The following is a 57671-nucleotide window of genomic DNA, read 5'->3' as shown; positions in this document are numbered from 1 at the left end:
GGCGCAGTCCCCGGTGATCGGCACCAGCGGCACCATCCACGGCGACGTACGCCTCTACTACCGGGGGGAGCAGGGAAATGGCTGAGGTTCCCCGTCAGCACGTCAGCACGTCGGGGCCCAACTCGCCCGTCATCGGGACTGGCGCCACCATCCACGGTGGCGTGCACACCTACTACGTCGGGCCGAACGACCCACCCGAGAGGAAGTACGAGGTGGCGGTCCGCCTGCTCGACGGTGGCATGTCCCGCGCCGCCGAGCAGTTGCTGGCCGAGGTACTCGCCACCGATTACGGTCAACGACCCGGGGTGTGCTACCACTACCTCGTCGCCACGCTCAGCGACCGGACGCTGAGCGCTCTCGACGATCGGCACCTGCAGGCGCTGGGCAACGCCCGACAGCTGGTCGCCAAGGGCGGCCACCCGAGCCAGGAGAGCGCCGAGGACTTTCTCGACCGCACGAGGCTGGGCAGCCTGGTGACCCTCATCGACGTCGCCATGGGCATCAGCGACCGTGCGACGGACGCCGGCGTCAGGGCAACCTCGGGGACCAACCTCGAGGAGATGGAGGCGGCGTACGGGAACCTTCCCGAGAAGCACCAACGGCACCTCGACGGCCTGCTCGCCGGCCCCTTCAAGGACGAGATGTTCCGTCGGACCGCCGACCGGGTCCGGGAACAACGCTCCGGCGACATCCCCGGCCGCAAGGACCGCGTCTGGAAGTTCTTCGAGCCCGACCCCGCCGAGCCCAGGGAACTCGGCGGGGCACAGGTGCCGCCATCGCGGAGCTTGACCCTGGTCCGGTGGGCCGGGCTGGCGCTGGGAGTGGTCGGGACGGTCGGCGTCGTGGTGCAACTCGGTCTGGTCGGCGCGTTCACCACGCTGGCGATCATGCTCGTCCTCACCGGGATCGGTGTGCCCCTCGCCGGCTACGCGCGGTGGCAGCGGCAGCACCGCCGCACCCTGCTCGCGTTCAACCATGACCGGTTCCGCGGTGTTCTCGGTGTGGGCGTGACCGTCGATCCGGCAACGATGGCCGCTGCGACCCGCACGGTCGAGGAGGCCTTCGCGAACGAGGCACCGGGACAGCAGAGTTGGGATCCGATGACCGCCGGGCTGCGCCAAACCCTCGCCCGTGAGTTCGCGTTCCTCTACCACGAAACGGAGCTGCGCAACGGGCATCTGCGGTGGCTCGCCCGCTGGCATGCCCGGCAGACCCGTGACGTCTGGAGCGGACGCCTACTGCTCGCGTACGCGGACACGTACCGCGAGCGGCCGCTGCTGCGTCGGGCCGAACGGTTCGCCGTGGCCCTGCTGGCCGTGGCAGCGGTGCTGGTGCTCGTCCGGTTGTTGCCCGACGGCGGCACGGAGTCGGGGCTTCCGCTCCTCGCCGCCATGGTGGGCATCGCCCTGCTCTGGTACTCCCAGCCGCTGTTGCGGGCGCGGGAGACGACCTACCGGATCGTGTCCCGGGAACGGACGGAAAGGTATCAGGCCGAGCGGGCCGAGTGGGACAGGTGGTGTGCGGTCCTGCGTGACCGTCCCACCGACCAGGAGATGGCGACCTGGCTTGCCCAGGACGTCCTGGTCTTCAGGGCGGACATGCTCCGTGAACGGGGGATTCCCGCCTCGGAGGTGGCGTACGTGCTGGAGCTGACCACCGGCGCACCGGGGGCGAGCAGCGCCCGGGTCTCGTACGGGCCGATCCGCTACTCGCGCTACGTGCTGACGCTGTTCCTGCTGACCGCGACGGGTATCCGCTACTTCTGCTCCGAACTCGACCTCACCTACGGCGAATTTCACGGATCGAGCCGCCGTTCGATCCCCTACGGCGGCCTCCGCGAGGTGGAGGTCACGGAACAGAGCATCCGACGCCCGGCCGCCACGGCCACCCAGGCACAGATCACCTCCGGGGGCGTTGCCGCGGCTACCGCGTCGTCCACGGAGGTGCACATCCAACAGCGGAGCTTCATCGTCCGCACCGACACTCTCGGCACCATCAGTCTCGAACTGGGCGACTTCGGGCAGATGCGCGACAGCGGGGAACCGGAGGGGCTGGTTGCCCGGCTGGCCCTCGACAGCACCGGCGTCAACGACGCACTCGACGTCCTCGAAACGGTGGTGGTGGACGGCGCCGCCTGGCTGACCAGGGAGTTGCACCGCCGCCGCGGCGGCGGGCTGTGGGGCCGGGAACCGGGGCGCATCGGAGCCGGCCCGGAGCCGGTCACCGAGCCGGACGGCCTGGGGCAGGACACCCGCCCGGGAAGTGTGTGGTGAACCGCACCGCGATCGCGGCCGTGGTCGCCGTCGTGCTGATCTGCCTGGGCGGCTGCTGCCTCAGCGGAGGCGTCGTCGTCGGCAGTTCGATGCCCCACGAGTGGCAACTGCCCGACGGCGACAAGCCGGCCCGGGACAAGAAGCTCGGCATCATGGGGCACGTCGCCTACCAGCCTCCGTTGCTGCCGGTGAAGTTCGTGCTCAACTCGGACGGCAGCGTGGAGGTGCAGACCGACGACGTGTCCATCGTGACCCCGTTGGGGGTCTTCGGGGTCGGCGTCGGCGGCGGTGTCCAGGACGCCGGGACGCCGGTGCGTATCCTGCGGGCGGAGCCCGCCGACGTCACCCAGCTGCTGGTGTGTCCGATCGCGGCCCGGGAGAAGCCCGACGCCGCCTGCGAGACCTTCCGGATCAACAGCGGCCGCAAGCTGCGCATCACCATGGACGGCCGCTTCGTGCAGGAGGTGGAGCGCAACCGCATCGTCATCTACGTCGCGGCAGGGGCGAAGATCGACGTCGCGGACGCGGGTGCGCCGACCAGGAACACCGAGGTGTACGGCCCGGCCCGCATCGACGTCGAGAAGGTGACCTTCACCGTCAACGGTGAACACACCTACCTGGATCTGGAGCGCAGTCAGTCCGGCACGACCGCGGACGTCGCCTTCGACCACGTCACCCGCAGACTGAAGCTGGTGAACGGGGCACAGGTCTCCCGGGTGCTCCGGCCGCAGATCTTCGACGGGGTGACCACCGCCGATCTGCCGAGCGAGGCGGACTGCCTCGCCCAGCGGGAGTGGAGTGACGAGTTCCCGCCGCTCACCGTCGCGCAGCGGGCGATACGGCTGGGCCGGGGGGTGGACAATCCGGTGGCCGTACCGCTCGTGGCCTGCGTCAAGACCGCCGAGGCCGATCTCGGCTACGTCGTCATCTGGCCCGGCAGCGAGTGGTTCACCGGAAAGCCGAAGTTGACCTTCTACAGCCTGGTCTGGGTTCGGTGACCCTGGTCGCCGGCACGGAGTCACCTCCCGACCACGGATCCCGCGGCGCGATCGCGCCGCGGGGTCCGTGCGGGATACGGCCGTACGGGCCATCCGGGCAGTGACGACCGTCGCCGCCTACCGGGGGATCACCTCGTTGAGTCGCCCCAGGGTAATCGCCTCCGATCCGTCCGGCAGGTTCTCCGGCGCCTCGATGCCGACGAAGGTGACCGGCCCGTCCGGCGGACGGCCGTCCCACACCGTCACCTCGGCCCGACCGCGCCACCTGTCGACCAGGTACGACACGGTGAGGTACCGCCGTTCCATCAGCGCCCGCACCCGGTCGGCCGTGGTGAACGTGTTCTCCTCCACCCGGTTGAACGACGGCCGTCCCGGCAGGTAGAGGTGCAGCCAGACCGCCTGCCAGCCACGCTCGTTCCTGGCGAACACCATCGGCAGCGCGACCCGGCCGTGGCCGCGTAGGTGCGACCGCGCCCGCACGGTCCGGGCGTCGAACGGCGCCCCGCCCTGGTCCCGCGCCCGGGTCTGGTATCCGAACATCGACTCGGCGACCTCGTCGAACGACTCGCCCGCGTAGATGTTGACCTGCGGAACCACGTAGCGTCCGCCGGCGGTCAGCGGCACGTCGATGAACTCGGTCGCCCCGTTACGCGCGTCGGTGACGTCGCCGGAGTGCACCACGCCGTCGTGCCGGTAGTTCGTCCAGGACACCTGACCGGAGCTGTGGAAGTCGTCGTCGAGCAGCAGCACCGACAGGTCGTGGTCGGTGCGGCGGCTGGCCTGCCGCCAGTAGGTGAAGAACCGCAGCACCTCACCGGACACCGACGCCCGCGAGCCCCTCGGCATGACCGCGAAACCGCCCTCGGTGGCCTTGCCGGACAGCGGCAGGGCGACGTCGAGCACCTGCGGATCCACCAGCAGCGGTCGGTGCCACTGCGGCAGCCGGGCGCTGATCGCGGCGTCGAGCAGCGACGACAGTTCGGCCACCAGCGCGGCCGGCAGCGCTGGCCGCTCGTCGGGGCCGACCCACGCGGTGCGGGAACGACTCGCGTACATCCGGGCCGAAGCGGGGGTCAGCCGGTTGTCGACGTGCTCCCGCAGCGAGAGCAGCACCCGGCCCGAGGCCGAGCCGAGCGCGCCGGTGACCGCGTCGACGACCGTGGCCCGCTCCGCCGCCGACGCCAGCCGCAGCAGCCGGTCGGCAGACCGCAGGAGCAGGCCCGGTGCGGCCGACAGCACCGATGCGGCCGGGCCGACGGCACCGGCACGGATCGCCGCCTCGGCGCGGCCGGCGAGGTTGTGCACCCGCCGCTGGCCACGGGCGACCGTGAACACCTCCTGCGCGTGCGGCCACTGGCCGTACTCGTGGGGGTGCAGCCGTTCCCCGAGCCGCTTCCAGCGCTCCGCGTACCGGGCGACGTCACCGAGCCGGTCCGGGTGCGCGGCGACGACCTCGTTCAGCGCGGCCAGCAGCGTCCGCCGCTCCGGGCGTCGGAAGGCACGAAACCGCGTGGGCGTCGCCAGCGAGACGTCCCCGCCGGACACCTGGCAGGCGAGGCGCAGCACGTCGGTGGTCGTGTCCACGCCGACCAGCGGCCGGCCGAGGACGAGCCGGATCCCGTTGAGCACGGCACGGTTCTCCCGTACCGGGATCTCGGCCGGCTGCACGCCGTCGGCGCAGGCCACCGCCAGCTCACCGAGGATCGCGAGGTCGGCCTCGCCGTGCGGCGTCGGGCTGCCGGCCAGGGCCAGGTACAGCCGTGCCGCCTCCACCTCGGGGGCGTCACCGAGATGCAGCACGGTCAGCCGGTCACCGGCGGCGGTGACCAGCGTGTCGTGTGCGGCGAGCAGCTGCGCGTAGGTGTGCTGGTAGATGCCGTAGGCCGGCAGGTCGAGCAGGTTCACCCCACCCGCGACGACGGCGTCGCGCAGCTGCGCGTCGGTGGCCGTGCCCCCGCCGGTGAGCACGGCGGCGCGCAGCCGGTCCACCCAGAACTCGACGGTGTCCGGCACGTCGTGCGGGAAACCGATGAAGTAGGCGTTGTGCTGGACGTGGTCGCCGACCAGCTCACGTACCGCCGAGACGACCGTGGCGGCGAGGTCCATCGCCGGTGCGGGGGCCAGCGCGCCGATGTGCTCCAGCAGGGCCCGCGACGCCGCGAACCCGACATCGAGCAGCGCCGCGTCCAGCTGCCGGGCCACCGGCGTGCCGTCACCGGCCGCAGCCGGGCCCGCCGGTACGCGCAGGGTCTTCTGGATGATCAGCTTTTCGATCACGTGCTCCTCCGTTCCCCTCGGTTCCGGTAGGTGGCGGCGCGCAGCCGTGGCACAGTGGGTCGCCGGGGACTCGAACCCCGAACCTTCCGATCCAACAAGGAGAAGGAAGCGCACCCATGGCCGCCGCAGCGGAGGGCGGACGCGCTACTCAGTCGGATGCTCTGCCAGTTGAGCTAGCGACCCAGATGTCGATCATCCATGAGCCGGGTCGACTTGGCCACCGGGATTCGACCCGGCGGTCGGGGCGGCCGCCGATTCGCCGATCTTCCCCAACCCGCTGACCACCGCTGCCGCGTACACGGAAGAGCAACAGTCTTCCGGACGGCATCAGCGCCGGTCGGTGCCGGTCAGCTGGAACTCGTACCGGTCCGCCTCGCGGGCGACGGCGCGGACGACGGCCTGAAAGGCGTCGGCGGTGAGTCCGTCCTTGGGGGTCCACCCGTGGGCGACCAGTGCGCCGTCGGCGTCGACCCGGAAGCCCACCAGCCTGGTGTGGCGGTTCCTCTCCCACGCCTCACGGTAGAGGCGGTCCCACTGCCCGACCACCTCGGCGTTGGCGACGACTGCCGTCAACAGGTACGCCTCGCCGCCGTCGTGTACGTGCACCGAGTGCGATCGCCCATTGGTGAAAGAGACCTTCACCCGCCGTCTGTCGGGACTCATGTCGTCGGTCCGACAGAGCCGCCGCCAGTCATCGCGCGTACCGAACATCCCGCTCCAACTCCGTCCTGAACTCGGTGAGCAGTCGATCGCGATCGGGCAGGTGGTCCCGTTCGAGGGCGTCGGCGACAGTGGTGACCCGCCGGACCAGGGCCGCGATGCGGGACGGGTCGTGTGGCGGGGCGGTGAGCAGGACGTCTTCCTCGACGGTGACGTCGTAGCTGCCGCCGCGGACCTCGATGGCGCCCAGCCGCACCGGGATCCCCGCCGACGAACCGGCCACCTCGTCCCACCGGGTCCCGGTGCCGATGCGCCCGATGGGGCTCACACACCGCACGAGCAGTCGCGGTCCCTCCCGTTCGAGTTGCAGGCTGAACGGCTGCTGCCGTCCGTCGGTGAGGACCACCGTGCCGAGCAGTGTGCCGTCGCCGGGTTGGTTCCGCTCCCAGTCGACCGGGAGGCCGGGCAGTGCGCCACGGGCCACCGCGTTGAAGCGTTCGAGTTGCCCGGCGGCGACCGTCTCGTCCACCGCCAGCGGCCGGTCCTGGCCGTCGAGGTGTCCGGGTCGTACGGGGAAGGCGGTGGACAGCGGTTCGGTCGGCGGCGGCGGAACCTCCTCGTCGTCCAGGGCCTCCCGGCGGACGTCGAGGTAGCCGTCGCCGGCGGTCGGCAGGATCAGGCCCTCGTGCATCAGCCGGAGAAAGTCGTTCATCCTGCGCAGCACCCGACGGGCCTGGAGACGTTCCACGGTGTCGGCGAGGTGGGGGTAGTACACCTGCAGCAGGTCGTCGCCCTCCGCCGGACGGTTCAGGGCGGTCAGCCGGCGTTCACTTTCGGAGCGTACCCGGTCGATGCGTCCGATCCGCTGCTCGATCGCCGAGGGTGTCCAGGCCAGGCCGTAGTGGTAGACGCGGGAGCAGAAGGTGTGCAGGTCCTCCCCTTCCTGAAGGAGGTCGGTGCAGATCAGCACGAGCGGGTACCCGGGGAGGCGGAACTGCTGCACGTGGCGCTTGTTGACCCGGCCGGACATGCCGGCCACCGGCTCCTGGGCGGTGAAGAGCCGACTGACGAGGGCGCGTGCCTCCCGCAGGTCACCCCGCCTCACCTCGGGCAGGTTGGTGTCGAGAACGAGGTCGTGGTGCTCGGCCAGGGCGGCGAGTTCGGCCAGTCCCGTCCACGGCCGTCGGCCGGGTCCGGCGGCGGCCTGGGTGTCGAGTTCGTCGAGGTAGGCGGTGATCGCCTCGTCCGGCCGGTCGATCGCGGCGGAGGGATCAAGTGTCGGTAGGTGGTCGGTGACCACGGCGTACAGGTCGAGGAAGGCGTGCCCGAGGCGGGCGGCGGCGGAAAGGATCTGCGCGCGGAGCTGCTGCTCCCGAAACGACTCGCCCGGGTCGTCGCCGGTGGCCTCCGGCCAGATCAGGTCACGTAGTCGCCTGCGCCTGCGGAGTTCGGTGAAGAAGGTCCTGGTCTCCAGCAGGTCCGGGTCCGCTTCCGCCGAGACGGCGCTGCGCTTCTCCGGGCGGTACAGCTCCCACCAGATCACCTCGGCGCGGGCGCGATGCGGTCCCTGGTGATGGGCGAGCAGTTCGAGGGCGGCGGCCTGGACGGCCTCGAACCGGGCGGCGCGGGTCGCCTGCTTCGCCTCGCTCAGGTAGTGGCGTGAGTGTTCGCGCACGAGCCGGTCGACGCTGTCCCGCGCCTGCCCGAGCGCGCGCGCCAGAGCGTCGCCGACCTGTCCCGGGTCGGCGTCGAGGAGGGCCATGACGTGGTTGTCGTCGAAGAAGGTGCCCAGTGCGCCGCCCTGGTTGCGGAACCGGCTCTGGACGGTCGCGCCGCTGACGATGCCGGTGGGCCCGGCGCCCCGGAAGAACCAGGCGAAGAAGGTGTCCTGACCTCCTGTGTCGTCGTCCTCCCGCATCTCTTCCCCGACGGTGGGGGTGGCCGGGTCACGCAGCGCGCGCAGGCGGCGGAACTCGACGACGGAGTTCGCGAACGCCTGTCGATGCCGCTCGTGCAGCCGGCTGCGGAGCCGGTCGACGAGCCAGTCGCTGTACTCGTCGTCGAGCTTGCGTTTGAGTTCGGTCACCGAGGCCACCCGCCGGACGAAGACCAGCCCCTTGCGGCCGTCGTGCCAGGATCCGGCGAGGGTACGGACGAGGGTGTCCATCTTGGGGTGCGGCAGTTCGCGGCCGAACCGCTCGTGGTGGTCGCGGGCCAGGTCGTTGAGCATCGGCACGTCGATGCCCCGCCGTTCGGCCGCGTCGGCGGCCTGCCCGACGTCGTCGAAGTTGCCCTCGACGGCGTCGTCGGCGGGGTCGTCGGGGTCCTGCGTCGCGGTCCGCTTCTTCGCGGCACTGGTCTCCAGGAACGATTCGAACGACGCCAGCATGCCGACCTGGAACCGGGCGTCGAACCGCTCGTCGTCGAGCAGCTCACTGACCTTCTTCTGAACCAACGCGACGGTCAGTCGCTGCCGGTCGTCGCTGATCCGGATCGGCTCGTCGTGCTCGGTGACTCCCCCGCCGCGCCACTCCCGCCGGTAGAGGTTCTTGGTCAGCCGCTGCCCGGCCACCTCCAGCGAGGTCACCCGGCGGATCAGGAACTTCCCTGCCACCTCCCGCCGCTGCTGCTCGCTGGCGTCCGGGTCCCGCAGCAGCCGGAAGGGTTCCGCCAGCCCGAAGACGTCGAGCTGGTTCCACAGTTGCCGGTAGTCGTCGTCGACAGGCGTCGCGGAGAGCAGCAACACCATGCCGGCCCGCGGACCGTACGCGTGGCGCAGTGCGGGGTCCACGTCGGTGTGGTCGCGGCCGAGCACGGTGGCCAGCACCCGGTTACGGGAGGACGCCAGGGGGCCCCACCCGTGCTTGAGGTTGTGCGCCTCGTCGACGATCACCAGGTCGAAGGGGGGCAGCGCGGCGTTGATCGCCTGCGCGAACCGGTCCTTGACGAGCTCCGGGCTCGCCCGCAGGTCGACCAGGTCGTCGGGGAGCCACGGCACCTGGGCGTGGAGCCGGTCGCGCAGGTTGCGGCGCTGCTCGGGGTCGCGGCGCATCGGCAGGCTGAAGCTGGGCAGCCGGACGAAGAAGTCACGGTCGGGGCCGACCGCCGTCTCCTCCAGCAGTTCGATCAGGCTCCGGCAGTGCACGGGCGATCGTGCCGGCAGCCCGCCGGGCATCCGTACCCGCAGGTCGTCGAGGCGCACGTTGTTCTTGGTGAACAGGCCCTGTTCCCGCTGCCACTTCTGCTGGATGTTCTCCCGTGGCGCGACGACGAGCACCCGAAGGTCCGGGTTGAAGTGGCGGAGCAGGGCGACCACGCCGAGCGCCACGTACGTCTTGCCCATGCCGACCTCGTCGGCGAGGTAGGCGACCCGGTGGCGGTGCAGGATGTTGTGCAGGGCGACGGCCCCGTGGAGCTGGTCCCTGGCCAGCTGCGGGTTGTGGATCATCCGGTCGAAGTCGAGTAGCTGCCCGGCGGTGCCGACGGTGAGCATCATGCGGTCACCGCCGGCTGCTCGCCCAGGAACCGGGGTTCGTACCAGTCGAGGAACTCCGTCATCCCGGCGTCGTTGCGCGCGATCACCTGCTCCCGCAGGACGGCCCGCACGGCGAGCCCCTTCTCCAGGCGGGCGACCCCGACCGGGTCCGACGCCCAGAAGTCGGGATGGTGGCGGCGGACGCGGTCGGCGAGCTGCCGCGCGCAGAGGACCATGAGGTAACGGTCCAGCAGTTCCCCTGCCGTCTCATCGGCCATCTGCTCGACGAGGACGGGTAACGAGTCGTACTTGGCACCGAACATCCGGAACCGGGCCGCCTCGACCCGTCGGGGGTCGTGTTCGTCCCGATCGTGGTCGAGGGCGTCACGCACGGCGCGGCCCAGGGCCGCGAAGCCGTGGAACACCCCGGCGAAGCGATCGAAGATGGTGTCCGGGGGCGACTCCGGCGGCGGTCCCTCCCCCGCACCGTGCAGCGCCTCGCCGCGCATGGCCAGGTAGGTGTTGCGTTGCTCCGCGCTGAGCATCGACCAGTAGCGCAGGATGTCGGCAGGGCTCAGGTCGAGCAGGATCGACGGGCGGTGCGCCATGCCGCTCTCGTGGACGAGGACGATCCCGCGCCGGTCACCGGCGACGGCGGTGAGGAAGCTGGTCTCGCGGAGCCGCTTGCGCAGGGTCACCGCGTCGTCGGCGGTCAGCAGCGTCCAGACGGCCCGTTCCAGCGGACCCACCTCGAAGAGATGGACACCCCTGTCGTACACCTGAACCGGGCCGCTGCCGTCCCCGCCGTCCCACAGGACCTCCGCCTGTCCGGACGCCCAGTCGTACCGCGCGAACAACGGCAGGTAGTCCTGGTCGACGCCGTCGTCCTCGCCGGCCGGTTGCGCGAACGGCGGTGTCTGCTCGACCGCCTCCAGCCAGAACGCCGGTCGCTGGTCCACCACCACCTCCGACAGCACCCCGCTCTCGACGTTGCCGCCGGGCGAATGCGCCGGCGTGGTGAGGTTGAACGACCCGACGAGGGTGATCTCCCACTCCCCGGTGAAGAACCGGTACACCTTGGCGTGCACCGTGCGCCGCGCCGCCTGCGCCGGTTGCTCCGTCTGTCTGCCGCCCCGGGCGAGCAACCCCCTGGGCAGACGTCCCCATTCGCCGCCCCGCTCGCGCACCCACTCGTAGAGCTCCGGGCGGCACCGGGCCAGGCCGTTCTCCTCGGGCAGCAGCACCCGCCACCGGTCCGGCTGGAAACGGTCCAGCAACGCTTCGAGTGGCGCCGAGGCGTCCGCCTCGTCGAGGTACGGGGAGAGCACCTCCAGGTCCGCGTGGCGCAGCCACCGGCCGGCGACGGCCTCAAGCTGGTCGACCAGCGCCGGGGTACCGGGCCCGGTGGAGAGGAAGTGCGGGTGCAGTCGCCGGTTCGCGGTGCGCTGCGCGATCGGATGCACGCCACCGAGCAGGTCGAGGATGTCGTCCAGCGCCGCGGGGGTGTCGAAGTTCCTGGCCAGGGTCCGCAGGTCACGGAGGAACCGCTGGATGTCCGGTGCGGTGCGTGAGCGACCGGACCCGGCGATCTCCTCCAGGTGGGCACACTCGACGTTCTCCCACCAGCCCGCCTGGGTCAGGTTCGCCGAGCTGGTCAGCACCACCAGTGCGCGTTGCCCCGTCGAGGTGTCCCGTACCAGGATGAACGCGTTCTTGGGGTGGAAGTAGCCGGTCCCGGGTCGGACCGGGATCCGACCCACGTCCAGGCAGGCCGTGCCGTCACCGGTCACGATCGCGCGGGGGTCGTAGTAGACGGCGATGCGGCCGGCGAGCGGACGCAGTTCCTCCTCCAGTTGGGCGCGTCGGATCTGCGGGTCCTGGTGCAGGTGGCGGTCGAACAGGGCCGGCAGGATCTCCCGCTCGAAGAAACCGGGGTCGAAGCGGAAGGTGCAGAACACGGCGGCCAGCACCTCACGGCCCTTGATCTGCGTACGGAGCGCCTCGGTGAGCACCTCCCGGGGAATCCTGCTCACGCCGTGCCCTTTCCGATCGCCCTCAGCACGGACACGAGTGAGGGGATGAAGTACGGGTACCACCACAGTTCCGGGATATGGTCACCGGCGGGCAGGTCGGCCGGCTCGTCACGGAACCGCACCCGCAGCTGGTCCTGACCTGTCACCTCCAGCCAGGCGAGGGCGCCGCCGCGTTCCCGCATCACCGTGCCGTTGCGCTCGGCCAACACCCGGATGAGCTGCGGGTAGTCGCCGCCGTGCAGGGCGGCGGCGATGCGTGGCCAGTGCGGGCCGGGCAGCACGGACGTCGCGAGGGGGTCGACCGAGTCGACACGTTCACCACAGGTGACCCGAAGCTCGGCCGCCACGTCGTCGAGGCGTGCGCCGTTGCGGCTGAGCAGGTAGCGAAAGAGCAGGGACGCCGGCGCGAGTACCGACTCGCAGGCGATGACCCGACGTACCAGGTCGGCGACGTCGCCCCAGCCCCTGGTCTCGGCGTCGTCGGCGATCGCCGTCAGGTACGGCCGCGAGGGCAGGTCGGAGTCGGTGGGCCTGGCGTCGAGGAGCAGCGCGAACCTGCTCTGCCGCCCCCCGGTCGGATCGGCGGGTCCCCCCTCGACCAGGTGGTGCCGGTAGAAGTCGACCTCCCGCCGCGAGGTCACGGGGCGGAAGACATCCGCCACCGCCTCCCGCTTCTCGGCCGCGCCGAGGTCGAACACCACCCGGTCCCGGCCCAGTTCCCGGACCAGACGACAGGCGTCCTTCCCCCACCCGGCTTCGAGTCGCGGGAGGTGGACGGCGTCGACGAACGCGGCCGCCTCCGGCGTGAGTCGCGTCGGGGTGCCGGGCGCGACGAGCCCGGACGCCCGCGCCGGCGCGGTGTAGTTGCCCAGCAGGCCGTCCGTTCGCTGGTTGCCGAGAATCTGGTGCTCCGGCTGCGCCGACAGGTACACCTTGCCGCCCGCCTTCGCCGCCCGCGCCGCGACCCGCTGCCGACCGAAGAACCCGCGCTCTCCACCTGCGTGCCGCACGTACGCCGCCATCTGTTCCCAGATCAGGAAAGCGTCGGTCGGGTTCTCCGACCTGTCGGCATCGGCGAACTCGGCCAGCCGCAACCCGACGAGCAGGGTGGTGAATCCGGGCAGGGATTCCGTGACGGTGGTGAGATTGCCGATGAGCGGCCGTCCCGTCGCCGACCAGACAGCCTGTGCACCGAGGCCGTCGCGCGATCCCTTCACGCGGGCGCGCGGATCCACGTCGGTCAGGAAGATTGTCACGGCCGCAATCATCATCAACAGATGATCAACCGCCCATCCTCCACACCGACACATATCCTGAGCGAACCGCGTGGGTGTCCAAACGCTTATCCCCGCCACCATCGGTGAGTCGACCGGCGCGGGCCGACGTGATGAGCGATCGAGAACCGACCTACCCGGTAGGTTGGGCGGATGCTGACGGCGGGAATCGACCTTTCGGCGGAGGACGCCAACACCGCCGTGGCCTGGATTCGCTGGACCGGAACCACAGCCGTGGTGGAGGAACTGGTTGTCGGAGCCGACGACGATGAGCTTCTGCGGGCGGCGTCGACGGTCGACAAGCTGGGAATCGACTGTCCGTTGGGGTGGCCGGAGCCGTTCGTGGAGTTCATCGTCGCCCACCACCGCGGCGATCTGACGCCCCCTACCGAACCGGTCGGGCGCGACTGGCGCCGGAGCCTGGCCTGGCGTCACACCGACCTGGTGACCCGGGCGGTGACCGGCAGCCGCCCCCCGCTCAGCGTGGCCGCGGATCGGATCGCCCACACGGCGATGCGCTGCGCCGGTCTGCTGGCGCGGCTGGCCGCAGCTGGACAACCCGTGGACCGCAGCGGCTGCGGGACGGTCGTCGAGGTCTATCCGGCAGCGTCACTGAATCAGTGGGACCTGCCGAACCAGCGATACAAGGGGCGGCGCAACACCGGTGCGCTGAATGAGCTGATGGACCGGTTGACGGCCGCTACGCCATGGCTCCAGTTCGGCGAATTCGAATCGGTGTGCCGGCACAGTGACCACGCGGTGGACGCCGTCGTCGCTGCCCTCACCGCGCGTGCGGCCGCCATCGGGCATGCCACCCGCCCCGGTCCCACCGACCTGGCGACCGCATTGACCGAGGGCTGGATCGCGCTACCGACCGCACCGCTGACCGGCCTCGTCACCGCGGACGCCGAGGGGTGACGGCGGTACGGCCGGACGGCCGGCGCTCAGGAGGTGCAGAACGGCGCCGGCCGGGTCAGGCCGAGCTCCCTACAGTCCCATTCGGTGCCCTGTTCCTGGTACCGCCACCCCGCGTCGGCCGTGTAGTGGAACAGGTAGCGGACGTTGCCGCCGGCCGGGCGCTTCACCTCCACTGCCGCCCACGTCTGCGCGCACTGCACGTCGGCGGACGCGAAGGACCAGTCCTTGGGCAGCTCGACCAGGTCCCCGAGGGTTTCGACAGTCGGACAGTCGGGTTGCCCGGGGGTGGTTGCGGGAGACGCCGACCGGTCGGGCCAGTGGTCGACGGCGAAGGCGACCGTAACATCCGGGTACATGCGATCCACCGCCCGGAGGTTGCCGTCACCCGGAACTTTTTCTCGGCGGGGTGTCGGTGTAGGTGAGCCGACCGTTGAGGGTTCACGGAACGGCGCTAATCCATTCCCTTGCGTCCCGGGGTCCAGAACGGCTTGGTGATCACGTTGCGGCGCGGCCAGTTCCGCTCCTTGACCAGGTGGTGGCGGATCAGCTGGATCGTCCGGGCTTCCCCGGCCAGGTAGGCGCGGCCGGGCTCGGCGGGTAGCTCCAGTCCTCGGACGGCCTCGACCAGCGTCTGCGAGGAAGCCGCGGACCGACCCCGGCGGTAGCTCCACTCCAGGTCCCTGCCCCTCTTCGGGTCCGGGTGCCCGCTGTGGGGGTCGATCAGGTTCAGCCGCTCGTCCGGGGAGTCGATCTCGAACCGGCCAAAGACCCGGGCGTCGGCCGGCAGTGCGCGCAGCATCGGACCGTAGGCGGCCTGCGCGGTCTCCTCCCCGGCGAAGAGGTGGTACGACGCCGGGGCGGTGACGAAGGTGCCCTGGGGTTTCATCAGCATCAGCTCGTCGCCGGGCCGGGTGGTGCGTGCCCACTCGGCACCGGGGCCGTCCCCGTGGTCGAAGACGACCAGCTCCATGGTCTGGTCCTGGTAGCTCCACACCGTGTAGGTGCGCAGGGTGCCGACCAGCCAGTCGACGGCCGCCGGCCCCGGGGCGAGTTGCAGGCGTACGTGCTGGCCGGGCAGCCAGTCGAGACCCGCCAGATCGGGCCCGGTCAGGGTGACCAGCCGTAGGCGGGGGCCCAGCGGCTCGACCGCGTGAACCCGGGCGGCGACCAGCAGGCGGTCGAGCAGGCGACTCTTCACCATCGGTCCTCACCATCGGAATCGAGACTGTTCCTTGCCGATCGGCAAGGCGAAACCTGCCGATCGGCAAGTTATACCCTGTGGCGGTGACCGCCGCCAGCCCCACTGCCGAGCCGATGCGGGAGCGCATCGTGGACGTCGCCGTCGAGCTGTTCGCCCGCCAGGGCTACCAGGGCACGTCGCTGCGGCACATCGCGGAGCGGCTCGGCGTCAGCAAAGCGGCGGTGTACCACCACTTCCACGCCAAGGACGACATCGCCCGCACGGTCATCGGCCGGGCCCTCGACGTGCTCACCGAGGCGTCCGACCGGCTGGTGGTGGCCGGCAGCGACCCGGGCGCCTGGCAGCGGGCCCTGCCGCAGATCATCGACATCGCCCTGCGGCACCGGCAGATGCTCGTGGTCCTCGAACGCAACGAGGACGTCTTCCACGCGCTGTTCGCCAACGACCCCGAGGTCGGTGCCCGGCTGGCGGCACAGAACACGAAGCTGTCGGCACTCTTCGCCGACCCGGCGCTCGACCCGAAGGTGAGGGTCCGGCTCGGCAGCACCCTGGGCGCGATCTTCGGCCCCCTGGTGATGCTGTCGGACCACTATCAGGACATGCCAGCCGACCAGTTGCGCGAGCAACTGATGGAGGTCATCAAGGTGCTGCTGGACGGCCTGTGACCTGGCCAAGGCCCCTTCAGGTTTCCCTACGGGCACTCCCGTGACCGTGCGCCCGAGATGGCGGATGCCCCTGTGGTTGATGCCCCACACCCTCCAGGACGTCCTAGGACATTGGTTTCACGATGACGCCTCCGGTCGCGGTCAGGTCTGATACCTGGCGCACATGGTGCTGACCGCTTCCCGTACCGCTTGTTCGATCGCGGTCCGCTGCGGTGCCCAGTCGGTGAGCAGGAGCGTTGGCCAGAAGACGAAGTTGGAGATCATCCCGAGGAACTGGGTGGCCGCGAGATCAGGGGCGTCGACCTTCGCCGAGCCGGCCCTGTCGGCGGCGGTGAGGTAGCGGCTGACCGACTCGAAGTAGGGCATCTTGCCTCGGCTGAACTGCGCCTCGCCGAGCTCGGGAAAACGCGGTAGCTCCGCGATGACGATGCGGAACAGCGCGGTCATCCCCGGGCGGGTGAGCAGTTCGACGTACCGGTGACCGATCGTGGTCAGACCGGCCTCCAGATCCTCGGCCGACGGCTCCGGTGCGTGGGCCTCCTCGACCTGCCAGGACTCGGTCACGATCGCGTCGAAGAGCGCCGCCTTCGTGGGGAACTGCTTGAAGAGCGTGGCCTTGGAGACCCCGGCCGCCTCCGCGATCTTGGCAAGGGAGATTCCGTCGTAGCCGGCGGTCAGAAACAGGCCGGTGGCGGCCTTGAGGATGGCTGCGCGCTTCTCTTCGGCGACGCGTCTGTGGTACGCCGACGGCTCGGTGCTCATGGAGCACAGTATGCCCGATGGCGAGGTGAGTCACTTGACTCACCACTTCGCCGGGCATAGTCTCGGGTGGTGAGGTGAGTCGGTCAGCTCACCAAGGCCACTTTCGAAGGACACGTCATGTCACGTTTCACCAATCAGACCGTACTGGTCACCGGCGGCACCGGAGGACTCGGCGAGAGCCACGTCCGGAGCTACCACGCCGAGGGCGCGAACGTCGTCATCGGCAGTACGGCGGGAAGCCTGAGCAAGGCCACCAAACTCGCTGCGGAACTGGGCGGACGAGCCCTCGCGGTCCGCCTGGACGTCGCCCGTGAAGACGACTGGACAACCGCCGTCGCGGCAGCCGAGCACACCTTCGGCACGCTGACGATCCTGGTGAACAACGCGGGTGTCCAGAACCCCGCCACCACGATCGAGTCCACCGACCGCGCCCTCTGGGACCGCACCTTCGCGATCAACGTGACCGGGCAGTACCTCGGCGTCAAAGCCGTCACCCCCGCAATGCGACGGGCCGGCGGCGGCGTGATCGTCAACATCGGCTCGACGATGGCGTACGGCGGCACCGCCCGCTACGCCTCCTACGTCGCGAGCAAATGGGCGATCAGGGGCCTGACCCTGAGCGCCGCACTCGAACTGGGTCGGGACAACATCCGGGTGAACGCCATCCACCCCGGAGTCGTCTCGACCACCCTCATCCACGAACCAGCCGCACCCGGCGAACGGCCGATCTCCGACTTCTACGACCCGGGACCCTTCGCGATCCCGCGCCTCGGCGAACCCGCCGACGTCAGCGCAGCACTGCTCTACCTCACCTCACCGGACGCGTCGTTCGCGACCGGGACCGAACTCGTACTCGACGGCGGCCTGCTGCTGGGTCCCGCCCTCCCGGTCGGCGTCGCCTGACAAGCGATGCACTCCCTGACCCGCGACCGGGTCGCCGAGCACGGCCCGGCCGGCATATGCGTCTATGCGGTCGCGCCCGACCCGGTCTGAACCAGCGCCCCCGTCGGGTTCCTCGACGGGGGCGCCCCCTCATCCCGCTGCGCCGCGTCGCCCAGCCGGAGGACGTCACCGAGGCGATCGCCTTGGCTTCACCGCGGTCGAGCCCGCGAAGGCCGGGGTCGACCACCTCACCGATGAACCGGCACACGATATCAACCGATGCCGTCGACCGCCCGGAGCGCGTTGATCGACGGATCCCAGGTGAAGTTCAGCACGGGCAGGCCGGCGGCGGCGTTGTCGCCGCCGAGGACCACCGCCCGCGGCTTGGCGGTGCCCTGCGGGACGACGAGATACCAGCTGGCCCGCACGTTCGCGATGAACACCTCATCAACCTCCTGGTCCGGTGGATTCGGGTCGGCGGCGTCCCCGACATGGTTCTCGAAGTCGACGGTCGCGCCGAAGATGCCACTTGTTCCGATCCGGGAAAATAGGACATGTGCAGCACGACCCAACATTGCAGCAATTGACGTGCATCAAATGACTTAGTTAAGATGCTTCCATTGTCGGAGACACGGACACCTGATTCGGCCGCGCCCTGGAGGTAGAGTTGACACAACCTGCGAAACGACTTCTCGCACTCCTGGTCGCGACACCTGCCATTCTGGCAACCAGCCTGACCCCTGCGTCCCCGGCAGCAGCCGCCCCCATAATCACCGGGCACAGCTGCCCATCCGGACAGGGGGAATACTACTGCCTCGTATCCCCCAGTGGCACTGTCGGACCCGTTACCTACACCTGGTACAGAGACGGCCACATGCTACCCATCGACCCCTACTCGAATCAATACTTTGATTATTGCCACATCGGACAGTCTGTGACGAGCCGCGTGGTGGTGACTGATTCCACCGGCTCCACCAGCTCTGTGGTCGGCTTCGTCTGCCAGGCGAATTGGGATTGACAGCGTTGTTCACGAGATACGATCCGGTGTTGCGGTTTACGGGTTCGTGGCAAGGCCGGGCCCCGGCAATGTCGTGAAGGCGTCCGGCTTGATGCGATTGGTGTAGGCGCGTCGTGGCGGTGGGGTTCGCGTGCGCCCGCCCGCGAACCGCTCCGACCAGGTGAACCGTGAGGTGGTGGTGCAGGCGTGCCGGCCGGTCTCGTGGAGGTGTGCATCCCCGGTGAGTGGCGTGGTCTGCCGGCCCGCGACGGGTAGGCTGGCCGTTCGTCATCGGACGAGGGAGGCCGGCGTGGGCTATGGCGACAAGCTCTTCTGGCTCTCGGTGGTGATCCAACGCAAGTACGCGCAGATCTGCGCCGAGTTCGACCTGACCCCCGCACAGGCCACCCTGCTCTGCGCAGTCCGGAACGAGCCGCGGCAGATGGCGGACCTCGCCGCGTCGTTGGGGATGACCAAGAACGCGTTGAGCCAGTTGGTCGATCGCACCGCGCGGCGCGAGTTGGTCGGCCGGGCGAGTTCGGCGCAGGACCGACGGGTCGTCATGCTCAGCGCGACGCCCACGGGGAAGGTCCTCGCCGAGGCCTTCTACGCCCAGGTGGTCGAGCGTCTGCCCGAGATCGCGAGGAACCTCGACACCGACGACCAGCGCGACTTCGAGCGCTTGGCCACCGCCGTCGTGGACACCTCGGACCTCTCCTCGACCGCGGCGAACCCGCCAGCCACGCCGTGAGGTCCCGGCACCCGACACCTTGACTTTGTTCATGCCATGAACTAGTTTCGTTCATGGCGTGAACTAGTGAGGGGTGGCAGAGCGATGACCGGCACGATTGCAGTCTTCGGCGCGACGGGGCAACAGGGCGGGGCGGTGGTCGACGCGCTGCTGGACCACAGGGCGCAGGTGCGGGCTCTGGTCCGCAACCCGCAGTCCGACCGGGCTCAGGCGCTGGCCGCCCGCGGCGTCGAACTGTCGGCCACCCGGGCCGACGATCCGGCGTCGCTGGCCGCCGCGCTGGCGACGGTCGAGGGGTTCTACTTCATGACCCCGGAGGCGAACAGCCTCGAAGAGGTCGAGGCGGAGGTCCGCATCGGTAAGGCGCTCGTCGACGCGGCGGTCGAGGCGGGCGTCCCGCACGTCGTGTTCAACTCGGTCTACGGAGCGGACCGGGAGTCGGGCGTGCCGCACCACGACTCGAAGCACCGGATCGAGGAGCACCTGAGAACCTCCGGCCTGCGGGCCTCGATGGTTCGCCCGACCGCCTTCATGGAGAACTTCGCGAGCGTGATGGCACCGAGCCTGGAGCACGGGGAGATCGTGCTGAGGATGCCACTGCCCGAGGACGTCGCCCTGAAGATGATCTCGATCAGGGACATCGGCCGGGTCGCCGCCGCGCTCCTGCTCGACACCGCGCAGGCGCCCGGCGGAGCCGTCGAACTCGTCGGCGACGAGCTGACGGGCCCCCGGATCGCCGCGGCGTTCGGCGCGCACGCCGGGCTCCCGGCGCGGTACGAGGCCCTCCCGTTGAGCGTGCTTCCCAACGAGCTCGACCAGGCGATGTTCCGTCAGTTCGCGGAGGCGACGGAACACCCTTCGGACCTCGCGGTGGTGCGCTCGATCGAGCCGGCCGCCCTGGACCTGGTCGGGTGGATCCGAGCCACCGGCTGGACCGCGCCGGCCAACGTGGCGGGTTCCTGAGCCCCCGGCACCCGCCACGGCCGGTCGGCCGGGTCAGGCATCTGCCGCTGTCTCTGGTGACCCTGGAGTGTCTTCGGTAGCGTCAGGTGCACGGTTCGCCGTCATCGATTGGGGACGTCACCCACGTGTCACACATTGAGAAGATCACCGGTGAGCTCAAGACCCTGATGGCGGGCGTCGAGCGGGCGCAGGGGCTGACCGCCGCCGCCGACCGGCAGGCGCAGGAGGTGGCGATGCGTGCCGCCAGCGCCGGCTTCCTCGCTGTCGCGGCGGGCGTGGCCCGGGTGCGGAGCGCCCTTTCCGATGCGCAGGGCGGCCTGGGGCGGCTCGGGGGGTCGATCGGTGAGGCGACGAAGGCCGTCGCCGCCGTACCCCAGCAGGCCACCCCGCAGGAGACGATCGCCGCACTGACGCCGGTGCAGAGCGCCGTCGGCGGCGCCCGCGACGCGGCCGGCGGTGCCATCACCCGGATCGGTGAGACCCAGCAGCTCGTCACCACGATCCTCCAGGGCGGCCAACCCGGACCACTGCTCCAGGCCCTGGACGGCATCAAGCAGGTGCTGATGCAGGTCGTCACCCGCACGACCGGCGCACGGCAGGCCGTCGAAGCGGCGATCGCCGAAGCACAGCGGGTGGGATCAGCGGGAAACTGACCGGGCTGAAGCTCAGACGCCGAACCAGTCAGCCACCGGAAGGCCGGAGGTCGGGGTAGGTGGATGCGGGCGCGGTCGGGTCGGCTCCCTGCCCGGAGGGTAGCTCGGGGCAGAGACGCCGGTAGGGCTCCGACCCGACGTGGTAGGCCCATTCGTCGTCGGTCAGGTTCCGCCCCGCCCGGCGGCAGAGCTCGGCGGGCCAGGTGTCCGGGGTGGGGGTGAGGCGGGCGGTGTGGTCCCAGGAGGTGGTGGCCAGCGTCTTGCCGTCCGGGCTGAAGGCCACCGCCGTGACCCAGCCGACGTGACCGGTGAGAACGACGATCGTCCGGCCACGGTCGCGGTCCCACAGGCGGGTGGTGCCGTCCCGAGCACTGGTGGCGATGGTCTGTCCGTCCGGGCTGAACGCGACCGAGTTCACCTCCGCGGTGTGTCCGGTCAGGACGGACGCCACGCGACGGGCGGCGATGTCCCACAGCAGGGCGGTGCCGTCGGCGGGGGCGATGGCGAGGGTCCGGCCGTCCGGGCTGAACGCCACCGCGTTCAGGTGGCCGGTCCTGGGGGCCAGGGTGACGATGGTGCTGCCGGCGTCGGAGTCCCACAGCCGGACCGTGCCGTCGGTCGAGGCGGTCGAGGCGGTGCTGCCGTCGGGGCTGAAGTCCACGGCGTCCACCCAGCCGGTGTGGCCGGTCAGCACGGCGGACGTACGTCGGGTGGCCAGGTCCCACAACCGGGCCGTGCCGTCGGTGGACGCGCTGGCCAGGAGTTGGCCGTCGGGGCTGAAGGCGACGGAGGCGACGCCGTCGGTGTGCCCGGTGAGGGTGGCCTTGCGTCGGCGGGTGCCGGTGTCCCAGAGTCGGATCCGGCCGTCCTTGTGCCCGGTGGCAAGGGTCGTACCGTCCGGGCTGAACGCCACGGTGAAGACGAAGCCGGCCCGGGCGTCGAGGACGGCGAGCTGCCCCTGCCGGGCGGTGTCCCACAGGCGGACGGTGCCGTCCCTGCTTCCCGTGGCGACGGTTCGGCCGTCCGGGCTGAACGCCACCGCGTCGACGTAGCCGGTGTGGCCGCCGAGCGTGGCGACGGACCTGCTCGTCGTCGTGTCCCACGTGCGGGCGGTACCGTCCCGGCTGCCGGTCACGACGGTCGTACCGTCGGGACTCGTCCCCACGGCGAGCACCTCGTCGGTGTGGCCGGTGAGGATGGCCAGGGGCTGGTGCGTGATGGTGTCCCAGATCCGCGCGGTGCCGTCCCAGCTTCCGGTCACCACGGTGCGGCCGTCCGCTCCGAACGCCACGGCCCGCACGACGCGGGTGTGCCCGACGAGACTGGCCCGGGACTCGTGGGTCGTGACGTTCCAGATCCGCGCGGTGCCGTCGGCGGAGCCCGTGACGAGGGTCGTGCCGTCCGGGCTCAACGCGACCGCGAAGACCTCGCCCGTGTGCCCGGCGAGGACCGTCGTCTGACGGGTCGCCGTGTTCCACAGCCGGGCGGTGTTGTCGTCCCCGCCGGTGGCCAGGATCAGCCCGGTGCGGTCGAAGGTCACCGCGTTCACCGGGCCGTCGTGGCCGACCGGCACGGGCCGGGACTGGCCGGTGCGGGTGTCCCAGAGCCGGACGGCACCGTCGGCGTGCCCGGTCGCGATGGTCGTGCCGTCCGGATGGAAGGCCACCGTGTCGACCGCGGCGCGACCCGTCAACGTGCCGAGGGGTCGGTGGGTGGTCGCGTCCCACAGCCGCACGGTGCCGTCGACTCCCCCGGTCGCCAGCAGACGTCCGTCCCGGGTGAAGGCGATCGCCGTCACGGCACTGCCCTGGGTGAGCGCGGCGGTCGGGCCGGCGGTCCACAGCCGGATGGTGCCGTCGTCGCCGCCGGTGGCGACGGTGCCGCCGTCGGGGCTGTACGCGACGGCGGTCACCGCGCCGGAGTGCCCGATCAGTGGCCGCGCGACGTGCATCGGGACCGAGAGTGCCGCCTGCGCGCTGGCCACGGTCTGCGCCGTCACCGAGTGGCCGAGCCCGGCCAGCGCCAACAGGTTCGCCAGGTCAGGCTGGGCCGCCAGCACCGCACGTGACCGGGCGGCCAGACTGTCGGCGACGGCGAGGTCGCGTTGGGCGTTCGCCGTGACGGTCTGCACCACGGCGAGGACGGCCAGCAGGCTGACCGTGACCAGGCCCGCGACCAGGCTGCCGATGGTGACCCGCAGCCGCCGCCGGCGGCGGGTGTGCTCGCGGGTCTGCCGGGCCAGGCTGGTGGCGAGGAAATCGCGTTCGGTTCCGTTGAGGGCTTCGGTGTCCCGGTCGGCCCAGCCCGCGAGCAGGCTGCCCCGGTACAGGAACGCGTCGTCCCCGCCGTGCGTCGCCCAGTCGGTGGCGGCACCGGTGAGGCGGCGGTGGGCGCGTAGCGACTCGCGGTCGGCGGCGAGCCAGTCCCGAAGCGTCGGCCAGCCCCGGATGAGCGCCTCGTGGGCGATCTCCACGGTCTCCTCGCCGAGCGTCACCAACCGGGCCGCCGCGAGTCGTTCCAGGACGTACGCGGTGACGGCGTCGTCGCCGAGCTCCGCGCGGGCGACCCGCCGGCGGGTGTCCTCGGTGCCGTCGCCCAGCGCGGTCAGCCGCAGCAGGATCCGTCGGACCGCCCGGCGGTGCTCCTCGTCCAGCTCCCCGAACACCCGATCGGCCGACTGCGCGAGCGCGCCGTCCAGGCCACCGGCCGCCTCGTAGCCGGCCAGGAACAGCCCGGCGCCGCGCCGCCGCCGCCAGGTCTCCCACAGGGCGTGGGAGACGAACGGCAACACCGCCGGCCGGGACGCCGCCTCGGCGATGATCCTGGCGACGAGGGTCTTCTCCACCATCAGCCCGGTCCGGGCCGCCGGTTCGGTGACGGCGACCGACAGCTCCTCGGGCGTCATCGGGCCGACCAGCAGCTGCGCGTCCTGCAGCGCCGCCACCAGCTCGGGCACGCGGGTGCAGTGTGCGTAGAAGTCGGCCCGCAACCCGATCACCACCCGGGTGCGGCCGCCCGCCTCGCCCGCCACCGCGAGCAACGCGCGGATGAAGGTCTCCCGCTCGGACTCGTCCGCGCAGAGGGAGAACACCTCCTCGAACTGGTCGACGATCAGCAGACCGTCGGTTCCCGCCACCGGGTTGTCCGCCAGCTCCCGCACCGGGTGGGCACCGGGGGTGATCACCACGGTCCGCAGCTCCTCGTCCGCGCGCCAGGCCGGCAGCAGACCGGCCCGCAGCAGGGACGACTTGCCCGAGCCCGACGGCCCGACCACCGCGACGAACCGCTGCCGGGCCAGCCGGTCGGTGAGGTCGGCGACGAGGCGGTCCCGACCGCAGAACAGGTCCGCGTCGTCGGGTCCGTAGGCGGCCAGGCCCAGGTAGGGCGGCCGGTCCCCGACCGGTTCGGAGGCACCGGTCGTCGGTGGCGTCGCAGCGTCCAGTTCCGCGACCGCACTCCGCCAGCGGGCCGTCCACTCGTCGGGGTCGCCACCGCAGGCGCGGGCGTACGCCACCGCCACCGCCAGGGTCGGCAGCCGGTCACCCGCAGCGGCCTGCGCCAGCGCGGTTGCCGAGTAGTGCGCCCGCTTGGCCAGCACGCGGTACGTCGGATTGCCCGCCGACTGCCGCAGCTCCCGTAGGGCGACGGCGAACCGTTGCGCCGGCCCCTCGCCCGGATCCACCGGACGCTCCGGACGCGGCATTTCCCACCCCCAACGACAGATGCGAATGCTATCAGCGGCCGTCGTCGAATCGCCTGGTCGGCGGTTGTTTAGTTCCCACCCCCGGAAAGCGGACAACGCCGAACCACGGAAACGGTCGAGTCGGTTGTCCACTGTTGTTTGTCCATACCGCACTGCCGAAGCCGGACAACGCGCCGCCCAGTAGACACAGATCCGCAAGCCGCGTCACCGCGTCCGAAGGGGATCTGATGTCGTTGCCCGTCACGAGCGCCACGCCACCACCGGGCGAACCACCCGGGCCGTCGTCCTCGACGTCGTCGTCGACCAAGCCTTCGTCGCCCGGGTCCGGGCCGCCCGAGGCAACGCCCGCGCCACCGTCCCGGGCGGCGATCACCGCCACCGCGGGTGCCGCGATCGTGGCGGCCGTCGCGCTGTCGTGGGACCGGCCGGGCGTCGGGTGGCTGTTGACCGCTCTCGCCGTGGCCGCCGCGACGGTGGTCTCGGCCGGCCGCGGTTCTGCGTGGTCCGGTCGTACGGCGGTCCGGGCCGGCGAGGCCGTGGCCGTGGTGGCGCTGATCGCCGTGGGTACGGTGCGCGCGGCGGGGTGGCTGTTCGTGCTGTGCGTGCTTGCCGCCGGGGTGGTCGGCTGCGTGGCCCTGACCGATCGCTGGTCGGTCGGCGGTCTGGTGGCCGCCCCGCTGCGGGTGGTCGGTTCGGTGCCGGCCGCGCTGCGGTGGCTGCTCAGGGACGCGGTCAGGATCCACGTTCAGGATCGGGGCGCGGTCCGGCGGACCACCGTCGCCGGGCTGGTGGCGGTGGCGTTGCTGGCCGTGTTCGGGTTCCTGCTGGCCGAGGCGGACGCGGCGTTCGCCGAGGTGTTGTCCGTGCTGATCCCGTCGGTCGACGGCGGCACCCTGGTGCGGTGGCTGGGGTCGGCGGTGGCCGCCGTCGTGGTGACGGCGGTCGCGGCTCACGGTCTGCTGACCGGCACGACCGGGCCCGAACCGGAGTCGCGGCCGGAGCTGGTCCGCCGGATCGAGTGGGCCGTTCCGGTCGGCGGACTGGTCGCACTGTTCGCGGGCTTCGTCGCGGTCCAGGCGACGGTCCTGTTCGGCGGCGGTGAGCACGTGGCGAAGACCGCCGGACTGACGTACGCCGAGTACGCCCGGGCCGGCTTCTGGCAGCTACTGGTGGTCACCGGGCTCACCGTGATCGTGGTGGGCGTGGCGGCCCGGATCGCGCCCCGGGCCACGGTGTCCGACCGGGTGCTGCTGCGCACGCTGCTGGGACTGCTGTCGGCCCTGACCCTGGTCATCGTCGCCTCGGCCCTCTCCCGGATGGCGGCCTACGAGCAGGCGTACGGGTTCACCAGGCAACGGTTGCTGGTGACCGTCGGCGAACTGTGGCTGGGAGCACTCTTCCTGCTCATCCTGGTGGCCGGGATCCCGCTGCGGGGACGATGGGTGCCCCGGGCCGCCCTCGCCACGGCCGTCGGCGCGCTGATCGGCCTGGCCGTGCTCAATCCCGACGCGTTCATCGCCCGACAGAACGTGAACCGGGCCGCGAAGCACGGGATCGATGTGCACTACCTCAGCACCCTGTCCGCAGACGCCGTTGCGGCGCTGCAGAAGCTGCCGGAGCCGTACCGCTCCTGCGCGTTGGCCGCGATCGCCGACGAACTGAACGGCGGCTCGGCACCCTCGTCGGGGTCCGACCGGCGCGACGCGTGGCAGGAGTGGAACCTGGGCCGCGCCACCGCCCGGGACCACCTCGACGAGGAGGCTCTGCGTCCGTGTTCGGCGGCGTACGGGCGGTACGACTTGCCTGACGCTGACTGAGCTTCCGGCCTGACGACGGTCGGCGGGCAGGCCGCGGGCCCCGGCCTGTGGTTCCCGGGTGATGGCGGACTGGACCGGGGCCGGCGCATCTCGCCGTGAGCTCGGCGGACGCGCCGGGCGGGCCGCCTGCCGCGCTGCTGCGGGTCATCAGCGCGATCCCGGGGCTGTCGCGGGCGCTGCGGGTGGTGATGCGCCGCGCCTACCGCTCCGGGCTGCGTAAGGAGGGCTACGCCGACATCACGGACGGGCGACGGCCCGACGGACCGCCACCCGCGTCCTGACCGGCAGGGTCGGCCGCGCGACCGGGCGACCGGGCGACGCACGGATCACGGGCACGGACGGCAGGGGCGCAACCGGCTGGCGTACCGGCGTTGTGCGGGCCCCGCTGCGGGGCTGGCATCATCACCGGTCAGCGGTCCCGGGTGGCCGGTCCCGCTGAACAACAGCTACCGGAAGGAGACGGCGTGTCCCACTGGGACGACCTGCTCGGTCAGGCGTTCGGCCTGCTGCTCGGCCGGCCGTTGGCGGAGTTCGACGCGGCGGGCACGTACGCGGTGTTCCACTACGACGACGAGACCGCTGGCGAGGCGCTCGAAGAGTTCGATCCCGCAGATCTCGTGGCCGACGTCGACGGCAGGTCGGGCGACCTCGGCGGTGACGAGCTCTATCCGGACCGGTGGGTGCCCGACCTGGCCGGGTCGGCGTTCGTCGCCACCGACGTACGGCCCGCCGCGCTCCAGCCGCTGATCACCGCCGGGCCCGACGACGACCGGGCCGTGGTGTGGGGCAGGGACATCGGCCGGGCGCTGCGGGACGGCTCGCTGGGTCTCGACGAGCTCAGCCCCGACGGCTACCGGCAGTACCCCCATCTGCTCCTGCGGCCGCGGACGGACGGCTCGTTGCTGGACGCGATGCGCGCGGCGACCTGGACGATGAGCGCTCCGGACGGCCTGTGCGACATCGGCGACAGCCTCGTGCGAGACGGGTACGTCGAGGCCGGGGTGAGCGTGGTCGACCCCCGCTGGGAGTCGACCCTGGACCAGATCGGCGACGAGGCGCTGCGGCGGCACCTGCGTGGGCTGTGCCTCGACGCCCGCTGGGCACGGATGGCCGGCGCGTACTATCTCGGCCCCGGTGAGTGCCCGTCCGACCTGCGGCCGATCGCCGACCTGCCGGGCAGCAGGGTGATCGCCGGTTGGGAGTTCGGTGAGGGCCAGGGCGCCACGGCCGTCGTGCTCCTTGGGCCTCCCGTCGGGTAGGGGTGCCCGGTACGACGTGGACGGAACTCCCTCCCTCGGACAGCGGGCCTCGACGTCGGCCGAGCGTGGAGGCCGGGCGGAGCACGGCCAGCGCCGCGGTCGAGGAACCCGATGAGGACGGCCTGCCCGCACCCGACGCCCGTGGTTTCCCACCCCGTCGCGTCGGGACAGACCGGCGGCGTCACCCGGGGCGGCGGCGTCGGTGGCGCTAGACTCGCCGGCCATGGGACTGCTCACCTTCAGCCTGAACATCACCCTGGACGGCTGTGTCGACCACCAGGAGGGGGTCGTCGACGACGAGACGCACGCCTTCTTCACCCGGCTCATGGACGACAGCGGGGCGATGCTGTGGGGTCGGGTCACCTACGAGATGATGGAGAGTGCCTGGCCGGTCATCGCCCGGGGTGACCAGGAGGCACCGCCGGCCATGCGGGAATGGGCAGCCAAGCTGGAGGCCAAACCCAAGTACGTGGTGTCGACGACGCGCACGGAATTCCCGTGGACCAACAGCCACCACATCGCCGGCGACCTGCGCGAGGGCGTGCAGAAGCTCAAGGACGCGACCCCGGCCGGGGTCCTGCTCGGCAGCGGCACCCTCGCGACCGAACTGGACCGGCTGGACCTGATCGACGAGTACCGGATGCTCGTCCATCCCCGGATCGCCGGCCACGGCCCGACCCTCTACCAGGGCGGACTGCCCGCCACGCGCCGGCTCGAACTGCTCTCGGCGGCGCCGCTCCGTTGTGGTGCGGTGGCCGTGCACTACCGCCGCGCACGCTGATCACCGGAGTCCACGGCTGGCCCCCACGGCCCCCGCGCTGACCTCACCGGCCCGATCGGCGGATGGGCCGCAGCCGAGACGGCGGCGCTGGGTAGCCCGCGGGTGGTCTGGGGCGCGTCCGACGGCATCCCGCCGGCCGCCTACGGCCGCGCCTACGCTGACGCCATCCCGGGCGCCCGGTTCACGCTGCTGCCGGATGCCGGTCATCTGCCGCAACTGGAGACCCCGGAACGACTTCTCACCGCCGTGCTGGTCCGGTAGCCGCACTGCGGGGTCGTGAACGGTGCCGCCGCGGCGCGGCACCGACACCATGACGCCGGAGCGGACCACCCGCGCCGGCCGGGCGGATCAGCTGTGGCAACCACGGGGTGCGTGGTTGCACAGGGCGACCACGTCACCGGAAGGTGCCGACGCCAGCGCCGCCTGGACACCGGCGACGACGAACGCCAGCGCGGCAGCCGCGATGACCGTACGAACCAGTGTGGACATATTCGCCCCTTCGACAGACCGGAGATTCAATGTGATCGATAATATCGTTGTCGGTGGAGGACCGACCAACGTCGGATTCCCTGGCGGACGTAGATCGAGCATGCCGGGCTAATGCCGCCAATTCGGGACGGCGTTTTCGTTCACCCAGAATTCCCGCGGGACCCGGCCAGCATGCGCGACGGTGTGTGGACGGGGCGGTGGACACGATGGTCACCCGCCCCGGCCGGCCGGGATTCCGATTGAGGCGCATTGTTGGCGTACCGGTTCAATGCGGCCACAATGCCGACAGCACAGTGCCGTCGCCGCCCGCGCCGTTCGGGCGCGGCACGCTGCCGGGTGCCGTCCGTGGTCACCCTGTTTCAGAGCTTGACCAGGGCCAGCGTCCACTGGCCGTGAGCGTCTTCCCAGAGGGTGACGATCTCGCCGACCGGGACCGAGTTGTACTCGTGCCGCTCGTCCTCCTCGTAGTAGTCGCCGTCCTCCTCGGCTGCCGCGACGATGCGCAGGGCGTCCTCGCGGGTGCCGTCAGTGGCTGCGCGGATGCGGGAGACCCGCCACGTGACACCGCTGAGGTCGCGGCCGACGAGTTCACTACCGGGCACGAGGTTCTCGTCGTCGTCATCGATCGCGAAGAGGGTGCCGGGACCGTCGACCGGTAGCGTGTCGGTGTCGCCGATCATCAGGCCGTCGTCGACGATCTGCCGTTCGCCGCTGAGCACCGCCGGGTCGAGCCAGGCCGGCCGCCGGTCGAGTCCGACCTCGCTGATGAAGTTTCCCCAGGCGTAGAGCGCATACATGCGCGCATGCTACCGAGCGGCAGGATCCTCGCTTCCTCAGGACAATCGCCCCGGTGAGCCTCGATCCTCCCGGTAGGCAGTTCGACAGGTGAACCAGACGCCGACGGCGAGAATCACCAGCACGCAGCTGGCGATGACCGGGCCGCGTACGCCGAGCGCTTCGATGGTGAGACCGCCGGCGAGGGGTCCGGTGACCGCACCGACGTTCAACGCGACGGTCGCGAAGGAACCACCCATCGTGGGCGCGTCGCGTGTGGTGGCGACGATCCGGGCGATGAGCGTGCTGCCCAACGCGAACGACAACGCACCCTGGGTCAGGGCGAGAAGCCACAATGCCGCAGGGCTGGCGACGGTGAACGCCAGCAGCGCCCAGCCCGCCATGAGCAGCGGCCCGGTGACGGTGATCAGCGGTCGCCAGTGCCGGTCGCCGAACCGCCCGGCCACGGTGACACCGAGGAACGCCCCGATCCCGAAGACAGCGAGCAGCAGCGGTACGGTGCGGTCGGTGAACCCGGCCGGCCCGGTGGCGATCGCCGCCAGGTAGGTGAAGGTGCCGAACGTCGCGGCGTTGACCAGCACGGCCAGCACGATGTTCAGCTGCGCCGGACGCCGACGCAGACTCGCCAACTCGCGGCCGATGGCGCTCCCGGCCCCCGTTCCGGCGCTCTGCCGGGGGTGGGTCGGCGTGGCCGCCAGAACCGCGACGAGCGCGGGCAGGCAGAGCAGCGCGATCGCCCACAACGTGGCACGCCAGCCCAGCACCTCGCCGACGAAGGCGCCGGCGGGCACTCCGGCGATCAGCGCGAGGGTGGTGCCGCCGAGGATGACTGCCAGCGCGCGGGTGTGCCGCTCGGCCGGCACGATGCGCGTCACGGTCGAGAGGGCGACGGCGAGGAACCCGGCGTTCGCCAGCGCTGCGCCGATCCGCGAGGCCACCAGGATGGCGAAGCTGTCGGTGATCGCGCCGATGACGTGCGCGGCGATGAACAGGGCCAGAAACCCGGTCAGGGTCCAGCGGGGTGGGAGCCGGCGGGCAGTGGCGGCCGTCGCCGGTGCGCCGACGACCATTCCCAGGGCGAAGCCGGAGGTGAGGAACCCGGCTCGGCCGAGCGAGACCTCCAGGTCGGTGGCGATGCCGGGAAGGAGGCCGGCGAGGACGAACTCCGAGGTTCCCTGGGCGAAGACCGCGACCGCGAGCAGGTAGAGGAGGACGGGCATGAGGGTGCCTTCCGAAGCGGGAACGTGATGGGTGGCAGGCGTCTGGCGCTGCCGGTGCTTCGGATGCGCAGGAACTCGAACGACGTCGCCGCCGACCGGATCGGCACGGATCGTCAGAGCAGGGACTGGGGCATCGGGGCTACCGGGAGGCCGGCAGCCCTGACCGGTCCGCTTGGGGGGAACTCACCTCGCGAGGCTACCAAACGGGCCCGTCGTCGCTGGTGGGCGCGCGCAACGACGACGCGCGCAGGTCATCTGGGCCGTCCGTACCGCCGCTCGCCGTGAACACGCAGTTCAACAGGCTCGTCACCGCGCGAGGGGTGCGTGGTCCAGCGGCGAGGCCGGCACCCCGGGATCGCTGATCTCCGGGGTGCCGGCCTCGCCGCTGACCGTCGGCGTCGCCGTAACCGCACCGGCTCCACCGCAGGCCCCGGGCAGACCGAACGCGTCACCTCGGACGCGTCCCTGCTTCCTCAGCGAGGTCCGGGGCCGTCCGATGGATCCGGTTCTCCACTCGCTGTCTGCCGGGTCGTGCGAGGCGGTGGGTCAGTACTGGGCCACCCGTACGTACTGCCGCGCCTGGGCGATCGTCGAGATGACGTGGGTGGAGTTGCCGCCGAGCCGTACGGTGTAGGTGTTGGTCGCGCCGTAGCTCCATCCCAGAATGGCACTGGAAATCGCACTCCACTGGTTCTCCAGCTCAGCATGCCGAAGGGTGATGGGAGCATTGTTGTAGCTACGCATCCCCTGACGGAAGATGCCCTCGATGTCGTTGAAGCGGGCACCCTCCGAGACGAACCCGATCAGGGTCTGCAACGACCTGGCCGCCTCCTGCTGCCGGCCACCGGGGTTGGCGGTGGGGTTCTCCATGCGGGCCAGCGACCCGATCGAGCCGGCGACGTCCTGGAAATTGGCGAGCATCGCCGTCCGGCTGCGGTTGGCAGCTCCCTCGATGCTGCCGTAGTTGCTGGTGAAGTAGAGCGTCTGCACGTTGGTGTCGACTCCGTACCAGCTACTGTTGGTCGTCCGGCTGAACCTGTCCCGCAGGGTTCCCGCCTGGTCGGAAAACGCGTAGGTGGCGCCCCGCTGGGTGGAGAAGCCCAGGACGTAGAGGTTCTGCGGGTCGATCCACAGATCGACGTCCTGCGCTGCGTACTCGAGCGTGACCCGTAGCAGGGCCCGGTTCGTCTGGGTCACCAGTCCGCCCCGACTGTCGGCCCAGTCCGACACGGCGTTCCGCACCGCCGCGAGGAAACTGGAGTACCTGATCATCTGGTTGTCGCCGGGGCCGTATTCCATGATGAGGTAGACCTGCCGCAGCTGGTCCGTCGGAATGGTGGCCGACGCCGGACCGCTGCTGACCGCAGTTCCGCCGGCGGCCATGACCAGCGCTACGGCAGAGCCGACGACCGCGCGCACGAGACGGTGCATTGTCCTCATTGTTTCGCTCTTTCCCTCTTCGACGATTCGCCGCCCGGCGGTGTGCGGGGCGCGGAATACCGCCGATCATCGGCGGCTCCCCCGAAAAGCTACCTAGGACGTGTTTATTCCTACTGATCTGCTTGTGTAACGGCATCGACGATGCTGTCCCGTCCCGCACGGGCAGCACCTGTCGGTCCCGGTGCGCCCGGTGATCGTCCGATGGCCGCTGTCGTGGGTGGCGGTCCGCTACCGGGGCAGACCCTGGTAGTCGGCCGGTCCGGCGATCTGCCCACCGTCGCCGGCCACTTCGCTGCCCGTGACGAACGTCGAGTCGTCGCTGGCGAAGAACAGGACGATTCTCGCGATGTCGTCCGGCTCCCCGACCCGGCCGAGCGCGACGTTGGCCGTGTCGAAGACGACGCCGTCGGTCATCGGCGTGCGGATCTGACCGGGGTGGACGGCGTTCACCCGGATCCCGTGGACGCCCAACTCCAGCGCGGCGGTCCGGGTCAGGCCGCGTACGCCCCACTTGGAAACCACGTAACCGGACATTCTCGGCACACCCTGTAGGGCGCCGACGGAGCCGATGTTGACGATCGATCCGCCGCCGGCGCGCTTCATCGCCGGGACCACAGCCTGGATGCCGTTGAAGACGCCGATCAGGTTCACGTCCAGCGTGCGCTGCAACCGCGCGGCGTCCCACTGCTCCAGCGGAGCCGGATCGGCGATGCCCGCGTTGTTGACCAGGATGTCCAGCGAACCGAAGCGCGCCTCCGTCCGTACGACCAGGGCGGCCCACTGGTCCGCCGACCGGACGTCGAGTTCCTCGGCGACGGCCCGCTGCCCGAGTTCGACGGCGAGAGCCTGCGCCGCCGCGAGGTTCACATCGGCGACGACCACGTTCGCGCCCTCGGTCACGAACCGCCGCCCGGTGGCGGCGCCCATGCCCATCGCGCCGCCCGTGACCACCGCCGTCTTTCCTGCCAACCGTGCCATGGTGGCTCCTCTCTGCCGTACCGTGACGGCATTTTCTGTGGTTCCCGGCTGCTCGACGCTGGTCGGGCGCCGGCGGCGGCCGACCGGTCAGGCGGCACGCCCGGACTTCAGGGCCCGCGCGATCCGGACGACCCGTTCGGCCTGGTGGCGGGCGGAGTTGCGGGTGTCGTCGTCGATCGAGCCGAGGTCGGGGCCGAACGCGGCGTGGTGCGACGTGCCGTAGGGGTTGCCGTCGACGAACTTGACCGCGTCGGTGTATCCGGGCGGCACGATGATCCCGCCGAAGTGGTGGATGCTGTTGTACATGGCGAGCAGGGTCGACTCGTGCCCGCCGTGCCGGGTGCCGGTCGAGGTGAAGCCGCTGTAGACCTTGTCCGCCAGCCCACCGGCCTGCCACACCGGCGACAGGGTGTCGAAGAACTGCTTCAACTGGGCCGCGATGTTGCCGAAGCGGGTGGGTGAGCCGAAGATGACCGCGTCGGCCCAGGTGAGGTCGTCGGGGGTCGGGGTGGGCACGTCGGCAGTGGCCGCGTGGTGGGCGGCCCAGACGGGATTCGCCTCGATCGCGGCCTGCGGCGCGAGCTCGGCGACCTTGCGGACCCGCACCTGCGCCCCGGCGGCCTGCGCCGCGTCCGCCATCGTGTTGGCGATCTCGGTGCCGGTGCCGGTCGACGAGTAGTAGATCAGGGCGAGTGTGACGACGTCGGACATGGCTGTGGTCTTCTCCTCGGTTGCGGAACCTTGGTGGCCCCGGCGGGGTACGGGCGGCTTACTTCGACCGACCGTAGCCATTTTTAGGTGACACGTCATCATCATGTGTTTGGTGACACATCACCATCACGGCGCTGTAGTGGGTTCCGTCAGGGATAGATCCGGGACAAAACGCCATCTGAGCCGCAGCATGTCCGCAGGCATCACCGCCCAGGTGCGATGACTTGTCACCTAATTGACCTGCGGTTGATCAGTCCTCGAAGGCGTCGCTCGCGAGGTTGTCCAGCACGGTTTCGGAGACCACGGCGAGGGTGTCGAGCTGCCGGGGGCTGAGCAGGTCGAGAAAGATCTGACGCACGTACCGCAGATGCAGGGGCGTCGCCTTGTCGATCACCGCACGCCCCTCATCGGTCAAGGCGATGCGCGTGCCACGTCGATCCTCGACGCAGGTCTGACGTTCCAGCAGCCCCCGTCGAATCATGCGCGACGTCTGGTGGATCACCCGGGTCTTCTCCCACCGGAGCGCCTCCCGCAGCTCGAAGACCCGCATCGGACCGGCCGGGGACATGCGCAGGACGCTCAGCACGGCGAATTCCGCCACCGAGATATCCGCGTCACGGAGCAACTGGCGGTTCAGGTGACGCCGGACGTCCTCCTGCATCGTCAGGAACCCGAACCACGCACGGCGCTCGCGGTCACTCAACCGCCCAGACTCACTCACCCGTCCACGCTACCGCCGAAGGACGCACCCGACCGGTTGGCCGACCGTCCTGCGCGGTGACGGCGGTGCCGCTGCCTGCTGCCACCGACGCCGTCGGGACCGGTATTCGGGCGTCGGGGGCCTACCGCACGCTGTTCGGGGAAGGTCCAGCCGAAACGAACGGCGGACAGCCGTACGGACATCGTCACGACGACGCAGGCGAGCCCCGCGATCAGGATCGGCGTGCCGGATGCGGTCAGCAGGACGAGCGTCCCGGTGCCGGCCCCGGCGGCCACGGCGTAGAGGGTGCCGACCTGCAGGATGGAGATCGGCAGTCCCAGGATCACGTCGCGCAGGATCCCGCCGCCGATGGCGCCGATGACCCCCACGACCAGCGCCCCGGCTCCGCCGACACCGACCGACAACGCCTTCGAGGCCGCGATCGCGCCGAACACGCCCATCACCACCGCGTCTAACCCGGTAATCAGCCAAGCCACCCGGACGATCACCGGTTGCAGCAGCATGCCCAGGACCGCCGAGGCGCCGGCCACCGGCAGGTACCAGTTCCTCCAGACCACGACGGGCGGCTGATTGAGCACCATGTCGCGAAGCAGGCTCCCCCCGAGCGACACGGCGAGTCCGATGACGACGACGCCCAACACGTCGATGCGACGCCGCCGCTCTCCCGCCGCGAACAGCGCGCCCTGAAGACCGCCCAGCCCTGCGGCGAGCAGTTCGATCCAGAGCGCCACCTGGAACAGGGTGGACATGTGGTCATCCTCCGCAGGGCTCGGGGCCGGCTCACCGGGGTGAGCCGGCCCCGGATCAGTGGTGCTCGGGGGTCAACGAACGCCGGCGGCGGCGCTGCGCGCGGCGCTGACGATCACGTCGGAAACGACACCGGGCTGGGTCGCGAACAGTGCGTGACTGGCCGACACGTTGGTGACCTCCGCGTTGATCCGCTTGGCCATGTGCTGCAGCATCGCCTGGTCGAACGCCTTGTCCTCGGTGGCGATGACGGCCCAGCTCGGCTTGTCACGCCAGGCGGCGTTCGTCACCACCGCCGAGAACACCGCCATGTTGACGGGCACCTGCGAGTCACGCAGGAACGCGGCGTCGGCGTCACTGGCGTCCGCCGCGAACCCGGCCCTGAACGTGTCCGGATTGAGGTAGCCGTATCCCTGCACGACGTCGATCACGAATTCCGGAGTCGGGGCGAAACCCTCGTACTGCTGGGCGGAGGTCTCGCCGGCGTCGGGCACCAGTGCCGACACGTAGACCAGCCCGGCGACGTTCGGGTGCACTCCCGCCTCGGTGATGACCGTGCCGCCCCAGGAGTGACCGACGAGAATCGTCGGACCGTCCTGTCGGTCGAGCACCCGCACGGTCGCCGCGACATCGTCCTCCAGCGAGGTGAGCGGGTTCTGGACGATGGTGACCCGGAATCCCCGGGATGTCAGGTTGTCGTACACGCCGCGCCAGCCCGAACCATCGGCGAACGCGCCGTGCACGAGTACGACGTTGCGGATCTCTCGATCGGTGGTGCTCATGGCATTCTTCCCTTCGTTGCCGCGCCGGTCGTTCCCGGGCGGAGTCTCGGTGCCCCGACGGCCACCGTCGGTGCTGTGCGCGGTGCATGCAGGCCCGGGTGCGCCGCCTTCCTGGCCTCGTCGTCCTCGTTCAGGTGAACCAACCCCCGCTTCCCGTGGCCACGGATCCAGCCGTGTCCCGCCGCAGCACCTGCTGGTAGGCCTCACGGAACTCCCCGCCCGGATCCACCCCCAGTTCGTCGGCGAGCCGGTGCCGGACGGTGTGGAACAGCGCGATCGCCTCGGCCTGCTGGCCACCGGCGGACAACGCGAGCAGCAGTTGGGATTGCAGTGCCTCGTCCCATGGGCGGTGCTCCGCCACGCGCCGCAGCACGGGCAGGACGGATCGGGCCCGGTCCAGGCGCAACGCCAATCTGGTGGCCTCGCGGGCCAGGTCGGCGCACTCGTGGTCCACGGCGTCGAACGCCAGGTGGTCGTTCGCACCGAGCTGCGCGGCCCCACCACACGGGCCACGCCACAGCCCGAGGGCCTCCTCGTAGGCCGACGCGGCCTCCACGAACCGGCCGGCGCCCTCGGCCGACCGGGCCCGTCCGGCCAGCGCGCGTAGTCTCAACAGGTCCAGGTCGTCGGGGTCGACCTGCATCCGGTACCCGCCGGCGTCGCCCCGCAGCCACCGTCCGGCGGATCTCGCCGCAAGGCCGGGCTCGAACAGACGTCGTAGCGCACCCACGTACCGGTGCACGACGTTCACGGCGCTCTGCGGTGGCTGCCGGCCCCACATGACCTCGAGGATCTCGCCGACCCCGACGGGCTGTCCGGCGTTGACCAGCAGCAGACCGAGGATCAGCCGTTGCTGGCGGGGCCCGAGATCCACCGGTACGCCCCAACGCCAGACCCGTACGGGCCCGAGCACACCGAACCACAGCGGCGTCTCGTCGTCATGGTTGACGGACACGATCCCCACCCTCCTGCGTCCACCGGGAACTGTCGTGAGTCTGTTGATGCCGCCCCGGCCTGAACGGCGGCCGGGGAAGCCGGCATGCCGGGGCGGCTGACGGGGACGGTCAGCGGGTGGTGGCGCGGGCGGCCTCGTCGATGAGATCTGCCACCGCCTCCGGCTCGGAGACCGTCACGGCGTGCGAGGCGTCGATCTCGACGGTGCGGGACTTGGCCCGCCCGGCCATGAACCGCATCGACTCGGCCGGGATCGCCAGGTCCTGCCGGGTCACCAGGAACCACGAGCGGATCGACCTCCACGCCGTCCTCGTGGCCGGCTCGTCGAGCGCCGCGCTCGTGATCGGCCGCTGTGTGACCGCCATCAGATCGGTCACCTGCCGCGGCACGTCAGCGGCGAACACCCGACGGAACTGGTCCTGCTCGATGTAGAGGTCAGTGCCCGCCCCGGCGCCCGCAATGGTCACCGGCACGCTCACCAGCGCCGGACCCAGCTGCCCGCCCGGGTACTTCGCGGCCAGCCCCGAGGTGCTCTCCCCACGGTCCGGGGCGAAGCTGGCGATGTAGACCAGCGCCCTGACATCCCGGTCCCCGTCGGCGGCCTCGCTGATCACCGAACCGCCGTAGGAGTGACCGGCCAGCACGACCGGCCCCTGGACGCTGTCCAGCACGCTGCGCAGGTACTCGGCGTCTGAGTGCAGCCCCCGCAACGGGTTCGCCGCGGCGACCACCGGATAGCCGTCCCGCTTGAGGTCCCTGACCACGGCGTTCCAGCTCGACGAGTCGGCGAACGCGCCGTGCACCAGCACCACCGTGGGCTTGACCCACGGACGGTGTCCCGGCACCGCGTGCGCGGATCCGGCGACGAGCGCGGCGGTCAGGACACCCGCGACGGCGGCTGCCCCGCCGAGCAGCGGCCTCGACATCCGGGGGAAGGGGAGGTTCATGGGATCGTCCTTTCGATTTCGCAACGGACCGACCGCACCGGGTCGTCCGTCGGGGGGCAGTTCGGGTGGCGACGGGCGTCGTCGCTTCGCAGGCTGGCGCGGCGTCAGACCGCGGCCGCGGCGCGGAGGATGACGTCGGCAACCGCCTGCGGCTGCGACGCCGGCAGGGCGTGGGACGCGCCGGCCACCTCGACCGACTCGCGCGCGTTGGCACGCCCGGCCATGAAGCGGAACGTTCCCCGCGGGATGGTCAGGTCCTGCTCCGGAAAGACGAACCAGGACGGGACCGTCTTCCAGGCCGGCTCGCCGGACGCCTCGGCGAGGGCTCTGCTGTTCAACGGCCGCTGGGTCGCCACGGCGAGATCGGCCTGGTCGAAGGGCAGGTCCGCGGCGAAGAACTCGTGGTAGCAGTCCGGCCGGACGTAGAGGTCGGCGGTGCCGTCGGCCAGCGGCACCTCGTAGAGGTGGGGACTGAGGGTGGCACCGGGGAACCTGCCGGTCAGGTCCGGCACGGTCTCACCCCGGTCCGGAGCCAGGGCGGCGACGTAGACGAGGGCCTTGACGTTGTCGTTGCCGACGGCGGCACCGGAGACGACGGCACCGCCGTACGAGTGACCGACCAGCACGATCGGACCCGCTATCGTGCCGAGCAGGCTGGACACGGCGGCGGCGTCCGCGGTCGGACCGCGCAGCGGATTTCCGGCCGCGACGGTGCGGTGACCGGCGGCCTGAAGCCGGCGGATGACGCCGTTCCAGATGGCGGACTCCGCGAAGGCCCCATGGACCAGGACGACTGTGGGTTTCATGTGCGCGCTGCTTTCGATGTTCGAGGCGATCTGACGGCGGGCCGCCGGTGAACCCAGAGTCGCCTCCCGCACGGCGCACCGAATCAGTCATTCGCCTGCGGTCAGGCGCGGTCGGTCGCGCCGCTCGGAATAGAAGCTGGCCCTGAATATCCGAATCACCCTGGTTTCGGGGTCGGTACCGGCCATCGCCCCACGACTTCGGAGCACGGGGCGGTCGAGGCCGGCGGACGTCCCGGTTAGGTCATTCGACGGATGGGCCGGCAGCCGCCCGCCCCGCTACGCCCGCGCGTCGTCGGTGCGGTGGCCCAGCTTCGCCAGGCGACGCCGGATCCCGGCCTCCTGGTCCGGGTCCGCGTCGTCGGCCACGACGAGAGCCGCCAGCCAGGCCGTCCGCGCGGCGGACCGGTCGCCCATCGCATAGGCGGTGTCCCCGAGGCCCAGCTTCGCCCGGACCATCCGCACGCGATGGTTGATGGCGGTGGCCAGCTCGTCGGCCGCGGTCCAGTCCGCCAGCGACTCGGCGTACCGTCGCTCGCGGAGATACAGGTTGGCCCGCCGGAGATGGCACTCGCTGCGCCGGCCGTCGTGGTCGAGCTGCTCGCTCATGGCGAGAGCACGCCCGATGGTCTCGAAACTCGACGTACGCTCGCCCAGTTCGTACTGGGTGTCGGCGAGCCGGCAGAGCACATCCAGTTGCGTCATCTGCTCCCCGAGCGACTCCGCGATGCGCAGCGCCCGGTGATGGCAGGCGACAGAGCGGTCGTAATCGCCGACCGCGAAGCTCACCTCGCCGATGTTGCGCAGCGTCAGCGCTTCCCGGGACGCGTTGCCCAGCTCGGTGAAGATCACGAGGGCACGTTCGAGCAGGTCCAGCGCAGACGCGCTGTCGCCGAGGTAGAAACGGGCACCGGCCAGACTGCGCAGCATCTCCGCCGCTCCGGCCGAGTCGCCGGCGTCGACAGCGGCGTCCAGGCACTCGCCTACGACGGTCGCCCACTCCTGCCACCAGCCGGCCCGCTGGTAGTACCCCTGCACCGTGAGCTCCAGCTGCCAGGCGTCGTACACCCGGCCGCTGTCGTTCGCCTGACGCATGACGGCCTTGAGCACCTCGCGTTCGGCGGCGAACCAGTCGGCAGCCGCCCTGTCGGTGTCCGGGCTCTCGACGACCACCCCGTCGTGGATCGCGGGCGGATCCGCGTCGATCTCGGGGTTGATGTGACGATTGGCCGCGTAGGCCGCCTGCCGGTAGTACCCGAGCAACCGGTCCACGGCCGCGTCCCGCTCCGCGACGGTGTCGGTGTCGGTGTCGAGCAACAGCTCCCGCGCGTACGCGGCGATCAGGTCGTGGGAACCGTAGCGACCGGGCTGGCGTTCCGTGACCAGCCTGCTGCGCACCAGTTCGCCGAACACGCTGCGGGCGGTGCGCGCGGGCAGGCCGCCCAGGCTCGCCGCTGCCGGGAGCGTGACGTCCGGTCCCGGATGCAGTGCCAGCAGCCGGAAGAGGCGGGCCGCCGAAGCAGTGAGCCCACGGTAGGACCAGGAGAAGATGGCGCGCAGGTCGGTGTCCGGATCGTCGACGCCGAACCCGTCGAGGCTGCCCCGGGTGTCGTGCAGCTCACGGGCCACGGCCGGTAGCCCACAGCCGGGGCGGGCCAGGGTCCGGGCCGCCACCACGGCGAGGGCCAGCGGAAGGCCTCCACACAGGCTGACGATGTCGTCCAACGCCTGCCGGTCCGCCGCAGCACGTACGGGCCCGAGGCGTGCGACCAGCAGGTCACGTGCCTCGTCGTTCGGCAGAACGTCGAGCGTGAACATGTCAGCCCCGTGTGTGGCGGCGAGACCGGCCAGGCGGTACCGGCTCGTGACCAGGACAAGGCTTCCCGGGGCACCGGGGAGCAGCGGCCGGACCTGTTCGGCGTCGCGGGCGTTGTCCAGCACGATGAGCACCCGGCGCTCCGCCAGGAGACTGCGGTAGAGCCCGGACCGGGCCAGGTCGTTCGCCGGGATGTCCGGGCCACGAACGCCGAGCGCGTGCAGAAACGCCTGCAGCACGTCTCCCGGCGCCAACGCGGCGTCCGGGTCCAGTCCCCTGAGGTCCGCGTAGAGCTGGCCGTCGGGGAACTCGTCGGCCACCCGGTAGGCGAGGTGGGTCGCCAGGGTGGTCTTTCCGACACCGGGGATGCCCTCGATGACCACGATCCGCAGCGCACCGGCCGCGGCACGGCCGTGGATCAGCGCACCTGCCCGGCGCAGGCTCGCCTGCCGGCCGGCGAAGTGGGGTAGGTCGGGCGGGAGCTGGGCCGCAACGACGAAAGGGCTGCCCGCCGTCGGGCCCTCGTCGCGTAGCGGATCCGCCGGGGGCCCGGTGCTGCCCGCAGCGCCGCGTCGCAGCACCTGCCGGTATGCCTCCTGCAGCTCACGGCCCGGATCGATCCCGAGGTCACCGGAGAGCCGGCCGCGGAGTTCCTGGTACCGGGCCACCGCCTCGGCCTGTTGCCCGGTCGCGGACAATGCCAGCAACAGTCTGGCCTGCACGGCCTCGTCCAGCGGACGCTGCGTGGCGACACGCCGCAGCATGGGCAGCACCACACGTGCCGTTGCGGTGCGCAGTGCCAGATCGGTGGCCTCGCCCACCATGTCGGCGTACTCGTTGTCGACCGCCTCGAAATCGACGACCGGACGGCTGATCAGATCCGGTGCGCCGGCGCACGGCCCACGCGACAGCTCCAGCGCCCGGACGTAGCCCGCCAACGCCTCGGCGGGGTCGTCGGTCGTGCGCGCCCGTCGTACCAGGTCGCGGAGCCGCAGCAGGTCCAGCCCGGACGCGTCGACCAGCATGCGGTAGCCGGCCGGGTCGCCCACCAGCCAACGACCGGACGCGCGGGGTCGCAGGCCGGGTTCGAACAGTCGCCGGAGGCTGCCCAGGTGCAGGTGCACGATGTTCACGGCGCTGCGGGGTGGCCGCTCGTCCCACAACAGCGTCACGAAATCCGTGATGCCGACCGGGCGGCCGGCCCGCGCCAGGAGCAGCGCCAGGATCAGCCGCTGCTGGCGCGGGCCCGGGTCGAGTTCCACTCCGTCACGCCACACCTGCACCGGGCCCAGCACGGCGAAGCGTACCGGCGGACCCTCGGCCGGTGTGCCGGGTGCCGTCAGCATGGCGAACGGTCGACGATCACGGCTCCCAGCTTAGAGTCCGTCCGGCGGGGGCAGCTGAACCCGCGCGGTGCGAACGCGTAGTGCCAGTTGTGACGGCATCCCGCGAACTGTTGTTCGGACGCGACGTGGAACTGGCGCGTATCGGTCGTTTCCTGGAGTCCGTGCGGCACGACGGGAACGTGCGGATGGTCCGGGGCGAACCCGGTGTCGGCAAGTCGGCGCTGCTCGCCGCCGCGGCGGACATGGCCGAGGCCGCCGACTTTCGGGTGTTGCGCGGGTCCGGTTCCGAGTTCGAGGCGGACGTCAGTTACTCGTTGCTCAACCAACTGTTACTGCCGCTGTACGGCGAGATACAGCGGCTGCCGCCGGCGCTGCGCGACGCGCTCACCGTGGCGCTCGGCTTCGGCCCCGGCCCGGCACCCGCGGCACTGCTGGTCTGCAACGCCGCCCTGTCCCTGCTCACCACCGTGGCCAGGAAGGCGCCCGTGCTGCTGATCGTGGACGACGTACAGTGGGCCGACCGGTCCAGCGCGGTGGTGCTCGGCTTCATCGCCCGACGGGTTCCGAGATCACCCGTCGGGGTCATCGCCGCCCGGAGAACCGGCACCGAGAGCTTCCTCGACCACCGCGGCCTCACCGGGGTCACCGTCGAGCCCCTGAGCACCGAGGCGTCGGCCCGACTGGTGGATGTCCGCTTCCCCACCATGACGGCGCGCGCCCGGCAACGCCTGCTCGACCTCGCCCAGGGCAACCCCCTGGCCCTGGTCGAACTGCCGGCCACCCTGGCCGGTCCCACATATCCCGCGAACGTCTCGGACGTGGTGCCCCTCAGCGACCGGTTGCAGGCCAGCTTCGCCCACCGCATCGCCGGCCTGCCCGACGCCACCCGCCTGCTGCTGCTGCTCGCCACGTTCGAAGGCAGCGGCGACGTGCGCACCCTGCGCGGCATGACCGACCTCACCGCGCTGGCACCGGCCGAACGAGCCCAACTGGTACGGGTCGACGACACGACCGGTCGCCTCACCTTCCGGCACCCCCTCATCCAGTCGACGATCGTCGCGATGTCCACGCACGAGGAGCGCCGCCGGGCGCACCTGGGCATCGCCGAGGCCCTGCCGGGAGATCTGGAACGTCGGAGCTGGCATCTCGCCGCGGCCACCGCCGGGCCGGACGAGGCGGTCGCGGCGGAACTCGAACGCGCCTCCCACCGAGTCCTGCAACGGGGTGACGCCCTGGCCGCCATCGCTGCCCTGGTGCGCGCGGCGGACCTCAGCGGCACCCGGGAGGATGCCGCACGACGGCTCGCGGAGGCGGCGTACATCGGCGCGGAGGCCGGCGGCTCGGGGGACGCCACCACCCTGCTCGCCCGGTCCCGGGAGATGAGCGTCGACGCGGCCGGCACCCTGCACGCGGCCGGCGCTGCGGCCCTCTTGATGATCAATGGTGACGGTGACGTGCACACCGCCCACCGCCTTCTCGCCGGTGCGATCGAGACGGGCGCGCACGGCTGGCGCGCGGACGACCCCGCACTCGACGAGGCCATGCACACGCTGCTGTTGCTGTCCTGGTACGCCGGCAGTCCCGATCATTGGGCCACCTTCCACCGGCTCCTGGGCATGCTCCGGCCGGGCCCCGGCGACCTCCTGTCGGTGATGAGCAGGACCTTCCCCGATCCGGTACGCACCGGCGCCGCGGCGCTGACCGACCTCCAGGCGCTGATCACCACGTTGCCCGAGGAGGCGGACCTGACCCGGGTCATGCGGATCGGCACCGCCTCGATCTATCTCGACCGGCTGGGCGAGAACCGCGAGTACTCGTGGCGGCTCGTGCGACAGGGGCGGGAGGGAGGGGCGCCACGGCGGCAGTTGTCCGCGATGATGCATCTCTGCCTGGACGGCTTCCTCACCGGCCGGTGGGACGAGTCCGAAGCCCTGGCCGTCGAAGCGCAGCAGGTCTGCGGCGACAGCGGCCTCACCTTCCTGCGGTGGTACTTCCTCTACACCCGGGCGATCGTCGCGGCCGGCCGCGGCCGGTCCGACGAAGCGTACGAGTTGGCCGACGAGATCACCCACTGGGCGCTGCCGCGCGGGGTCGCCGGAGCCGCAGCCATCGCCCACCACCCGCGTGCGCTGGCCGCCGCCGCGACGGGCGATTTCGAGTCGGCCTTCCGGCACGCTGCCGCGTCCAGTCCCGCCGGCGTCCTCGCCGCGAACGTACCGAACTGCACGTGGGTGATGTTCGACCTGGTCGAAGCCGCGTTGCGCACCGGACGTGCGGCCGAGGCCCGGGCGCACGCCGACGCCATGCGGGAGGCGGACGTGGCCGCCCTGTCCTCCCGCATGAGGCTGCTTCAGTACGGCGTCGACGCGCTCGTGCTCGACAGCGACGACGCCGGTACACGGCTCGAACAGACCCTGGACGACCCAGCCTCCGAGCGCTGGCTGTTCGAGGCGTCGCGGATCCGGCTCGCCTTCGCCGAGAAGCTGCGCCGCCGACGGAACCTCTCGGCCGCCCGCACCCATCTGCTCGCCGCACGCAGCGGCTTCGCCGCGATGGGTGCCGACCCGTGGCTGGTCCGCGCCACCGCGGAGCTGCGGGCCACCGGCTACCAGCCCGTCGTCGCCGAGCAACCGGCTGCGGGCCTCACCGGCCAGGAGCTCGAAATCGCCGGCCTGGCCGCCAGCGGCCTGACCAACAAACAGATCGCCGAACGACTCTACATTTCGCACCGCACGGTCGGCGCACACCTTTACCGAATTTTCCCGAAGCTGGGCGTCTCGGCACGGGCTGGGCTGCGTGACGCCCTTTCGGCCCAATCGGCAGAGCTCCCGAACGACTGATTGAGCGCTAATTAACTGGCAATAGAGTAGGAATTTACCGGCGGCCCCCTACGCTCTCGGCACCGCGCTGGACAACGAGGGGAAATACGATGCCGACAACCACCGCCGTCGACGCCCACATGCGGGAACTCCACCGCGACAACGGCGGCGCCCTGTTGCACTACCTCCGGCGGCTGACGCCACCGGGCTCTCCCTGCACCGCCGAGGATCTGCTACAGGAGACGATGCTGAGGGCCTGGCGCAGCCGGGAGCGGCTCCCCGCCTGCGGGGAGCCGCAGCGGCGCTGGCTGTTCACCGTCGCCCGACACCTCGCAGTCGACGCGTACCGCAAACGGCAACGGCGGCCCGTCGAGGTCGACCTCGCCGAGTTGGACCTGCCCCCCTCGGCCCACGCCACGGCGGACACGGCGATCGCCGCGCTCACCCTGCGACGCGCCATCGGCGAACTCGGCGATGCACACCGGTCGGTCCTGCTGCAGCTGTACGTCAGAGGACTCTCCGTCGACGAGGTGGCCACCCTGCTCGACATTCCTGCCGGCACCGTCAAATCGCGCGCCCACTACGCCGTACGGCATCTGCGCAACGCACTGACGGGCAGTTGAAGAACGCGAAGCGGCACCGCCTAAGGCGTGCTGCTGCGCTGGTCCAGCCACGTCAGAATCACCTCGGTCGTCTCCTGCGGCTTTTCCTGCTGGATCCAGTGACCGCAGTCCAGACTGACCACGTCCACGTTCGGCACGAAAGTCGTCAGCCTTTCCGCCCTCGCGACCGGGTCGCGATCGCCGTAAATCATGAGGGTGGGCTGTCGGATGACAGGGTCCACGTCCGCCAGCAACCGCCAGTTGCGGTCCAGGTTCCGGTACCAGTTGATTCCGCCCGTGAAGCCTGTCGACGCGAAGGCGGAGACGAAGACGGCCAGTTCGCTGTCACTCATCACGGGCTCCCCCGGTGGGGTTTCCATCCGGGCGAGGTTGATCAGCGCATTGCCCGGCTGCGGCGCTACGGGAGGCAGGTTCTTCCGGTACAGGTTCCGCAGGAACCGGAACGGGTTCTCCGCGAACACGGCGTCCGCGACGCCCGGCTGCCGGTTGAAGTGCACGAAGTAGAAGTCGCCCCCGAGCCCGGCCTCCATGGCCTCGATCCACGGCGTTTCTCCACGTTCCTGGTAGGGCACGCTCAGCGCCACCACGCCGTTGACCCGGTCCGGGTGCAGCAGGGCCAGACCCCAGACGACGAACGCGCCCCAGTCGTGGCCGACGAAGGTGGCATCCTCGTAGCCGTAGTGATCGAGCAGGGCGACGAGGTCACCCGACAGGTGCGTGATGTCGTAGGCCGTCACGTCGGCGGGACGGGACGAATTGCCGTAGCCCCGCTGGTTCGGGACGATGACGTGGTAGCCCGCCGCAGCGAGGGCCGGCACCTGGTAGCGCCAGGAGAAGGCGTGCTCCGGCCAGCCGTGACAAAGCACCACGGGGTTCCCCGCGTTCTGCCGGCCGGCTTCGAAGACTTCGAGTTCCACACCGTTGACGGCAACGCGGGTGGGCTCGGGAAATTCGATTGTCATGCCGGCATCCTGGCGACCGATACCGGTCACCTCCTGACCGGTTTCCGTGGCAGGGTTGTCCGGGTGCGAGCCGACCGGTTGGTGGCGATCCTCCTCCTGCTGCAACAGCGCGAACAGGTGACCGCGGCGGAGGTCGCCCGGGAGTTGGAGGTCTCCGAACGCACCGCCCGCCGTGACCTCGACGCCCTGGGTATGGCCGGCGTGCCGGTGTACTCCGTGCAGGGTCGGGGCGGCGGCTGGCGGCTCGTGGGTGGCGCCCGCACCGACCTGTCCGGGTTGACCGCGGGTGAGGCCCGCGCCCTGTTCCTGGTCGCCGGTCCGGCCTCGGCCGTCACGCCGACGGTGAAAGCGGCCCTACGCAAGCTCGTCCACGCCCTGCCGGAGCCGTTGCGGGCGCAGGCCGAAACGGCGTCGTCGTCGCTCGTCACGGACCCGCAACGATGGGGGTCGAGCCGGGTCGAACCCCGACCGCCGCACTTCCTCGACGAACTCCAGGATGCGGTGATCCGCGGCGTTCAGGTCCGGCTCGGCTACGTCGACCGCGACGGCACCGCCACCGGACGGACCGTCCACCCGCTGGGCGTCGTCGCCAAGGGCCCGTCGTGGTATCTCGTCGCCGGCACGGAGGCCGGCCGGCGGACCTTCCGGATCGACCGCGTGTCGTCCGTCGGCCCGACCGCCGATCCCGTTCACCGGCCCGGGGACTTCGACCTTGCCCGCAGTTGGCGCGAGATCGCCGACGAGGTCGAACGCAGGCGAACACCCGTCGAGGCGTACGCGAGGTGCGCGCCCCACGGGATCGGCGTGCTCCGGCTGGGGTTCGGCACCCGGCTCGACGTGGTAGGTGCCACGACCGACGGCCGCGTCGAGGTCGTGATCCGGGGCAACGACGAACGCAAACTCGCCGGTGAGCTTGCCGGGCTGGTCGACTACCTGGAGGTGACCGGCCCGGCGGGGGTGCTGGACCACCTGGCCGCGATCGGCACCGTGCTCGTCGAGCGGTACGGCCCGGAACGCCAGAACGACCATCGAGTTCGTCGGAACCCCCGACGACGCTGACGGCCTCCGGCTGCCCGCTCGGCACGACGACGGCAACAGCGACGTCGAATTATGTAAGGCCATTGAACTAATCACTCCGCTGGACGTAGAGTCGGGGCCCACCGAGCTACGGAGGCATCGCCATGGCTGGCGGGAGAACCCTCGTTGCCGGGGTCGATTCGTCGACCCAGTCGACCAAGGTCGTGGTCTGCGACGCCGGGACCGGCGAGGTGCTCCGCACGGGCCGCGCCCCGCACCCCGACGGCACCGAGGTCGATCCACGGTCGTGGTGGACCGCCTACCAGCAGGCCAGCGCCGGCCTGCTGGACGGCGTGGCCGCGATCGGCGTCGCCGGGCAGCAGCAGGGCATGGTCTGTCTCGACGAGGCCGGCGAGGTGGTGCGGCCCGCCATCCTCTGGAACGACACCCGCTCGGCGGGCGACGCCGTCGACCTGACCGCCGAGTTCGGCGGCCCGAAGGCGTGGGCCGACGCGGTCGGGCTGGTGCCGGTGGCCAGCTTCACCGTCACCAAGCTGCGCTGGTTCGCCCGCGCCGAGCCCGACCTCGCCGACCGCACCGGCACGGTGCTGCTGCCGCACGACTGGCTCACCCACCGGCTGCGCGCGGACGGCGGCGCGCCGACCACCGACCGGGGCGAGGCGTCCGGCACCGGCTACTGGTCACCGGCCGCCGGCGCGTACCGGGACGACCTGGTACGGCTGGCCTTCGGCCGGGACGTGGCACTCCCCCGGGTCGCCGGCCCGGCCGAGGTGGTCGGGGAGACCGCCGCCGGCGCGCTGCTCTCGGCGGGCACCGGCGACACGATGGGCGGGGCGCTCGGCGTCGGTCTGCGGCCGGGTGACGTGGTGGTCTCGCTGGGCACCTCGGGGTGTGTGTACGGGCTCGGTGACGTGCCGACCGCCGACGCCAGCGGCCTGGTGGCCGGGTACGCCGACGCGACCGGCCGGTTCCTGCCGCTGGTGTGCACGCTCAATGCGGCCCGGGTGCTCGTCGCCGTCGCCGACCTGCTCGGCCGGTCCCTGGCCGAGCTGGACGACCTGGCGCTCGCGGCGCACCCCGGCGCGGGCGGGTTGACGCTGCTGCCGTACCTGGACGGGGAACGCACCCCCAACCTGCCGGACGCGCGCGGTGTGCTCGCCGGCCTGACCCGGGCGAACGCGTCGGCGGCGAACCTGGCGCGGGCCGCGGTGGAGGGCATGCTCGGCGGCATCGCCGACGCCCTGCACGCGCTGCGCGCCCAGGAGGTGCCGATCGACCGGGTGTTGCTGATCGGCGGCGCGGCCCGGTCCCGCGCGGTGCGGGCGGTCGCGCCGGCGCTGTTCGGCGCACCGGTGAGCGTGCCGCGCCCGGCCGAGTACGTGGCGCTCGGCGCGGCGCGGCAGGCGGCCTGGGCGCTGTCCGGCGACGCCGAGCCGCCGCCGTGGCCGGTCGCGGCCGAGGAGATCACCGCTGCCGGCACCCCCGGGGTGTACGAGCGCTACGTCGACGTCCGCCAGCAGGCGCTACCGCTGCTGACCTGACGGTCGCAGGCGTGCAGGCCGGCACCCGTGCACCCACCACGCCCCGGGAGGGGCACCCGCCCGGGTGGCGGGTGCCCCTCTTCGCCGCAGCGCATCCGGGGTGACTACCGGAAGGTGACGTCACTCCTGTTGACCTTGCAGTTGGCGTCGTTCCAGCCCTCACCGAGGTAGCTGGGTTCGCTGCCCTTGGGCACACCCTTGTACTTGCCGCAGATGGTGGCCGAGCCGATCACCACCACGCGGGTGATGGTCGCGGTGTCGTTCCAGTTGCTGTTGATGCCGGCGAGCATGTCGATGTCGTCGACCAGGACGTTGTCGATGCGCACGTGGCGGGTGTACGAGGTGGTGCAGTTGCCGCAGCCGCGGTACAGCTTGCCGGACCCCTTCAGGTAGAAGCCGGAGATGTTGACCGTGCCGTTGCCGTTGTGCTGGAAGGTCTTGTCGCTGCCGCTGCGCGCGCCGCCACCGATGACGTACGAGGTGCCGCCGTTGGTCTGCTTGAAGGTGGCGGCGTCCTCACCGATGTCGTTCCACCACACGTTGCGCAGGGTGCAGGTGCCTTCGCAGTGCACGCCGTCGCCGGCGGGCGAGCCGAGGATGACGTTCTGCAGCGTGCCGCCGTTGGCGATCTTGAACATCGGGTCCTGCGACTCGCTCTGCCCACCGTCGCCGATGCAGCAGTAGGTCTTCATCCCGCCGTCGAAGGTGCCGGAGACGTTGACCGTGCCGGAGATGTTGACCGAGCCGGCCGACGACGGCCACGCGCCGGTCGGCGTGCCCGGGTTGCTGGTCGGGCTGGCCGTCGGACCGCTGGTGGGGCCAGAGGTCGGGCTGGCGGTCGGGTTCGACCCGCCGCTTGCGTACGTCTCGAACTCGGCGATCCGCGGGGTGCCGGACGCGCCGGTGATGACGAAGGAGATCTTCTTCAGTGACGTCGAGGAGAAGGTGACGGTGCCCGGGGCGCTGCTGCCACTGGCCAGGACGGCGCCCGTGTCGTAGTTCTTGAGCTGCCAGCCGCTGATCGATCCACCGCCCGATGCCTGCACGATGACGGCCGAGGACACGGTGGTGGCGCTGCCCCACTTGACCGAGACCGTGCCGGTCGAGCCGGCCGGCGACCAGTAGGTGCCGGCGTTGCCGTCGATCACGTTGCCGTAGCTGGTACCGCTGGCTTTGCTGGAGCCGTCGGCGCCGGCACCGAGGCTCAGGTTGGTGGCGGCCGAGGCGCTGGGGATCTGCAGCGCCAGGGCGACGACGGTGCCTGCGACCACGGCGGCACCGCCGGCCAGCCACCGCGAGGCGACTTTGCGTCTCATCTGGTTTCACCCTTTCGAGCGTGAGCGCTTGGGACGGGAAAGCGCTTTCCATCAACCATAGGGACTGGTCGATGGTGAGGCAAGGGTCACACTGTCCTCGTCAGTGCTGTCTTGCGGAAAGGGCTGTCCCCGCGTTGTCCGAGGGTGAGCACCGTTGGCAACGGCCTGCGGCCCTGTTCACAGGCGGGGTGCGGCTTCGTGGTCAACCCGTCCCGGGGCCGTCCCAGGTCGTGACCATCGAGCTCGTCATCGACTCCGCCGGGCGGCTCGACCCGCAACTGCGGGCATCCAACCGGCTGGTCCTGGACGATCCGCCCGATCGTGGCCGTTCAGCAGGTGGTGTTGCCCAGCGGGACCCAGCCGTCCAGCGACGGGTCCTCGGCGCCGTGGCCGTAGACCCAGTTGTCGTTGTCCTCGCCCCAGCCCGCGTGCGCGCGGAACCCTCGACCGGCGGTCAGGGTACGCAGGACGTAGCCGTGCGGTGCGGCCCGCAGCCAGGTGTTCTGCGTCAGGTTGCAGACGAAGCCGGGCGCGTCGCTGGCATGGGCCGGCGCGGCCACCACGGCCACGCCGGTGAGGCTGACAGCCGCGATCGTCAGTACGGACAGAAGTCGCCGTTTCACCGGGGTCCCTTCGGAGTAGTTAGCGCTCCGTCCATTGTGGCAAAGCCGCACCGGCCGGGATGGCAACGACGGTCCCCGCTTCGCTCTCGGCCTCGCGTCATCGAGTGAGGTTCGGGTTCATCGAAATCACGTTCGTTGCAGCGTAGCCTTACCGGCTCCCGGCCAACCCCGACGACGGGACCTGCGGACGGCCCGGTCGCCGTGGTCCGTTTCAACCACGGAGCCGGGCTTTGCGGGTCAGCTTGACCACCCGACGGGCGATACGCTCTCCGGCGGCAGGGAACCGCGCCGGCCCTACGCCGTCCGCCTTCCCCGCTGACGGCGCAGGAGCGCCGAGCGGGTGGCCGTCCGTGACCGGCCCGGCAGGCGGAGGCGTCCATGTCGTCGTCCCAGCATCCATCGGTATCGACCCGAACCGGCCGGCGGAACGGGTCCTCCCGTCGTAGTCTGGCGGGCGGTCTGGTCGCCGCCCTGCTGGCCGGCCTCGCCGTGACGATCGGCGGTGGCGCGCCGGCACACGCCGTCGACCCCAACGGCCTGTCGCCCTTCGTCAGCTACAACATGCAGGGCAGCGACAACGGCAACCGGTGGAGCCACCAGGTCGCCGACATGGCGGCCCGCTTCCCGGTGGTCATGATCCAGGAGGCCGGCCCGAGTCTCCCCGTTCCCTTCAACGGGGAAGTGGAGGACATAGCGATCCGACGGCCGAGCGTGCCCCGCGGCGTCCAGTACGTACAGCACTCCCGGTGGGCCCCGCAGGGCTCCTCACGCGGCCCCCTCCACCACGTCTACTTCTTCCAGACCGACCCCCAATGGATCGAACACACCAACGTGATGCTCTGGGAGGGCGGCCGGGTCAACCTCGTCACGATCACCGACCAGCCCGCCGACGACGTGATGGTCGTCGAGAACCCCCGCTTCCGGGCGGACCCTGTTACCGGCGACCCGAACGCCTACCGCTTCCGGCCGCTGCTGGGGCTCCGGTTCGGCAACGTCTGGTACTTCAACGTCCACGCCCGCGGCAGCGACGTACAGGACCTGCTGGCGCGGGCGCGGGCCCGAATGGGGCCCGGGCAGACCTACGTGATTGCCGGTGACTACAACGTCAACATCATCAACCGCACCACCCAGGAGGCGCGGGACCTGAGCCTGCACCTCGAGCCGAACGAAAACCTCTTCCGCACCGGAGAGTGGACCCACGTCGACTCCGACACGGGTAGCCGGAGCGAACTCGACTTCGCGATCAGCAACGTCCCCGGCCTGAACTTCGTCGCCTGGTCGCCCGACACACCGCGGTCGGACCACCGCCCGGTCTACTACAACACGGTACGCACCCCGCCTGCGCCGGTCCGACCGATCCACGTCAACCCGGTGCTGATCCGTAGCGATCACGGCGAGTTCCTGGATCAGACCGCCAACGGCACCTTCGTCGCCTACCGGCGGCAGAACAACGAGAACCAGGTGTTCGAGCACCTGCTCGCCGAGGACTTCTGGAACGTCCTGCGCAACCGCCGCACGAAACAGTGCGTGGGCATGGCGAAGCCGCTGGAGGACCGGACTTTGAACCCGGTGCTGCCGGTGGACTGCGACGACCCGGGGGCCCGGTGGGCGATCGAGGACCCGCCGGCGGAGGGCGGCCCGGCCATGTGGCGCAACGTCTCCTACCCGGACGCCTGCCTGAGCATGCCCGAGCTCGAGGGTCAGCCGATGGTCACCGAGTACTGCGACCCGGACAAGAGGCCACAGCGGATCTGGGAGGTCGCCGCCCGCATCCCCGAGAGCCAGTGGGAGACGACGGTCACCAACCAGACGATCCAGTCCGTCACCTCCGGCAGCTACCTCGACGTCTTCCGGGGGCTGTCGGGGGACGACTCCCCCGTGATCACCTATCCGCCCCGGGACGTCAGCAACCAGCGCTGGCGGCTCGAAACCGTGGACCAGGGGGACAACCTCGTCCGGCTGCGGCCCGAGCACGCCACCGAGGACTGCCTCGACGTCTACCGCAGCGACGACGACGCGCAGCCCAAGCAGGCGGTGGTCTACCGCTGCGACGACCCGGGATCCACCAACGACGGCGAGGGGCACCGCTGGCGGGTGGAGTACATCGCCGACTCCCAACCGGACGACCCGGACCTCCCGACCGAGGTGACGTTCCGCAACGAGGCCACCCACCTGTGCCTGGAGGCCTCGGACCGGGCCGAGGCCCCGGCTGTCGCCGCCGTCTGCGACGACAGTCACTCCCAACGGTGGCGCATCGGTCCGCGGAGCCCGGCGCCGGGCCCGGGGCCGACGACGCCGCCGGACCGTGACCCGTCGCCGCGCCCCACCCGGCTGCCGCCACGCTCCAATCCCAGCACCGACCTGCGGCTGATGCCGCTGGGCGACTCCATCACCTACGGCGTCGGCGCGGCGGGGAACAACGGGTACCGGCGCGAACTGTTCGACTCCCTGCAGTCGGTGACGACCTCGCTCGACTTCGTCGGCTCCATGCGCCAGGGCGACTTCGCCGACCCCGACCACGAGGGTCACCCCGGCTGGCGGATCGACCAGATCGACAAGCTGGCGACGAGCTGTTCCATCCCGTCCTACCGCCCGAACGTGGTGACCCTGCACATCGGCACCAACGACATGCGCAGCTCCGAGGGCGCCGAGGGTGCCCCGAAGCGCCTGCGCGCGCTGATCGAGGACGTGCTCGACCAGGCCCCGGAGACCACCGTGCTGGTGGCGACCCTGATCCTGTCCAACGATCCGGCCGTCAACGCGCGGGTGCAGGACTACAACCGGCAGATCCCGGGGATCGTCGCGAACCTGCGCGCGCAGGGCAGGTACGTACGCACGGTCGACATGTCCGCCGTCACCGCGGCCGACATGACCGACAACCTCCACCCGAACGCCGCCGGGTTCGGCAAGATGGCCGCCGCGTGGCGGGCGGCGATCGTTGACGCGCTACACGAGCACTGGATCGCCCCGCCGGCCACGGTGTCCGGCACCGCCAAGGCGTGTGCCGCCGAGACGCCGTCGCCGGGCGATGGTGGCGACGACGGCTGGAACTGGGCCGGCGTGGTGGCCTCCGGCGTCGGGGCGAGCCGGGACCACGTCCGGCTGGCCGACCTGGACGGTGACGGCCGCGACGACTACCTCGTGGTCGACGCCGGCGGCCAGGTCTCGGGCTGGCTGAACGCTCCGGGACCGAACGGATGGGGCTGGAAGTACGCCGGCGTCGTCGCCTCGGGAGTGGGCGCGACACGCGACCAGGTGCGCTTCGCCGACCTCAACGGCGACCACAAGGCCGACTACCTGGTGGTCGACGACGCCGGGCGGGTCAGCGCGTGGATCAACGACTACCAGCCCGGCACCGGCTCACGCTGGATCGGGGCGGGCGTCGTCGCCACCGGTGTCGGCGCCACCCGGGACCGGGTGCGGTTCGCCGACCTGGACGGCGACGGCCGCGACGACTACCTCGTGGTCGACGACCAGGGCACGGTCACTGCCTGGCTCAACAACCGGGGCGGCACGGGGTCGGCCTGGATCGGTCAGGGACAGGTCGCCGCCGCCGCCGGAGTCACCCGGGACGGGCTGGTGCTCAAGGACCTCGACGCCGACGGCCGCGACGACTACCTCTTCATCGACGACGCCGGTCGGATCAAGGCCTGGCTCAACGACTTCGCCACCCGCGTCGGCGGGTGGAAGTACCAGGGTGAGATCGCCTCCGGTGTCGGGGTGGCCCGGTCCGGGGTCGCCATGGCCGAGATCAACGGGGACGGCCGGGCCGATTACCTGACGATCCGGGAGAACGGCATGATCACCGCCTGGTTCAACGACCGGTTCAGCGGTGTCGACCGGTGGGCGTGGCAGGGAACGGTCGCGCCCGGTGCCGGCGTGCCCGGGGCCCAGGTACGGTTCGCCGACCTGGACGGGGACGCCCGCGAGGACTACCTGGTGGTGAACGAGACCGGCCGGATCGCGGCGTGGCTGAACGCCGGCCGGGACGGCGACCAGAACTGGGGCTGGGTCTACCAGGGCATCGCGGCACCCGGGGTGGGGTCGACCGGTGACCGGGTACGGCTGGCCGACATCAACGGTGACGGCCGCGTCGACTACCTGGTCGTGGACGACTCCAGCCGGGTCCGGGCCTGGCTCAACGGCGGGAAGGACGGCAACGGCCGGTGGGTCTGGAACTCCGTGGGCGAGATCGCGGCCGGGGTGGGCGTCGCCGGTTCGCAGGTGCGCTTCGCCGACGTGGACGGTGACCGCAAGGCCGACTACCTGGTGGTCGACGCCGCAGGCCGGGTTCGGGCCTGGCACAACAACCGCGGCGGCTCCGGGGCGCCCTGGGGCGATCTGGGCCTGATCGCCACCGGGGTGGGGGTCACGGATGCCGAGGTCCGCTTCGCCGACGTCAACGGTGACCGCCGCGCCGACTACCTGGCCGTCGACGATGCGGGCCGGGTGCGGGCCTGGCTGAACGATCCCGCCGGCGGGTGGACCCTCGCGGGGGAGATCGCCACCGGCATCGGTGCCTCCGGCGACCAGGTCCGCCTGGCCGACGTCAACGGTGACCGCCGCGCCGACTACCTGATCGTCGGTGCCGACAGCGCGGTCCGGGCCTGGCTGCGCCGCTAGGTGTCAGGTGGGCAGCCGCCGCCGACCAGGTTCGTGTGGTGACGGGCCCCGGCGGAGTGGTCCGCCCGGAGCCCGGGCACGAGTGGTGACGGAAAGGGGCGCGGTCACCGCGCGACGACGGTGGTCGTCGCGCGGTGACCGCAGGGACGGGTGCGGGATCAGGCCGCGATGGTTTGCAGGTAGGCGATTCCTCCACAGGAGAGCGTGCTGAGGTTCTTGAACCACATCGCGAGCTGACGCTGCGAGGAGCCGTCACTGTTGATGCGCTGGATGTAGACCACGCGCGTGACCTCGAACTGGCAGTAGGTAGGGGCACTGCCCTGGGGAGACGGGCCGATCACGTATGCGGAGGTGACGGGATTCGCGTTGTTCCAGGTCGTGGACCAGGTGCCGCCGCCGCCCACGGTTCCGATGGTGAACTGCGACCCGATGGTGGTGGAGCCGAGCCGGACATCGGCCTGGCAGGTGATGGTCCCCACGTTCTTGACCTCCACCCAGATCTGCCGGAGCGAGCTGCCCGGCTGCACGGTCCAGATGCGGGTCACCTGGAACTGGCAGGCCGCCGAGCTGGTGGCCCCGTTCGGGTTGAGACCGGCGACCCAGATGGTGTTCCAGGGGACGTTCCACAGGTACGTCTGGGTGCCACCCGGATTGACGCCACCGGTCGAGACCAGGGACGAACTGGTCACCGCCGCCAGTTGCACCGTCGCGCCACAGGCGATCGAGCCGACGTTCTTCAGGGTGAACTGGAACTGCCGCTCCCCAGTGGACAGCTGGACGTACCGGCTGCTGATCGTCTCGAACTGGCAGGTGGCCGACGTGGTGGCGCCCGCCGGGTTGTAGCCGACCACGTAGGCGGCGTCGGCCGGGGCGTTGGTCCAGGTCCAGCCCTGAGTGCCGCCGGCCGCGACGGTGCCGGTGAACCACGCGGCGGCGGTGCCGATCCCGCCCTTCGCGGCGGGGCCCAGTCCGTTCGACGCCGCTGCGGCGGCCCGTGCGTCGCGCAGCGACGACTGGGACGACTGGGACGGCTGCGGCGGCTGCGCCGACTCGCCAGCCTGTGCGACCCCGACCGACGCGACGACCATGCCCAGCGTCGTCACCGCGAGGAGAGCCGCACGGATTCTTCGTCTCATTGAAGCTCCTTCACCTCATGTTCCGGGCCGTCCGCCCGGCTCCATCAGGCTGCGCGGCCCGGCTTGCCATCGGCTAGCCGTCCGATAGCCGCCCTGGCCGCAACGCCTAGAATCACTATCGATACGTCGATGTGGGGGCTGGATGACATGGCGCTTGCTCGGCCCGGTCGAGGCCGTGGTGCGGGGCGAGCGAGTGCCGCTGGGGCGACCCCAACAACGCGCCGTGCTGGCGTACCTGTTGCTCAACGCCAACGTGGTGGTGTCAGCGGAACAGCTGGCCGAGGCGCTGTGGGGCGGAGCTCTGCCCACCCGCGCACGGGCACAGGTCCAGGTCTGCGTCTCCCGGTTACGCCGGCTGACCCGCGCGGCCGGCATACCCGAAACAATTTACTCGGACTCCGGGGGGTACCGGCTTGAACTGGCCGGCGACGACCTGGACGTCGCGGTCTTCGCCGGGCTTGCCGAGACCGCACGTCGGTACGCCGACTCCGGCCGCCACGATCGGGCCACCACCCTGTTACGCCAGGCGTTGGCGTTGTGGCGTGGCCCGGCACTCGCGGGCGCGGCCGCCGCGTTCGTACCGGCCGCCGCCGCCGGCCTGCACGACAAGCGGCTCGCCGCGTCCGAGGACCTGTTCGACGCCGAGTTCGCGCTCGGTAGGCACGCCGCCGCGGTGGCGCCGCTGCGCGAACTGGTCACCGCGAACCCGTGGCACGAGGGTCTCGCCGTACGGCTGATGACAGCACTGGCCGGGTCCGGGCACCAGGCCGAGGCGCTGCGGGTGTACGAGCGGATCCGTCGCCTCCTCGCCGACGAACTGGGCATCGAGCCGGGCGCGCGGCTCGCGGAGGCCCACGTGCGGGTGCTGCGGCAACAGTTCCCGCCGGGCAGGCCCACGC

The 57671-nt window shown here is 71.0% G+C and carries 48 protein-coding genes and 1 tRNA gene (2 of these 49 cut by a window edge); 20 read left to right on the top strand and 29 right to left on the bottom strand.

Annotation, left to right across the window (positions count from 1 at the left end; translation table 11 throughout):
- The 3 genes in view from JQN84_RS24450 to JQN84_RS24440 are tightly spaced (each overlapping or abutting the next) and all read left to right on the top strand, a layout consistent with a single transcriptional unit that may run on beyond the window.
- Nucleotides 1-85 carry the 3' end of a 5'-methylthioadenosine/S-adenosylhomocysteine nucleosidase family protein gene (locus JQN84_RS24450; protein WP_204960899.1) on the top strand. The gene continues 794 nt to the left of window position 1, outside the view, so only the last 85 of its 879 coding nucleotides appear in the window; its start codon lies beyond the left edge, outside the window; its stop codon occupies nt 83-85.
- Nucleotides 78-2273, top strand: coding sequence for a hypothetical protein (locus JQN84_RS24445; protein ID WP_204960898.1), 2196 nt, complete (start codon nt 78-80; stop codon nt 2271-2273). Before JQN84_RS24450 ends, JQN84_RS24445 begins: the two co-directional genes overlap by 8 nt.
- Nucleotides 2270-3271 carry a hypothetical protein gene (locus JQN84_RS24440; protein ID WP_204960897.1) on the top strand — a complete coding sequence of 334 codons (1002 nt, stop codon included), beginning with the start codon at nt 2270-2272 and terminating at the stop codon, nt 3269-3271. Before JQN84_RS24445 ends, JQN84_RS24440 begins: the two co-directional genes overlap by 4 nt.
- Before the next feature lie 117 nt (nt 3272-3388).
- On the opposite strand, the gene JQN84_RS24435 is transcribed toward JQN84_RS24440, so the two are convergent.
- The 6 genes from JQN84_RS24435 to JQN84_RS24410 form a co-directional block, all read right to left on the bottom strand.
- Nucleotides 3389-5548: a TerD family protein gene (locus JQN84_RS24435; RefSeq protein ID WP_204960896.1), complete on the bottom strand. Its 2160-nt coding sequence runs from the start codon at nt 5546-5548 to the stop codon at nt 3389-3391.
- 55 nt (nt 5549-5603) lie between these two features.
- Nucleotides 5604-5731 (bottom strand) — tRNA-OTHER (locus JQN84_RS24430).
- Between the two features lie 144 nt (nt 5732-5875).
- On the bottom strand, nt 5876-6154 hold the full coding sequence (locus JQN84_RS24425; RefSeq protein ID WP_204960895.1) for a YbjN domain-containing protein: 279 nt from the start codon (nt 6152-6154) through the stop codon (nt 5876-5878).
- An 85-nt stretch (nt 6155-6239) separates the two neighbouring features.
- Nucleotides 6240-9704 carry a helicase-related protein gene (locus JQN84_RS24420; protein WP_204960894.1) on the bottom strand — a complete coding sequence of 1155 codons (3465 nt, stop codon included), beginning with the start codon at nt 9702-9704 and terminating at the stop codon, nt 6240-6242.
- On the bottom strand, nt 9701-11716 hold the full coding sequence (locus JQN84_RS24415) for a phospholipase D-like domain-containing protein (RefSeq protein ID WP_204960893.1): 2016 nt from the start codon (nt 11714-11716) through the stop codon (nt 9701-9703). Before JQN84_RS24415 ends, JQN84_RS24420 begins: the two co-directional genes overlap by 4 nt.
- Nucleotides 11713-12972 (bottom strand): hypothetical protein, encoded by a 1260-nt coding sequence (locus tag JQN84_RS24410; RefSeq protein WP_204960892.1) that lies wholly within the window; start codon nt 12970-12972, stop codon nt 11713-11715. Before JQN84_RS24410 ends, JQN84_RS24415 begins: the two co-directional genes overlap by 4 nt.
- Nucleotides 12973-13143: 171 nt before the next feature.
- On the opposite strand from JQN84_RS24410, the gene JQN84_RS24405 reads away from it, so the two are divergent.
- Nucleotides 13144-13908 (top strand): DUF429 domain-containing protein, encoded by a 765-nt coding sequence (locus JQN84_RS24405; protein ID WP_204960891.1) that lies wholly within the window; start codon nt 13144-13146, stop codon nt 13906-13908.
- Nucleotides 13909-13934: 26 nt separating this feature from the next.
- Here the strand turns inward: JQN84_RS24405 and JQN84_RS24400 are convergent, their stop codons facing one another.
- Nucleotides 13935-14273 (bottom strand): hypothetical protein, encoded by a 339-nt coding sequence (locus JQN84_RS24400; protein ID WP_204960890.1) that lies wholly within the window; start codon nt 14271-14273, stop codon nt 13935-13937.
- Nucleotides 14274-14359: 86 nt separating this feature from the next.
- Nucleotides 14360-15109 (bottom strand): siderophore-interacting protein, encoded by a 750-nt coding sequence (locus JQN84_RS24395; RefSeq protein WP_204960889.1) that lies wholly within the window; start codon nt 15107-15109, stop codon nt 14360-14362.
- Nucleotides 15110-15192: 83 nt separating this feature from the next.
- Between JQN84_RS24395 and JQN84_RS24390 the strand changes: the two genes are divergently transcribed.
- Nucleotides 15193-15774, top strand: coding sequence for a TetR/AcrR family transcriptional regulator (locus JQN84_RS24390; protein ID WP_421488685.1), 582 nt, complete (start codon nt 15193-15195; stop codon nt 15772-15774).
- 141 nt (nt 15775-15915) lie between these two features.
- Here the strand turns inward: JQN84_RS24390 and JQN84_RS24385 are convergent, their stop codons facing one another.
- Nucleotides 15916-16536, bottom strand: a complete 621-nt coding sequence (locus JQN84_RS24385; protein WP_204960888.1) for a TetR/AcrR family transcriptional regulator — start codon at nt 16534-16536, stop codon at nt 15916-15918.
- A gap of 117 nt (nt 16537-16653) precedes the next feature.
- Between JQN84_RS24385 and JQN84_RS24380 the strand changes: the two genes are divergently transcribed.
- Nucleotides 16654-17439 carry an SDR family NAD(P)-dependent oxidoreductase gene (locus JQN84_RS24380; RefSeq protein WP_204960887.1) on the top strand — a complete coding sequence of 262 codons (786 nt, stop codon included), beginning with the start codon at nt 16654-16656 and terminating at the stop codon, nt 17437-17439.
- A gap of 251 nt (nt 17440-17690) precedes the next feature.
- Here the strand turns inward: JQN84_RS24380 and JQN84_RS24375 are convergent, their stop codons facing one another.
- Nucleotides 17691-17993: a hypothetical protein gene (locus JQN84_RS24375; protein WP_204960886.1), complete on the bottom strand. Its 303-nt coding sequence runs from the start codon at nt 17991-17993 to the stop codon at nt 17691-17693.
- A gap of 732 nt (nt 17994-18725) precedes the next feature.
- Between JQN84_RS24375 and JQN84_RS24370 the strand changes: the two genes are divergently transcribed.
- The 3 genes from JQN84_RS24370 to JQN84_RS24360 all read left to right on the top strand — a co-directional run bounded on the left by JQN84_RS24370 (nt 18726) and on the right by JQN84_RS24360 (nt 20782).
- On the top strand, nt 18726-19166 hold the full coding sequence (locus tag JQN84_RS24370) for a MarR family winged helix-turn-helix transcriptional regulator (protein ID WP_204960885.1): 441 nt from the start codon (nt 18726-18728) through the stop codon (nt 19164-19166).
- 84 nt (nt 19167-19250) lie between these two features.
- A complete protein-coding gene (locus JQN84_RS24365) occupies nt 19251-20129 on the top strand; it encodes an NmrA/HSCARG family protein (protein ID WP_204960884.1) in 879 nt (292 codons plus the stop codon).
- Nucleotides 20130-20254: 125 nt separating this feature from the next.
- Nucleotides 20255-20782 carry a DUF6244 family protein gene (locus tag JQN84_RS24360; protein ID WP_204960883.1) on the top strand — a complete coding sequence of 176 codons (528 nt, stop codon included), beginning with the start codon at nt 20255-20257 and terminating at the stop codon, nt 20780-20782.
- Between the two features lie 28 nt (nt 20783-20810).
- Here the strand turns inward: JQN84_RS24360 and JQN84_RS32390 are convergent, their stop codons facing one another.
- Nucleotides 20811-24464 carry a WD40 repeat domain-containing protein gene (locus tag JQN84_RS32390; RefSeq protein WP_204960882.1) on the bottom strand — a complete coding sequence of 1218 codons (3654 nt, stop codon included), beginning with the start codon at nt 24462-24464 and terminating at the stop codon, nt 20811-20813.
- 52 nt (nt 24465-24516) lie between these two features.
- Nucleotides 24517-24864 (bottom strand): hypothetical protein, encoded by a 348-nt coding sequence (locus tag JQN84_RS32385; protein ID WP_204960881.1) that lies wholly within the window; start codon nt 24862-24864, stop codon nt 24517-24519.
- A gap of 16 nt (nt 24865-24880) precedes the next feature.
- Between JQN84_RS32385 and JQN84_RS24345 the strand changes: the two genes are divergently transcribed.
- The 5 genes from JQN84_RS24345 to JQN84_RS24325 all read left to right on the top strand — a co-directional run bounded on the left by JQN84_RS24345 (nt 24881) and on the right by JQN84_RS24325 (nt 28603).
- Nucleotides 24881-26302: a DUF4153 domain-containing protein gene (locus tag JQN84_RS24345; protein WP_204960880.1), complete on the top strand. Its 1422-nt coding sequence runs from the start codon at nt 24881-24883 to the stop codon at nt 26300-26302.
- A gap of 95 nt (nt 26303-26397) precedes the next feature.
- The gene (locus JQN84_RS24340) at nt 26398-26583 is read left to right on the top strand and encodes a hypothetical protein (RefSeq protein WP_204960879.1); all 186 of its coding nucleotides are present in this window, start codon (nt 26398-26400) and stop codon (nt 26581-26583) included.
- Between the two features lie 183 nt (nt 26584-26766).
- Nucleotides 26767-27561, top strand: coding sequence for a hypothetical protein (locus JQN84_RS24335; RefSeq protein ID WP_204960878.1), 795 nt, complete (start codon nt 26767-26769; stop codon nt 27559-27561).
- 223 nt (nt 27562-27784) lie between these two features.
- Nucleotides 27785-28342, top strand: coding sequence for a dihydrofolate reductase family protein (locus JQN84_RS24330; RefSeq protein ID WP_204960877.1), 558 nt, complete (start codon nt 27785-27787; stop codon nt 28340-28342).
- A 54-nt stretch (nt 28343-28396) separates the two neighbouring features.
- Complete coding sequence (locus JQN84_RS24325; protein ID WP_204961137.1) at nt 28397-28603, top strand: alpha/beta hydrolase; 207 nt, start codon at nt 28397-28399, stop codon at nt 28601-28603.
- A gap of 87 nt (nt 28604-28690) precedes the next feature.
- Here JQN84_RS24325 and JQN84_RS24320 read toward each other — a convergent pair whose 3' ends face one another.
- The 13 genes from JQN84_RS24320 to JQN84_RS24260 all read right to left on the bottom strand — a co-directional run bounded on the left by JQN84_RS24320 (nt 28691) and on the right by JQN84_RS24260 (nt 42091).
- Complete coding sequence (locus JQN84_RS24320; RefSeq protein WP_204960876.1) at nt 28691-28831, bottom strand: hypothetical protein; 141 nt, start codon at nt 28829-28831, stop codon at nt 28691-28693.
- Nucleotides 28832-29190: 359 nt separating this feature from the next.
- The gene (locus JQN84_RS24315; RefSeq protein ID WP_204960875.1) at nt 29191-29628 is read right to left on the bottom strand and encodes a hypothetical protein; all 438 of its coding nucleotides are present in this window, start codon (nt 29626-29628) and stop codon (nt 29191-29193) included.
- Nucleotides 29629-29664: 36 nt separating this feature from the next.
- Nucleotides 29665-30846: a Cmx/CmrA family chloramphenicol efflux MFS transporter gene (locus JQN84_RS24310; RefSeq protein ID WP_204960874.1), complete on the bottom strand. Its 1182-nt coding sequence runs from the start codon at nt 30844-30846 to the stop codon at nt 29665-29667.
- A gap of 546 nt (nt 30847-31392) precedes the next feature.
- Nucleotides 31393-32277 carry a ribosome-inactivating family protein gene (locus JQN84_RS24305; protein ID WP_204960873.1) on the bottom strand — a complete coding sequence of 295 codons (885 nt, stop codon included), beginning with the start codon at nt 32275-32277 and terminating at the stop codon, nt 31393-31395.
- Nucleotides 32278-32514: 237 nt separating this feature from the next.
- Nucleotides 32515-33264 carry an SDR family NAD(P)-dependent oxidoreductase gene (locus JQN84_RS24300; protein ID WP_204960872.1) on the bottom strand — a complete coding sequence of 250 codons (750 nt, stop codon included), beginning with the start codon at nt 33262-33264 and terminating at the stop codon, nt 32515-32517.
- Between the two features lie 87 nt (nt 33265-33351).
- Complete coding sequence (wrbA, locus tag JQN84_RS24295; RefSeq protein ID WP_204960871.1) at nt 33352-33975, bottom strand: NAD(P)H:quinone oxidoreductase; 624 nt, start codon at nt 33973-33975, stop codon at nt 33352-33354.
- A gap of 250 nt (nt 33976-34225) precedes the next feature.
- Nucleotides 34226-34696: a MarR family winged helix-turn-helix transcriptional regulator gene (locus tag JQN84_RS31655; RefSeq protein WP_204960870.1), complete on the bottom strand. Its 471-nt coding sequence runs from the start codon at nt 34694-34696 to the stop codon at nt 34226-34228.
- The gene (locus tag JQN84_RS24285) at nt 34693-35445 is read right to left on the bottom strand and encodes a trimeric intracellular cation channel family protein (protein WP_204960869.1); all 753 of its coding nucleotides are present in this window, start codon (nt 35443-35445) and stop codon (nt 34693-34695) included. The genes JQN84_RS31655 and JQN84_RS24285 overlap by 4 nt, the downstream gene beginning before the upstream one ends.
- 72 nt (nt 35446-35517) lie before the next feature.
- Entirely contained in the window at nt 35518-36225 is a 708-nt protein-coding gene (locus tag JQN84_RS24280; protein WP_204960868.1) for an alpha/beta fold hydrolase, read from the bottom strand.
- A gap of 130 nt (nt 36226-36355) precedes the next feature.
- The gene (locus JQN84_RS32380) at nt 36356-37180 is read right to left on the bottom strand and encodes an AfsR/SARP family transcriptional regulator (protein ID WP_204960867.1); all 825 of its coding nucleotides are present in this window, start codon (nt 37178-37180) and stop codon (nt 36356-36358) included.
- Nucleotides 37181-37289: 109 nt separating this feature from the next.
- The gene (locus JQN84_RS24270; RefSeq protein ID WP_307821420.1) at nt 37290-38126 is read right to left on the bottom strand and encodes an alpha/beta fold hydrolase; all 837 of its coding nucleotides are present in this window, start codon (nt 38124-38126) and stop codon (nt 37290-37292) included.
- A gap of 104 nt (nt 38127-38230) precedes the next feature.
- On the bottom strand, nt 38231-38932 hold the full coding sequence (locus JQN84_RS24265; RefSeq protein ID WP_204960866.1) for an alpha/beta fold hydrolase: 702 nt from the start codon (nt 38930-38932) through the stop codon (nt 38231-38233).
- Nucleotides 38933-39208: 276 nt separating this feature from the next.
- Nucleotides 39209-42091 (bottom strand): AfsR/SARP family transcriptional regulator, encoded by a 2883-nt coding sequence (locus JQN84_RS24260; RefSeq protein ID WP_204960865.1) that lies wholly within the window; start codon nt 42089-42091, stop codon nt 39209-39211.
- Here JQN84_RS24260 and JQN84_RS24255 point away from each other — a divergent pair.
- Together JQN84_RS24255 and JQN84_RS24250 are read left to right on the top strand one after the other, a co-directional pair.
- Nucleotides 42070-44931 (top strand): AAA family ATPase, encoded by a 2862-nt coding sequence (locus JQN84_RS24255; protein WP_307821419.1) that lies wholly within the window; start codon nt 42070-42072, stop codon nt 44929-44931. The genes JQN84_RS24260 and JQN84_RS24255 overlap by 22 nt on opposite strands.
- A gap of 89 nt (nt 44932-45020) precedes the next feature.
- Complete coding sequence (locus JQN84_RS24250; RefSeq protein ID WP_204960863.1) at nt 45021-45533, top strand: sigma-70 family RNA polymerase sigma factor; 513 nt, start codon at nt 45021-45023, stop codon at nt 45531-45533.
- Between the two features lie 20 nt (nt 45534-45553).
- Here the strand turns inward: JQN84_RS24250 and JQN84_RS24245 are convergent, their stop codons facing one another.
- Nucleotides 45554-46600, bottom strand: a complete 1047-nt coding sequence (locus JQN84_RS24245) for an alpha/beta fold hydrolase (RefSeq protein WP_305070877.1) — start codon at nt 46598-46600, stop codon at nt 45554-45556.
- Here JQN84_RS24245 and JQN84_RS24240 point away from each other — a divergent pair.
- Nucleotides 46559-47554 carry a helix-turn-helix transcriptional regulator gene (locus JQN84_RS24240; protein ID WP_204960862.1) on the top strand — a complete coding sequence of 332 codons (996 nt, stop codon included), beginning with the start codon at nt 46559-46561 and terminating at the stop codon, nt 47552-47554. The genes JQN84_RS24245 and JQN84_RS24240 overlap by 42 nt on opposite strands.
- A 122-nt stretch (nt 47555-47676) precedes the next feature.
- Nucleotides 47677-49074 (top strand): xylulokinase, encoded by a 1398-nt coding sequence (gene xylB / locus JQN84_RS24235; protein WP_204960861.1) that lies wholly within the window; start codon nt 47677-47679, stop codon nt 49072-49074.
- 104 nt (nt 49075-49178) lie between these two features.
- Here xylB and JQN84_RS24230 read toward each other — a convergent pair whose 3' ends face one another.
- Both JQN84_RS24230 and JQN84_RS24225 read right to left on the bottom strand, forming a co-directional pair.
- Nucleotides 49179-50390 (bottom strand): pectate lyase, encoded by a 1212-nt coding sequence (locus tag JQN84_RS24230; protein ID WP_204960860.1) that lies wholly within the window; start codon nt 50388-50390, stop codon nt 49179-49181.
- Between the two features lie 329 nt (nt 50391-50719).
- Nucleotides 50720-51013 carry a hypothetical protein gene (locus JQN84_RS24225; protein ID WP_204960859.1) on the bottom strand — a complete coding sequence of 98 codons (294 nt, stop codon included), beginning with the start codon at nt 51011-51013 and terminating at the stop codon, nt 50720-50722.
- 378 nt (nt 51014-51391) lie between these two features.
- Between JQN84_RS24225 and JQN84_RS24220 the strand changes: the two genes are divergently transcribed.
- On the top strand, nt 51392-55636 hold the full coding sequence (locus tag JQN84_RS24220) for an FG-GAP-like repeat-containing protein (protein ID WP_204960858.1): 4245 nt from the start codon (nt 51392-51394) through the stop codon (nt 55634-55636).
- Between the two features lie 158 nt (nt 55637-55794).
- Here the strand turns inward: JQN84_RS24220 and JQN84_RS24215 are convergent, their stop codons facing one another.
- Nucleotides 55795-56772: a hypothetical protein gene (locus JQN84_RS24215; RefSeq protein ID WP_204960857.1), complete on the bottom strand. Its 978-nt coding sequence runs from the start codon at nt 56770-56772 to the stop codon at nt 55795-55797.
- Nucleotides 56773-56914: 142 nt separating this feature from the next.
- Between JQN84_RS24215 and JQN84_RS24210 the strand changes: the two genes are divergently transcribed.
- A protein-coding gene (locus JQN84_RS24210; RefSeq protein WP_204960856.1) for an AfsR/SARP family transcriptional regulator crosses the window boundary here: on the top strand, nt 56915-57671 show its 5' portion. Its footprint extends 2393 nt past the window's final position; the window shows 757 of its 3150 coding nt (coding positions 1-757); its start codon is at nt 56915-56917; its stop codon lies off the right edge, out of view.

The sequence above is a fragment of the Micromonospora humidisoli genome (assembly GCF_016900955.1).
Classification (GTDB): domain Bacteria; phylum Actinomycetota; class Actinomycetes; order Mycobacteriales; family Micromonosporaceae; genus Micromonospora; species Micromonospora wenchangensis.
Note: the sequence above shows the minus strand (reverse complement) of the source record. Positions and strands in the feature narration are given on the sequence as shown.

Excerpts from the sequence above, each read along its gene's own strand:
- JQN84_RS24230 (WP_204960860.1), bottom strand. The coding sequence starts at position 50,390 with ATGAGACGCAAAGTCGCCTCGCGGTGGCTGGCCGGCGGTGCCGCCGTG.
- JQN84_RS24300 (WP_204960872.1), bottom strand. The coding sequence starts at position 33,264 with ATGGCACGGTTGGCAGGAAAGACGGCGGTGGTCACGGGCGGCGCGATG.
- JQN84_RS24365 (WP_204960884.1), top strand. The coding sequence starts at position 19,251 with ATGACCGGCACGATTGCAGTCTTCGGCGCGACGGGGCAACAGGGCGGG.
- JQN84_RS24310 (WP_204960874.1), bottom strand. The coding sequence starts at position 30,846 with ATGCCCGTCCTCCTCTACCTGCTCGCGGTCGCGGTCTTCGCCCAGGGA.
- JQN84_RS24375 (WP_204960886.1), bottom strand. The coding sequence starts at position 17,993 with ATGTTGGGTCGTGCTGCACATGTCCTATTTTCCCGGATCGGAACAAGT.
- JQN84_RS24250 (WP_204960863.1), top strand. The coding sequence starts at position 45,021 with ATGCCGACAACCACCGCCGTCGACGCCCACATGCGGGAACTCCACCGC.
- xylB (WP_204960861.1), top strand. The coding sequence starts at position 47,677 with ATGGCTGGCGGGAGAACCCTCGTTGCCGGGGTCGATTCGTCGACCCAG.
- JQN84_RS24445 (WP_204960898.1), top strand. The coding sequence starts at position 78 with ATGGCTGAGGTTCCCCGTCAGCACGTCAGCACGTCGGGGCCCAACTCG.
- JQN84_RS24270 (WP_307821420.1), bottom strand. The coding sequence starts at position 38,126 with ATGAACCTCCCCTTCCCCCGGATGTCGAGGCCGCTGCTCGGCGGGGCA.
- JQN84_RS24395 (WP_204960889.1), bottom strand. The coding sequence starts at position 15,109 with ATGGTGAAGAGTCGCCTGCTCGACCGCCTGCTGGTCGCCGCCCGGGTT.
- JQN84_RS24385 (WP_204960888.1), bottom strand. The coding sequence starts at position 16,536 with ATGAGCACCGAGCCGTCGGCGTACCACAGACGCGTCGCCGAAGAGAAG.
- JQN84_RS24380 (WP_204960887.1), top strand. The coding sequence starts at position 16,654 with ATGTCACGTTTCACCAATCAGACCGTACTGGTCACCGGCGGCACCGGA.
- JQN84_RS24305 (WP_204960873.1), bottom strand. The coding sequence starts at position 32,277 with ATGCACCGTCTCGTGCGCGCGGTCGTCGGCTCTGCCGTAGCGCTGGTC.
- JQN84_RS24420 (WP_204960894.1), bottom strand. The coding sequence starts at position 9,704 with ATGATGCTCACCGTCGGCACCGCCGGGCAGCTACTCGACTTCGACCGG.
- JQN84_RS24315 (WP_204960875.1), bottom strand. The coding sequence starts at position 29,628 with ATGTATGCGCTCTACGCCTGGGGAAACTTCATCAGCGAGGTCGGACTC.
- wrbA (WP_204960871.1), bottom strand. The coding sequence starts at position 33,975 with ATGTCCGACGTCGTCACACTCGCCCTGATCTACTACTCGTCGACCGGC.
- JQN84_RS24285 (WP_204960869.1), bottom strand. The coding sequence starts at position 35,445 with ATGTCCACCCTGTTCCAGGTGGCGCTCTGGATCGAACTGCTCGCCGCA.
- JQN84_RS24220 (WP_204960858.1), top strand. The coding sequence starts at position 51,392 with ATGTCGTCGTCCCAGCATCCATCGGTATCGACCCGAACCGGCCGGCGG.
- JQN84_RS24265 (WP_204960866.1), bottom strand. The coding sequence starts at position 38,932 with ATGAAACCCACAGTCGTCCTGGTCCATGGGGCCTTCGCGGAGTCCGCC.
- JQN84_RS24320 (WP_204960876.1), bottom strand. The coding sequence starts at position 28,831 with ATGTCCACACTGGTTCGTACGGTCATCGCGGCTGCCGCGCTGGCGTTC.
- JQN84_RS24280 (WP_204960868.1), bottom strand. The coding sequence starts at position 36,225 with ATGAGCACCACCGATCGAGAGATCCGCAACGTCGTACTCGTGCACGGC.
- JQN84_RS24405 (WP_204960891.1), top strand. The coding sequence starts at position 13,144 with ATGCTGACGGCGGGAATCGACCTTTCGGCGGAGGACGCCAACACCGCC.
- JQN84_RS24330 (WP_204960877.1), top strand. The coding sequence starts at position 27,785 with ATGGGACTGCTCACCTTCAGCCTGAACATCACCCTGGACGGCTGTGTC.
- JQN84_RS24215 (WP_204960857.1), bottom strand. The coding sequence starts at position 56,772 with ATGAGACGAAGAATCCGTGCGGCTCTCCTCGCGGTGACGACGCTGGGC.
- JQN84_RS24260 (WP_204960865.1), bottom strand. The coding sequence starts at position 42,091 with ATGCTGACGGCACCCGGCACACCGGCCGAGGGTCCGCCGGTACGCTTC.